Source organism: Micromonospora zingiberis (genome assembly GCF_004331455.1).
GTDB lineage: Bacteria > Actinomycetota > Actinomycetes > Mycobacteriales > Micromonosporaceae > Micromonospora > Micromonospora zingiberis.
The window spans coordinates 1-56,767 of the sequence record NZ_SJJR01000006.1 but is presented as its reverse complement, the minus strand read 5'-3'; the positions used below and the strand labels follow the sequence as shown (position 1 = coordinate 56,767).

At 72.2% G+C, this 56,767-nt stretch carries 50 protein-coding genes and 2 pseudogenes; 26 read left to right on the top strand and 26 right to left on the bottom strand.

What is annotated here, in order from left to right:
• Window positions 1–362 precede the first annotated feature (362 nt).
• The 10 genes from E0H26_RS11240 to E0H26_RS11195 all read left to right on the top strand — a co-directional run bounded on the left by E0H26_RS11240 (window position 363) and on the right by E0H26_RS11195 (window position 11,066).
• Window positions 363–1,163: a helix-turn-helix domain-containing protein gene (locus E0H26_RS11240; protein WP_131303541.1), complete on the top strand. Its 801-nt coding sequence runs from the start codon at window positions 363–365 to the stop codon at window positions 1,161–1,163.
• Window positions 1,154–1,345 (top strand): DUF397 domain-containing protein, encoded by a 192-nt coding sequence (locus E0H26_RS11235; RefSeq protein ID WP_131303540.1) that lies wholly within the window; start codon window positions 1,154–1,156, stop codon window positions 1,343–1,345. Before E0H26_RS11240 ends, E0H26_RS11235 begins: the two co-directional genes overlap by 10 nt.
• 568 nt (window positions 1,346–1,913) lie before the next feature.
• Window positions 1,914–3,158 carry a THUMP-like domain-containing protein gene (locus tag E0H26_RS11230; RefSeq protein WP_131303539.1) on the top strand — a complete coding sequence of 415 codons (1,245 nt, stop codon included), beginning with the start codon at window positions 1,914–1,916 and terminating at the stop codon, window positions 3,156–3,158.
• Between the two features lie 103 nt (window positions 3,159–3,261).
• Complete coding sequence (gene ybaK / locus E0H26_RS11225; protein ID WP_131303538.1) at window positions 3,262–3,741, top strand: Cys-tRNA(Pro) deacylase; 480 nt, start codon at window positions 3,262–3,264, stop codon at window positions 3,739–3,741.
• 226 nt (window positions 3,742–3,967) lie between these two features.
• Complete coding sequence (locus tag E0H26_RS11220; protein WP_131303537.1) at window positions 3,968–5,062, top strand: sugar ABC transporter substrate-binding protein; 1,095 nt, start codon at window positions 3,968–3,970, stop codon at window positions 5,060–5,062.
• 104 nt (window positions 5,063–5,166) lie between these two features.
• Window positions 5,167–5,985 carry an ATP-binding cassette domain-containing protein gene (locus tag E0H26_RS11215; RefSeq protein ID WP_131303536.1) on the top strand — a complete coding sequence of 273 codons (819 nt, stop codon included), beginning with the start codon at window positions 5,167–5,169 and terminating at the stop codon, window positions 5,983–5,985.
• A 67-nt stretch (window positions 5,986–6,052) separates the two neighbouring features.
• Window positions 6,053–7,312: a sugar ABC transporter permease gene (locus E0H26_RS11210; RefSeq protein WP_131303535.1), complete on the top strand. Its 1,260-nt coding sequence runs from the start codon at window positions 6,053–6,055 to the stop codon at window positions 7,310–7,312.
• 28 nt (window positions 7,313–7,340) lie between these two features.
• Entirely contained in the window at window positions 7,341–8,522 is a 1,182-nt protein-coding gene (locus tag E0H26_RS11205; protein WP_131303534.1) for an ROK family transcriptional regulator, read from the top strand.
• Between the two features lie 149 nt (window positions 8,523–8,671).
• On the top strand, window positions 8,672–9,409 hold the full coding sequence (locus tag E0H26_RS11200; RefSeq protein WP_131303533.1) for a DUF4142 domain-containing protein: 738 nt from the start codon (window positions 8,672–8,674) through the stop codon (window positions 9,407–9,409).
• A 13-nt stretch (window positions 9,410–9,422) separates the two neighbouring features.
• On the top strand, window positions 9,423–11,066 hold the full coding sequence (locus E0H26_RS11195) for a copper resistance CopC/CopD family protein (RefSeq protein ID WP_131303532.1): 1,644 nt from the start codon (window positions 9,423–9,425) through the stop codon (window positions 11,064–11,066).
• A gap of 14 nt (window positions 11,067–11,080) precedes the next feature.
• On the opposite strand, the gene E0H26_RS11190 is transcribed toward E0H26_RS11195, so the two are convergent.
• From E0H26_RS11190 to tsaB, 4 genes are read right to left on the bottom strand one after another with little or no spacing between them, the layout of a single operon-like run.
• Complete coding sequence (locus tag E0H26_RS11190; protein ID WP_131303531.1) at window positions 11,081–11,335, bottom strand: hypothetical protein; 255 nt, start codon at window positions 11,333–11,335, stop codon at window positions 11,081–11,083.
• Between the two features lie 14 nt (window positions 11,336–11,349).
• On the bottom strand, window positions 11,350–12,396 hold the full coding sequence (gene tsaD / locus E0H26_RS11185) for a tRNA (adenosine(37)-N6)-threonylcarbamoyltransferase complex transferase subunit TsaD (RefSeq protein ID WP_131303530.1): 1,047 nt from the start codon (window positions 12,394–12,396) through the stop codon (window positions 11,350–11,352).
• Between the two features lie 7 nt (window positions 12,397–12,403).
• Window positions 12,404–12,856 (bottom strand): ribosomal protein S18-alanine N-acetyltransferase, encoded by a 453-nt coding sequence (gene rimI, locus E0H26_RS11180; protein WP_206025025.1) that lies wholly within the window; start codon window positions 12,854–12,856, stop codon window positions 12,404–12,406.
• The gene (gene tsaB, locus E0H26_RS11175; RefSeq protein WP_131303529.1) at window positions 12,853–13,530 is read right to left on the bottom strand and encodes a tRNA (adenosine(37)-N6)-threonylcarbamoyltransferase complex dimerization subunit type 1 TsaB; all 678 of its coding nucleotides are present in this window, start codon (window positions 13,528–13,530) and stop codon (window positions 12,853–12,855) included. The genes rimI and tsaB overlap by 4 nt, the downstream gene beginning before the upstream one ends.
• A gap of 1 nt (window position 13,531) precedes the next feature.
• Here tsaB and E0H26_RS29245 point away from each other — a divergent pair, with 1 nt between their 5' ends.
• Window positions 13,532–13,705 (top strand): hypothetical protein, encoded by a 174-nt coding sequence (locus tag E0H26_RS29245; protein ID WP_165521816.1) that lies wholly within the window; start codon window positions 13,532–13,534, stop codon window positions 13,703–13,705.
• A 4-nt stretch (window positions 13,706–13,709) separates the two neighbouring features.
• On the opposite strand, the gene ung is transcribed toward E0H26_RS29245, so the two are convergent.
• From ung to E0H26_RS11150, 5 genes are all read right to left on the bottom strand, one after another.
• Window positions 13,710–14,411, bottom strand: a complete 702-nt coding sequence (ung, locus tag E0H26_RS11170; RefSeq protein WP_131303528.1) for a uracil-DNA glycosylase — start codon at window positions 14,409–14,411, stop codon at window positions 13,710–13,712.
• Between the two features lie 60 nt (window positions 14,412–14,471).
• Entirely contained in the window at window positions 14,472–14,951 is a 480-nt protein-coding gene (gene tsaE / locus E0H26_RS11165) for a tRNA (adenosine(37)-N6)-threonylcarbamoyltransferase complex ATPase subunit type 1 TsaE (protein WP_131303527.1), read from the bottom strand.
• Window positions 14,948–16,054 (bottom strand): alpha/beta fold hydrolase, encoded by a 1,107-nt coding sequence (locus E0H26_RS11160; RefSeq protein WP_131303526.1) that lies wholly within the window; start codon window positions 16,052–16,054, stop codon window positions 14,948–14,950. The genes tsaE and E0H26_RS11160 overlap by 4 nt, the downstream gene beginning before the upstream one ends.
• Window positions 16,051–17,169, bottom strand: coding sequence for an alanine racemase (gene alr / locus E0H26_RS11155; protein ID WP_131303525.1), 1,119 nt, complete (start codon window positions 17,167–17,169; stop codon window positions 16,051–16,053). The genes E0H26_RS11160 and alr overlap by 4 nt, the downstream gene beginning before the upstream one ends.
• 93 nt (window positions 17,170–17,262) lie before the next feature.
• Window positions 17,263–18,732, bottom strand: coding sequence for an NAD(P)H-hydrate dehydratase (locus E0H26_RS11150; RefSeq protein WP_131303524.1), 1,470 nt, complete (start codon window positions 18,730–18,732; stop codon window positions 17,263–17,265).
• A gap of 282 nt (window positions 18,733–19,014) precedes the next feature.
• On the opposite strand from E0H26_RS11150, the gene E0H26_RS11145 reads away from it, so the two are divergent.
• Together E0H26_RS11145 and E0H26_RS11140 are read left to right on the top strand one after the other, a co-directional pair.
• Window positions 19,015–19,311 (top strand): hypothetical protein, encoded by a 297-nt coding sequence (locus tag E0H26_RS11145; protein ID WP_131303523.1) that lies wholly within the window; start codon window positions 19,015–19,017, stop codon window positions 19,309–19,311.
• Window positions 19,308–20,915, top strand: coding sequence for an alpha/beta hydrolase (locus E0H26_RS11140; RefSeq protein ID WP_131303522.1), 1,608 nt, complete (start codon window positions 19,308–19,310; stop codon window positions 20,913–20,915). The genes E0H26_RS11145 and E0H26_RS11140 overlap by 4 nt, the downstream gene beginning before the upstream one ends.
• A gap of 7 nt (window positions 20,916–20,922) precedes the next feature.
• On the opposite strand, the gene glmS is transcribed toward E0H26_RS11140, so the two are convergent.
• Entirely contained in the window at window positions 20,923–22,836 is a 1,914-nt protein-coding gene (gene glmS, locus E0H26_RS11135; protein WP_131303521.1) for a glutamine--fructose-6-phosphate transaminase (isomerizing), read from the bottom strand.
• A gap of 157 nt (window positions 22,837–22,993) precedes the next feature.
• Between glmS and E0H26_RS11130 the strand changes: the two genes are divergently transcribed.
• The gene (locus E0H26_RS11130) at window positions 22,994–24,187 is read left to right on the top strand and encodes a pyridoxal phosphate-dependent aminotransferase (RefSeq protein ID WP_131303520.1); all 1,194 of its coding nucleotides are present in this window, start codon (window positions 22,994–22,996) and stop codon (window positions 24,185–24,187) included.
• Window positions 24,184–25,284: a threonine aldolase family protein gene (locus E0H26_RS11125; RefSeq protein WP_131303519.1), complete on the top strand. Its 1,101-nt coding sequence runs from the start codon at window positions 24,184–24,186 to the stop codon at window positions 25,282–25,284. Before E0H26_RS11130 ends, E0H26_RS11125 begins: the two co-directional genes overlap by 4 nt.
• A gap of 70 nt (window positions 25,285–25,354) precedes the next feature.
• Here E0H26_RS11125 and glmM read toward each other — a convergent pair whose 3' ends face one another.
• The 7 genes from glmM to E0H26_RS11090 all read right to left on the bottom strand — a co-directional run bounded on the left by glmM (window position 25,355) and on the right by E0H26_RS11090 (window position 32,071).
• Entirely contained in the window at window positions 25,355–26,707 is a 1,353-nt protein-coding gene (glmM, locus tag E0H26_RS11120) for a phosphoglucosamine mutase (protein WP_131303518.1), read from the bottom strand.
• A 137-nt stretch (window positions 26,708–26,844) separates the two neighbouring features.
• Complete coding sequence (gene rpsI, locus E0H26_RS11115; RefSeq protein ID WP_131303517.1) at window positions 26,845–27,309, bottom strand: 30S ribosomal protein S9; 465 nt, start codon at window positions 27,307–27,309, stop codon at window positions 26,845–26,847.
• 20 nt (window positions 27,310–27,329) lie between these two features.
• Window positions 27,330–27,773 carry a 50S ribosomal protein L13 gene (gene rplM / locus E0H26_RS11110; protein WP_131303516.1) on the bottom strand — a complete coding sequence of 148 codons (444 nt, stop codon included), beginning with the start codon at window positions 27,771–27,773 and terminating at the stop codon, window positions 27,330–27,332.
• 208 nt (window positions 27,774–27,981) lie between these two features.
• Complete coding sequence (locus E0H26_RS11105) at window positions 27,982–29,349, bottom strand: NarK family nitrate/nitrite MFS transporter (RefSeq protein WP_131303515.1); 1,368 nt, start codon at window positions 29,347–29,349, stop codon at window positions 27,982–27,984.
• A 133-nt stretch (window positions 29,350–29,482) separates the two neighbouring features.
• On the bottom strand, window positions 29,483–29,788 hold the full coding sequence (locus E0H26_RS11100; RefSeq protein WP_206025023.1) for a type II toxin-antitoxin system PemK/MazF family toxin: 306 nt from the start codon (window positions 29,786–29,788) through the stop codon (window positions 29,483–29,485).
• Window positions 29,766–30,023, bottom strand: a complete 258-nt coding sequence (locus E0H26_RS11095) for a DUF6364 family protein (RefSeq protein WP_131303513.1) — start codon at window positions 30,021–30,023, stop codon at window positions 29,766–29,768. The genes E0H26_RS11100 and E0H26_RS11095 overlap by 23 nt, the downstream gene beginning before the upstream one ends.
• Window positions 30,024–31,345: 1,322 nt before the next feature.
• Window positions 31,346–32,071: a class I SAM-dependent methyltransferase gene (locus E0H26_RS11090; protein WP_240742110.1), complete on the bottom strand. Its 726-nt coding sequence runs from the start codon at window positions 32,069–32,071 to the stop codon at window positions 31,346–31,348.
• Between the two features lie 237 nt (window positions 32,072–32,308).
• Between E0H26_RS11090 and E0H26_RS30580 the strand changes: the two are divergent.
• The 6 genes and pseudogenes from E0H26_RS30580 to E0H26_RS11065 form a co-directional block, all read left to right on the top strand.
• Window positions 32,309–33,707 (top strand): annotated as a pseudogene (locus E0H26_RS30580) (molybdopterin oxidoreductase family protein); the annotation flags it as partial.
• Between the two features lie 92 nt (window positions 33,708–33,799).
• A pseudogene (locus E0H26_RS30575) lies at window positions 33,800–34,402 on the top strand (molybdopterin oxidoreductase family protein); the annotation flags it as partial.
• Complete coding sequence (locus E0H26_RS11080) at window positions 34,399–35,835, top strand: FAD-dependent oxidoreductase (RefSeq protein WP_131303511.1); 1,437 nt, start codon at window positions 34,399–34,401, stop codon at window positions 35,833–35,835. The pseudogene E0H26_RS30575 and the gene E0H26_RS11080, both read left to right, overlap by 4 nt.
• Entirely contained in the window at window positions 35,832–38,354 is a 2,523-nt protein-coding gene (gene nirB, locus E0H26_RS11075; protein WP_131303510.1) for a nitrite reductase large subunit NirB, read from the top strand. The genes E0H26_RS11080 and nirB overlap by 4 nt, the downstream gene beginning before the upstream one ends.
• Window positions 38,351–38,698: a nitrite reductase small subunit NirD gene (nirD, locus tag E0H26_RS11070; protein ID WP_131303509.1), complete on the top strand. Its 348-nt coding sequence runs from the start codon at window positions 38,351–38,353 to the stop codon at window positions 38,696–38,698. The genes nirB and nirD overlap by 4 nt, the downstream gene beginning before the upstream one ends.
• Window positions 38,699–39,787 carry a uroporphyrinogen-III synthase gene (locus E0H26_RS11065; protein WP_131303508.1) on the top strand — a complete coding sequence of 363 codons (1,089 nt, stop codon included), beginning with the start codon at window positions 38,699–38,701 and terminating at the stop codon, window positions 39,785–39,787.
• Window positions 39,788–39,910: 123 nt separating this feature from the next.
• On the opposite strand, the gene E0H26_RS11060 is transcribed toward E0H26_RS11065, so the two are convergent.
• Genes E0H26_RS11060 through E0H26_RS11045 form a run of 4 tightly spaced genes read right to left on the bottom strand, consistent with a single transcriptional unit; the run spans window position 39,911 to window position 44,410 of the window.
• Window positions 39,911–40,534 carry a GTP-binding protein gene (locus E0H26_RS11060; protein WP_131303507.1) on the bottom strand — a complete coding sequence of 208 codons (624 nt, stop codon included), beginning with the start codon at window positions 40,532–40,534 and terminating at the stop codon, window positions 39,911–39,913.
• Complete coding sequence (locus E0H26_RS11055; protein ID WP_131303506.1) at window positions 40,515–40,877, bottom strand: DUF742 domain-containing protein; 363 nt, start codon at window positions 40,875–40,877, stop codon at window positions 40,515–40,517. The genes E0H26_RS11060 and E0H26_RS11055 overlap by 20 nt, the downstream gene beginning before the upstream one ends.
• 42 nt (window positions 40,878–40,919) lie before the next feature.
• Window positions 40,920–41,327, bottom strand: a complete 408-nt coding sequence (locus E0H26_RS11050) for a roadblock/LC7 domain-containing protein (protein ID WP_067313320.1) — start codon at window positions 41,325–41,327, stop codon at window positions 40,920–40,922.
• Window positions 41,324–44,410, bottom strand: a complete 3,087-nt coding sequence (locus E0H26_RS11045) for a sensor histidine kinase (RefSeq protein ID WP_131303505.1) — start codon at window positions 44,408–44,410, stop codon at window positions 41,324–41,326. The genes E0H26_RS11050 and E0H26_RS11045 overlap by 4 nt, the downstream gene beginning before the upstream one ends.
• A 447-nt stretch (window positions 44,411–44,857) precedes the next feature.
• On the opposite strand from E0H26_RS11045, the gene E0H26_RS11040 reads away from it, so the two are divergent.
• The gene (locus E0H26_RS11040) at window positions 44,858–46,039 is read left to right on the top strand and encodes an ABC transporter substrate-binding protein (RefSeq protein ID WP_131303504.1); all 1,182 of its coding nucleotides are present in this window, start codon (window positions 44,858–44,860) and stop codon (window positions 46,037–46,039) included.
• A 342-nt stretch (window positions 46,040–46,381) separates the two neighbouring features.
• On the opposite strand, the gene E0H26_RS11035 is transcribed toward E0H26_RS11040, so the two are convergent.
• Together E0H26_RS11035 and E0H26_RS11030 are read right to left on the bottom strand one after the other, a co-directional pair.
• Window positions 46,382–47,242, bottom strand: a complete 861-nt coding sequence (locus E0H26_RS11035; protein ID WP_131303503.1) for an ABC transporter permease — start codon at window positions 47,240–47,242, stop codon at window positions 46,382–46,384.
• Between the two features lie 93 nt (window positions 47,243–47,335).
• Complete coding sequence (locus tag E0H26_RS11030; RefSeq protein WP_131303502.1) at window positions 47,336–48,361, bottom strand: ABC transporter substrate-binding protein; 1,026 nt, start codon at window positions 48,359–48,361, stop codon at window positions 47,336–47,338.
• Between the two features lie 268 nt (window positions 48,362–48,629).
• Here E0H26_RS11030 and E0H26_RS11025 point away from each other — a divergent pair, with 268 nt between their 5' ends.
• From E0H26_RS11025 to E0H26_RS29240, 4 genes are all read left to right on the top strand, one after another.
• Window positions 48,630–49,415 carry an ABC transporter ATP-binding protein gene (locus E0H26_RS11025; protein ID WP_131303501.1) on the top strand — a complete coding sequence of 262 codons (786 nt, stop codon included), beginning with the start codon at window positions 48,630–48,632 and terminating at the stop codon, window positions 49,413–49,415.
• 2 nt (window positions 49,416–49,417) lie between these two features.
• Window positions 49,418–50,368 carry an LLM class F420-dependent oxidoreductase gene (locus E0H26_RS11020; RefSeq protein ID WP_131303752.1) on the top strand — a complete coding sequence of 317 codons (951 nt, stop codon included), beginning with the start codon at window positions 49,418–49,420 and terminating at the stop codon, window positions 50,366–50,368.
• Entirely contained in the window at window positions 50,365–50,694 is a 330-nt protein-coding gene (locus E0H26_RS11015; RefSeq protein ID WP_131303500.1) for a cupin domain-containing protein, read from the top strand. The genes E0H26_RS11020 and E0H26_RS11015 overlap by 4 nt, the downstream gene beginning before the upstream one ends.
• A 78-nt stretch (window positions 50,695–50,772) precedes the next feature.
• Window positions 50,773–53,493, top strand: coding sequence for a hypothetical protein (locus E0H26_RS29240; RefSeq protein WP_165521815.1), 2,721 nt, complete (start codon window positions 50,773–50,775; stop codon window positions 53,491–53,493).
• Between the two features lie 8 nt (window positions 53,494–53,501).
• On the opposite strand, the gene thiC is transcribed toward E0H26_RS29240, so the two are convergent.
• The 3 genes from thiC to E0H26_RS10995 are packed head-to-tail and all read right to left on the bottom strand — an operon-like array spanning window position 53,502 to window position 56,691.
• Window positions 53,502–55,094, bottom strand: a complete 1,593-nt coding sequence (thiC, locus tag E0H26_RS11005; RefSeq protein ID WP_131303499.1) for a phosphomethylpyrimidine synthase ThiC — start codon at window positions 55,092–55,094, stop codon at window positions 53,502–53,504.
• Between the two features lie 14 nt (window positions 55,095–55,108).
• Window positions 55,109–55,897 (bottom strand): bifunctional hydroxymethylpyrimidine kinase/phosphomethylpyrimidine kinase, encoded by a 789-nt coding sequence (gene thiD, locus E0H26_RS11000; RefSeq protein WP_131303498.1) that lies wholly within the window; start codon window positions 55,895–55,897, stop codon window positions 55,109–55,111.
• Window positions 55,894–56,691, bottom strand: a complete 798-nt coding sequence (locus E0H26_RS10995; protein ID WP_131303497.1) for a thiamine phosphate synthase — start codon at window positions 56,689–56,691, stop codon at window positions 55,894–55,896. Before E0H26_RS10995 ends, thiD begins: the two co-directional genes overlap by 4 nt.
• Between the last annotated feature and the right edge of the window lie 76 nt (window positions 56,692–56,767).

Here is a 56,767-nt window from a genome sequence, read left to right as displayed (position 1 = left end):
CGCGGGTGCCGGTCCGCCTGGCGTTCAACCCCCGGACACCAGGCCCGGAAGTTGGCACCCTCAGGGTGAGAGTGCTAATCGCAGGTTATTCCTCGGCTAGCACTCCGTCAAGGAGAGTGCCAACGGCACACTCTCGTGTCGCTGTCCCTGCACCCTCTTCCCCGCCACCCCGGCACCACGATCACCGCGCTTTCAGCCTCTGCTCCTGCCACCCCGTCTCCACGGTCGCCGCGCTTACGCCCTCTTCCGCCATCCCTTCTCCACTCTCGCGCCAGGGATTACCGCAACACGCCGGTTCTCCCTTCCGCCCGGCCACCCGATTCCCTACGTTGCGGCACGACCACACCACGGAGGGAGACGAAATGGTCGACGTGCCGACCCTGGGGTTTCTGCGCGACCAACTGCGCCGAGCCCGCCAGCTGCGCGGACTCACCCAGGAGGAGCTGGGCAAAATGATCAGTTACGCGGCCTCCTCGGTGAGCGCGATGGAGACCGGCCAGAACCAGGTCAGCCCCGACTACCTGGCCCGGTTCGACAAGGTGCTGGAGACCGGCGGCCTCTTCGTCGGGATGCTGGAGCTGATCCGGCTACACGCCGAGCCCGACTGGTTCCGCCCGTGGGGCGAGATCGAACGGGAGGCCGTCGCGCTGCGCTGGTGCGACCCGACGGTGGTCCCCGGCCTGCTCCAGACCGAGGCGTACGCGCGGGCCATGCTCCGGGTTGCCACGTTGCTCACCGAGGAGCAGGTCGAGAAGCGGGTACTGGCCCGGCTGGCCCGACAGGACGTGCTCACCCGCGACGATCCGCCGCAACTCGTCGCGCTGCTGGACGAACAGGTGCTGCGGCGGCAGGTCGGTGACCGGACGACCATGCGCGAACAACTCGCCCACCTGCTGGCCGTCGCGGCGCGGCCACACATCCAGGTACGGATCGTGCCGGCCGACGCCCCATGGCACACCGGACTGTCCGGCCCATTCATCCTGGCCCGGCTCCCCGACGGCGCCGAGGTGGCGCACCTGGACAACCAACTCCGGGGGCAGACCGAGGACAGCCCGAACGGCCTTGCCAGCCTGGGACGGCGTTGGGAGACTGTGGCCGGTGAGGCGCTGCCGCGCCGGCAGTCCGCCCGCCTGATCGAGGAAGTGGCGAAGTCATGGACCTGACCCGCGCCGTCTGGCGCAAGTCCAGCCGCAGCAACAACAACGGTGGTGCCTGCGTCGAGGTCGCCGACAACCTGCCCGACCTGGTCGCCGTACGCGACAGCAAGGACCCGACCGGCCCGGTACTCGCCTTCACCCCCACCACCTGGCGCGCCTTCGTCACCTCCCACCGCCCCACCCCCTGACCAGAACGTCCGCGCGTGACCAACCCCGTCCCGCCGGAACGGCGGTAACCCGCGCCCCGGCATACCACCGTTCCGCCAAAACCGTGACCATCAACCATCGACCGACCCTGCCCACCCCCGACCGACGGGCCGTGCGGCAGAGCGGGCCGTGCGGCAGAGCGGGCCGTGCGGCAGAGCGGGCCGTGGGGGTAGGCCCCGCCCAATAGGCAGACCGACGGCCAGACGAACCATCACCGTCCCGCCGAACTGGCCGCAACCCAGGCACCGGAATACCACCGCTCCACCGAAACCGTGACGATCACGCATCGGCCGGCAGCGCCTGTCTCGGACGAGTGGGCCGGACCGGTGGCCAAGCCGAGGGGCAGGCCGAGGGACGGACTGGTGGACCGTGGGCTGAGCCGGGCCGAGGGGCAGGCCAAGGGACGGAGGGCCCGGCACCGTTCCGCCGGAGTGGCGGTAACCCCGGCACCGGAATACCGCCATTCCAGCGAAACGGTGACGATCACACATCGGCCGGCGGCGCCGGGCGGCGGCGGGTGGGGTGGGGGTGGGGCGGGAGAATGGGTGGGTGGATCTGGAGCAGCTTGCGGCGTTGCGTACCGCCGAGGGGTCTGCCGCGCTCGACGCGGCCGCTCGGGTGGCCGGCGGTGATCCGCTGACCGCGGCGGCCACGCTCCGCTCGGCCGGGGTACCGGCCGGGCTGGCGGCGGCGGCACTGACCCAGGCGGAGCTGCGCCGCCGGGCGGTCGGCAAGTTCGGGCCGGCGGCGGACAGCATGTTCTTCACCCGGCCGGGCCTGGAGCAGGCCACCCGCGAGGTGGTCGCCCGGCGCCGCGCCCACCGGCTACGCGCCGCCGGGGTGACCAGCCTGGCCGACCTGGGCTGCGGGCTGGGGGCCGACGCACTCGCCGCCGCCCGTGCCGGCATCCGGGTGTACGGCGTGGAGGCCGACCCGCTCACCGCCGCGCTGGCCGAGGCGAACGCCCAGGCCGCCGGGCTGGCCGAGCTTTTCACCGTCGAGTGCGGCGACGCGACGGCGTTCGACGTGACCCGGGTCGAGGCGGTGTTCTGCGATCCGGCCCGCCGCCGGGCCGGCACCGGCCGGCGGATCTTCGACCCGAACTCCTACTCGCCGCCGTGGGACTTCGTCACCGACCTGGCGGTGCGGGTGCCGTACACGGTGGTGAAGGTCGCTCCGGGTCTCGACCATGCCCTCATCCCACCCGGCGCCGAAGCCGAGTGGGTCAGCGTCGACGGCGATCTGGTCGAGGCCGCACTCTGGTGCGGCCCACTAGCCGACACCCCCCGCCGCGCGACCGTGTTGAAGGAAGGGCCCCCTGTTAACGCCTCCGGTAGTAAAGGGGCCCCTTCTTATCACCTCGCCGACGGCCCGGCCGTCCACCAACTCGTCGGATCCGGCCGGGACGAGGCACCCGTCGGGCCGGTACGCCGCTTCGTCTACGACCCGGATCCAGCGGTGGTACGCGCCCACCTGATCGCCGAGCTGGCCACCGACCTGGACGCCACGCTGGCCGATCCGAGCATCGCCTACCTCTACGCCGACGTGGCGAAGCCGACGCCGTACGCCCGCTGCCTGGAGGTGACCGACGTGCTGCCGTTCTCGCTCAAGCGACTGCGTGCGCTGCTGCGGGAGCGCCGGATCGGCCGGGTCGAGATCCTCAAGCGTGGCTCCGCGCTGGAGCCCGAACGGCTCCGGCGCGACCTGCGCCTGACCGGCGACCAGCCGGCGAGCCTGGTGCTGACCCGGGTGGCCGCAGCCCCGACGGTGCTGGTCTGCCAGCCGATCACCTGACCCCAGCCACCCCGACGCCCGACCACCGGGGACCACGGCACCGGCAGCCTCGGTGAGGGAAAGCCGCTGGCCTGGGTGCCGGGGCGGGGTTAGGTTGGCGGCCATGACGGGACGGGGTACGCCGGCGACGGTGTTGCTGGCGAAGCGGAACATCAGCCATCGCACCCATCCCTACGACGTCTCAGCGGAGTCGCCGAACTACGGGGCGCTGGTCGCCGCCGCGCTCGGCGTGTCCCCGGAGCGGGTTTTCAAGACCCTGGTGACCGAGGTGGACGGGAGCCTCACCGTGGCGGTCGTGCCGGTCACCGGCGAGTTGGACCTCAAGGCCCTCGCCGCAGCCGTCGGTGGCAAGCGGGCCACGCTGGCCGAACGCGGGGCGGCCGAACGCGCCACCGGCTACGTACGCGGCGGCATCAGCCCGTTGGGGCAGCCCAAGCGGCTACCCACGGTGCTCGACTCCTCCGCCCTGGCCCACGCCACGGTCTATGTGTCGGCGGGCCGGCGTGGCCTTCAGGTCGAGTTGGCGCCGGCGGACCTGGTCGCCCTGACCGGCGCCCGGACCGCGCCCCTCGCCGCCGGCTGACCGTCGACAACCGCCTCACCTGGAGTCTGACCAGCCACATTGCCGGCTGGGGCCGCTGGCGTGGCAACCGCAAGTCGGCGGCGTTGCCGAATTGTTACTGCGGACAACAAACTCGCGACCACCATGCCCTTGTGCCGGCGTGTGACGCGGAATACGTTGCCGGGCACAACAAAAGAACGCACCGACACACCGACACCCTTCCCCCACTCTCGAAAGGACCCTGCACATGCGCAAGGGCTTCCTCGCCGTCGGCGCTGCGGGTCTGTTGACCCTTGGCAGCCTGACGGCCTGTGGTAACGAGTCCGGTGGCGACCAGGCCGGCTCCGACAAGACCCCGAAGATCGGCGTGATCCTGCCGGACAGCAAGTCCTCGGTTCGCTGGGAGAGCGCGGACCGTAAGTTCCTCAAGGAAGCGTTCGACGCGGCCGGCGTCCTGTCGGACATCCAGAACGCGCAGGGCGACAAGAACGCCTTCCAGACCATCGCCGACCAGATGATCACGGGCGGTGTCACCGTCCTGATGATCGTCAACCTGGACTCCGGCACCGGCAAGGCCGTCCTCGACAAGGCCAAGTCGCAGGGTGTCGCCACCATCGACTACGACCGCCTCACCCTCGGCGGCTCGGCGGAGTACTACGTCAGCTTCGACAACGTGGCCGTCGGCAAGCTCCAGGGCGAGGGCCTGGTCAAGTGCCTCACCGAGGCTGGCGTCCAGAAGCCGGCGATCGCGTACCTGAACGGCTCGCCCACCGACAACAACGCGACCCTGTTCAAGGAGGGCTACGACTCGGTCCTCAAGCCGAAGTTCGACGCCGGCGAGTACACCCAGGTCGCCGACGACTCCGTGCCGGACTGGGACAACGCGCAGGCCGCGACCATCTTCGAGCAGCAGCTCACCAAGGCCAGCGGCAAGATCGACGGGGTGCTCTCCGCGAACGACGGCCTCGGCAACGCCGCCATCTCGGTGCTGAAGAAGAACAACCTCAACGGCAAGGTCCCGGTGACCGGCCAGGACGCCGACCCGCAGGCGCTCCAGAACATCCTCGCCGGTGACCAGTGCATGACCGTCTACAAGGCGGTCAAGAAGGAGGCGGACGCCGCCGCCGAGCTGGCCATCGCACTGGCCAAGGGCGAGCGCAAGACGACCGGCCAGACGGTGAAGGACCCGGAGGGTAACCGGGACGTGCCGGCCGTGCTGCTCGCCCCGGCGGCGATCTACAAGGACAACGTCAAGGACGTCATCGCCGACGGCTACGTGACCAAGGAACAGATCTGCACCGGCGACTACGCCAAGCTCTGCACCGACGCGGGCATCAGCTGACCTGACCCCGCCAAGGCGGCGCCGCCCGGCACGGCAACCCCGTGCCGGGCGGCGCGACGCCGCTGGACGGGCCCCGATCTCCCTCCGCGAATAAGGAGAACCCCGTGTCCGCGACCCCACTGCTGGAGCTACGCGGGATCGACAAGAGTTTCGGTCCCGTCCAGGTGCTGCGTGACGTCGCCTTCGCCGCCTACCCGGGTGAGGTGACCGCGCTCGTCGGCGACAACGGCGCCGGCAAGTCGACCCTGGTCAAGTGCATCAGCGGCATCCACCCCACCGACGCCGGTGAGTTCGTCTTCGACGGCCGGCCGGTGACCATCAACAGCCCGCGCGACGCCTCCTCGCTCGGCATCGAGGTCGTCTACCAGGATCTCGCGCTCTGCGACAACCTCGACATCGTGCAGAACATGTTCCTCGGGCGGGAGAAGCGCAGCGGCATCGTCCTGGACGAACCGACGATGGAGCAGATGGCCGCGGAGACCCTGGCCGGGCTCTCCGTACGCACCGTCAAATCCCTGCGCCAGCACGTCTCCAGCCTCTCCGGCGGCCAGCGCCAGACCGTGGCGATCGCCAAGGCGGTGCTCTGGAACAGCAAGCTGGTGATCCTGGACGAGCCGACCGCCGCGCTCGGCGTCGCGCAGACCGCCCAGGTACTCGAACTGGTCCGCCGGCTGGCCGACAACGGTCTGGCCGTCGTCCTCATCTCACACAACATGAACGACGTCTTCGCCGTCTCCGACCGCATCGCCGCGCTCTACCTCGGCCAGATGGTCGCCCAGGTGAGGACCACCGATATCACCCACGCCCAGGTGGTCGAGCTGATCACCGCCGGTCGTTCCGGCGGGCTCGGACTCGCCGCCGACACGGGCGCCAACGGCAACGGCGCGGCGCCGTCCGACAGCACCACGGGAGGCGTCTCATGAGCGCGCACCAGCGAGCGAATCAGCACCGCCGGAACAATGCCGGCCCGCAGCGCAGCGGAGGGATGGCATGAGCACCACCGCCGTCACGCAGGAGGGGCCGGCCGCCGTCGCAGCGGCACCCACCGTCGGCAACCACGTCCGCGACTACTGGCGGCGGGTACGCGGCGGGGACATCGGCGCGCTGCCCGCCGTCGCCGGGCTGCTCGTCCTCTGCACGATCTTCTCGATCATGCGGCCGTCGTTCCTCACCGCCGGCAACTTCGCCAACCTGTTGACCCAGGGCGCGGCAGTCACGCTGATCGCGATGGGCCTGGTCTTCGTGCTGCTGCTCGGCGAGATCGACCTGTCGGCGGGTTTCGCCAGCGGCGTCTGCGCGGCGGTGCTGGCCAACGTGGTCACGGTCATCGGCTACCCCTGGTACGTCGCGGTGCTCGCCGCCGTGCTCACCGGCGTGGTGATCGGTACCGCGCTCGGTTTCCTGGTCGCCAAGATCGGCATTCCGTCGTTCGTGGTCACCCTCGCCGGCTTCCTCGCCTTCCAGGGCGTGGTGCTGCTGCTGATGGAGGAGGGCCGGAACATCTCGGTCCGCGACCCGGTGCTGGTGGCGATCGCCAACAACAACCTGCCGCCGGCGCTCGGCTGGGCGCTGGCCGCGTTCGCCGTCGCCGGGTTCGCCGCGGTGCAACTGCTCCGCTACCGCAAGCGGGCGGCGCGTGGCCTGATCAACGACCCGCTGACCGTGGTGCTGGGTCGCATCATCATGCTGGCTCTCGTCCTCGGCCTCGCCGTCTACGTGCTCAACCTGGAGCGCAGCCGCAACGTGCTGATCACCTCGCTCAAGGGTGTGCCGATCGTCGTGCCGATCATCGCCGTACTGCTGGTGGTCTGGACCTTCGTGCTCAAGCGGACCAGCTATGGCCGGCACATCTACGCGGTCGGCGGCAACAAGGAGGCCGCCCGCCGGGCCGGCATCAACGTGGACCGGATCCGGATCTCGGTCTTCGTGATCTGCTCTACGATGGCGGCGATCGGCGGTATCGTCGCCGCGAGCCGAGCCAACTCCGTCGACCCGAACACCGGTGGCAGCAACGTGCTGCTCTACGCCGTCGGCGCGGCGGTGATCGGCGGCACCAGTCTCTTCGGCGGCAAGGGTCGGGTCCTCGACGCGGTCCTCGGTGGCGCCGTGGTGGCGGTGATCGCCAACGGCATGGGCCTGATGGGTTACAGCTCCGGCGTCAAGTACGTGGTCACCGGCGTGGTGCTGCTGCTCGCGGCCAGCGTCGACGCGTTGTCCCGACGACGGGCCTCGGCCACCGGAAACCGCTGAACCGCACCACCGAAAGTAGTAAGCCCCGATGCGCGTAGGACCCAGCCAGGACGAGATCCGCCGGCAGAACCTCGGCGCGCTGCTGCGCTACGTGCATCTGCACGGCGCAACCACACGCGCCGAGTTGACCAACGTGCTGGGGCTGAACCGGAGCACCATCGGCGCGCTCACCGCCGACCTCGCCGCGGCCGGCCTGGTGACCGAGGGGGCGCCGAAGGAAACCGGCCGGGCCGGGCGACCGTCGCTGGTCGTCCGGCCCGAGTCGGAACGGATCTTCGCGTACGCGTACAGCATCGAGGTGGACCGGCTACGGGCCGCCCGGGTCGGGCTGGGCGGCGCGGTGCTCGACCGCCGGGAGTTGGACCGGCCGCGCGGTCTCACCGCCGCGGAGGCCGCACCGCTGCTGGCCGGGGTGGTCAAGGAGATGCGGCAGGCGCTGCCGAACGGCGCGGTCTGCGTGGGCGCCGGGATCGCGGTCTGCGGCATGGTGCGCCGCGACGACGGCCTGGTCCGGCTCGGGCCGGCGACCGGTTGGGTGGACGAGCCGATCGGCGCGGCGCTCGGCGCCGAACTCGGTGTCGACGTGCCGGTCAGCGTCGGGAACGTGGCCGACGTGGCGGCCTTCGCCGAACACGCGCGCGGGACGGCGGCCGGCTGCGACAACGTCATCTACCTCTACGGGGACGTGGGCGTCGGCGCCGGGATCATCGCCGGCGGCCGGCGGTTGACCGGACACGGCGGATACAGCGGCGAGGTCGGGCACATGGTGGTGGTCCGGGACGGGGCGCGCTGCGAGTGCGGCAACCGGGGCTGCTGGGAGACCGAGATCGGTGAGCACGGCCTGCTCCGCGCCGCCGGCCGCTCCGACGCCCGGGGCCGCGAGGCACTGCTGGAGGTCTTCGACGCCGCCGACCGGGGCGACGCCCGGGCCCAGACGGCGGTACGCCAGGCCGGCGACTGGCTCGGCTTCGGCGTGGCCAACCTGGTCAACATCTTCAACCCGGAGATGGTCATCTTCGGTGGCACGATGCGCGACCTGTACCTGGCCGCCGCCGCGCAGGTACGCAGCCGGCTGAACTCCAACGGGCTGCCCGCCTGCCTGGAGCACGTCCGGCTGCGTACGCCCACGCTCGGCACGGACGCCCCGCTGATCGGCGCCGCCGAACTGGCCTTCGACAGACTGCTCGCCGACCCGCTCGACGTCGGCTGACCAGGTCGGGAACATCGCCGCTGAGGTGGTTTCCCGAAGGATGAACTGATCGGCCCAACGATCCGTACCAGTGGGCGGACGGGCAGCCAGCGGGGTGCGGACGCCCGTCGGGCAGATGATCGGTTCTCGACCGAGGAGGCACCGCAGAGATGGCACCGCTGGATTCCGCTCGTCACCGGCAGGGCAACCGGTCCCGTCGCTTGGCGGTGCTGCTCACCACGATTGCCGCGGCCCTCATCGCGCTGCCCGGGGCAGCGATGGCCGCGCCCGCCGGTCAGCAGCTCGCCGCCGCCGACCAGGCCCTGCTCGACGGCGTACGGCTGGCCGGGCTCTGGGAGATGCCGGCTGGGCAGATGGCCGCCGAGAAGGGCCAGTCACGGGTGGTCCGGGAGGTCGGCGCGGAGATCGCCCGGCAGCACGAGGAACTGGACCGACTCACCGTGGAGGCCGCCAACAAGCTCGGCGCGACCATCCCGAACGCGCCGTCCGCGCAGCAGCAGGTCTGGCTGACGGAGATGAAGAACGCCACCGGCGCCCAGTTCGACCAGATCTTCGTCACCCGGCTCCGGGTCGCCCACGGCTCGATTCTCCCGGTCGTCACCGCGGTCCGGGGCAGCACCCGCAACGACGTCATCCGCGAACTGGCCAACGCCACCAACAAGTTCGTCAGCGACCACATGCTGATGCTGGAGAGCACCGGCCTGGTGCGGTACGCCGAACTGCCGCCGGCCGTGCTGCCCGCACCCGGCGACGACGGCCTGATCGCCGCCGCGTCGGCCAACACCGGCCCGCAGATGGGCATCAGCAACACCCTGATCTGGGTGATCTTCCTCGGCGCCATCGGCACCGGCGGTTTCCTCAGCTACCGCCTGCTCCGCCGCAACTAGTCCAGCGCGACCGATGCCCACCCGTACCCGAGCGGCGGTCCTGCTCGGGCTGATCCTGGCCACCCTGTGCGCCGCCCTGGGCCCCACGAGCCCAGCGGCGGCGCACGCCGTCGTGGTCGCCACCACGCCGCAACGGGACGAGGTGCTCGGCTACGCCCCGCGCGAGGTGCTGGTCACCTTCAGCGAGCCGATCGCCGCCGTGCCCGGCCGGGTGCAGGTGCTCGCCCCCGACGGCAAGCGGGTCAACGTCGGTGACCCGGAGGTACGCGACGGCACCATGCGGATCGCGCTGCGGGCGGCCGACCGTCCACTCGGCACGTACCTGGTCAGCTACCGGGTCGTCTCGGCGGACAGCCACCCGATCTCCGGCAGCTTCACCTTCGCCGCCGGAGCGCCCTCGGCGACCCCGCCGGTGCCGGCCGACGCCGCCGTCGAGTCACCGGCCGGAACCCTGGTGCCGGCCGCGAAGTACCTCGGCTACCTGGGCCTGCTGCTGGCCGTCGGCCCGCCGCTGCTCGCGGCGACCCTCTGGCCGCGTCGGCGGTCCCGGCGCGGGGCAACGGTCATGGCGCTGGTCGGGCTCGGTCTGGTCGCCGCCGCCACGGTGGGCACCTGGGTCGGGCAGGCCGCGCAGGTGGTCGGCGCCCCGGTGGGCCGGCTGTCCATGGCGGACCTGCGGGCGGTCGCGGACACCGACATCGGGTTGGTGCTGGCCGTACGTCTGGCACTGGTCTGCCTCGCCGCCGCCCTGCTGCCGACGGTCACCCGGGGCACCGCCGGACGCTGGCGGGCCGGTGCGCTGGCGGCGGTGGGCCTCGCCGGGCTGGTCACCTGGCCGCTCGCCGGGCATCCGGTCGCCGCACCGGTGCCGCCGGTGAGCATCATGCTGACCACCGTGCACGTCGCCGGGGTCACCGTGTGGCTCGGCGGCCTGCTCACCCTGACCGTGTTCCTGCTCCGGGGCACCCACGAGCGGGTCCTCGCCCGGATCCTGCCGGTCTGGTCGAGGTGGGCCACCCTGGCGGTCGCCTGGCTCGTGACCGCCGGGATCATCCAGGCCGCGATCGAACTCGGCCGGCCGTCGGCGCTGCTGGGCAGCACGTACGGGCGGCTACTCGGCGCCAAGGCCGCGCTGCTGGCCGTGGTCCTGGTCGTGGCCGCCGGGCAGCGGCGCCTGATCCGTCGCCGGGCCGCCGCCGGTCAACCCCGCCGGGTCGCCCGGGCGGCCGGAGTCGAACTCGCGGTGACCGCGGTGATCCTGGCGCTGACGGCGATGCTCGTGCAGACCCCACCGGGTCGTACGGCCGGTACGGTCGCCGCCGGTGTGGCCCGGGAGGGCGTCGCGCAGTCGCTCACCACCGACCTGTTCACGCTCCAGTTCGACATCTACCCGGCCGCCGCCGGCACCACGAACAGCCTGCACGCCTACGTCTACACCCCGCAGGCGAAGGAGTTGCCGGTCGCCGAGTGGACGATCACCGCCGCGTTGCCGGAGGCCGGCATCGAACCGATCACCGTCGACGTCCTCGCGCTGGAACCGCACCACGGCAGCGCCGCGATCCACTTTCCGGTGGCCGGTGAGTGGACCCTGCGCATCGCCGCCCGGACCAGCGAGATCGACCGGTCCACCGCCACCACCACGGTGACCATCCGCTGACCGGCGGCGGCGACTCAGCGGTCGACCTGGGTGAAGTCCCAGGAGTGCGGTGGGCGGGCGAGCAGCATCACCGGCGGTTCGGGCAGCGGCCGGGGGCTGCTCCGCCACTTGGAGATCACCACCACCCGATGGTCCGTGGACGAGAAGACCTCGCTGGACAGGTGCAGCGGGTCATGCTCGAACTCGGGTAGGGCGCTGTCGCAGACCCAGGTGATCAGATCGGCGAGCGCGTACGACTCGGCCCGCGCCTCCCACATCCGTACGATCACGTCGACGTCCTCCCTCAGACGCTGACCGTGGTCAGCGGCATGGCCGAATCCGCCGGCAGATCCAGCCGGCTCGGCGCGACACCCGAGGCGACCAGGTGTGCGCCGAGCGCGGCCACCATCGCGCCGTTGTCGGTGCACAACCCCGGCCGGGGCACCCGTACCCGGATGCCGTGCCGGGCCGCGCGCTGCTCGGCCATCGCCCGCAGCCGCGAGTTGGCCGCCACTCCCCCGCCGATGACCAGGGTCTCGATGCCGCTGGTCCGGCAGGCGTCCAACGCCTTGGCGACCAGCACGTCACAGACCGCCTCCTGGAAGGACGCGGCGACGTCGGCGACCGGGACCGGCTCACCGGCCCGCTGCCGGGCCTCCACCCAGCGGGCCACCGCGGTCTTGAGCCCCGAGAACGAGAAGTCGTAGCGGTGTGCGGCGAGATCCTTGGCGGCGGTCAGCCCGCGCGGGAAGGCGATGGCCGCCGGGTCACCGGCCCGGGCCTCCCGGTCGATGTACGGCCCGCCGGGGAACGGCAGTCCGAGCAGTCGGGCGATCTTGTCGAACGCCTCACCGGCCGCGTCGTCGATGGTGGCACCGAGTGGCGTCACGCCCCGGGCCAGGTCGTCGACCAGGAGCAGGGAGGAGTGCCCGCCGGAGACGAGCAACGCGACCGCCGGTTCGGGCAGCGGGCCGTGTTCCAGGGTGTCCACGGCGACGTGCGCGGCCAGGTGGTTGACCCCGTACACCGGCTTCTCGGCGGCGACCGCGTACCCCTTGGCGGCGGCCACCCCGACCAGCAGCGCGCCGGCCAGGCCGGGGCCGGCGGTCACCGCGATCGCGTCGATGTCGGCGAGGGCCACCCCGGCCTCGGTCAGCGCCCGCTGCATGGTCGGCACGATGGCCTCCAGGTGCGCCCGGCTGGCCACCTCGGGCACCACCCCGCCGAACCGGGCGTGCTGGTCCACGCTGGAGGCGAGCGCGTCGGCGAGCAGCGTGTGACCCCGCACGATGCCGACACCGGTCTCGTCGCACGAGGTCTCGATGCCGAGGATCAGTGGTTCGTCAGCCATGGCAGTCTCAGTCCTGGATGCGCTGCATCACCAGCGCGTCGGTGTTGCTCGGTTGGTAGTAGCCCCGGCGCACGCCGATCGGTTCGAACCCGTAGCCGGCGTAGAGCCGCTGGGCCGGCGCGTTGTCCGCGGCGACCTCCAACAGCACGGCCCGTACGCTGCGCTGCCCGGCCTCGGCGAGCAGCGCCTCCAGCAGGAGCCGCCCGATCCCCCGGCGCTGCGCGTCCCGGCGCACCGCGATGTTCTGCACCCACGCCTCGTCCGGCGACGCGACGGCGAGCCCCGCGTAGCCGAGCACCAGGCCGTCGTCGTCGGTCGCGATCCGGTAGAAGTGCCGATTGGCCAGTTCGTTCCAGAACATCGCGGCGGACCACTGCTCGGCGCCGAAGAGATCCGCCTCGATGGCCAGCACCTCGTCGATGTGCCACCAACGGAACGGGGCGAGGCGCACCGCGCTCACGGCAGGACCGGCTTCCGCGCGGTCGCCGCCACGGCGTCCGGACGGCGCAGGTAGAGCGGGGTCAGCGGGTCACCGGGGGCACCGGCCCGGATCCGCTCGGCGGCCAGGGTGGCGAGCGCGTTCGCGTCCGGGTATCGCGGCTCGGGCCGCAGGGGCAGCCCCAGGGTGTCGGCGTACCGGTGCGCGCCGTCGCCGACCGCGACGGTCACCGACAGCGCCCGGGCCCGCTCGGCGGCGACCAGCGGCGTGCCGACCTCCGGCCCGACGAGGCGCTGACCCGCGCCGTCGTAGATCGCCCAGTAGACCTCCCGGCGCCGCGCGTCGCTCGCCGCCAGCACCGGCTCGCCGGCCGCCGCCGGGTAGCCGATGGCGTCGAGTGAGCAGACGCCGTACGCCGGAATGTCGAGCACCTGGCCCATGGTGGCGGCGGTGACCAGCCCCACCCGCAGCCCGGTGAACGGGCCGGGGCCGAGGCCGGCGACGATCGCGCCCAGGTCGGTCGGCCGGGCACCGACGTCGGCGAGGACCGCGTCCACCTGTGGCGCGAGCAGCTCGCCGTGCGCCCGGGCATCGACCGTGCACCGGTGCGCCCGGGTCACCACGCCACTCGCGGTGACCTCGACGAGCGCCGCGGTCACCGCCGGGGTCGAGCTGTCCACCACCAGTACGAGCACAATGAGCCAGCCTAGCCGCACCCCTCCCGTGCCGCGTCACGCCCGCCCACCCGAGTCGATCGAGGTCGGCGACGGTGGGTACAGCTACCGGGTGGTGCCGCTGGTGCGGGTGGAGTCGACCGAGCCGGGCGCAGCCGAGTTGCTGCGCCGCTACCGCAGCCGTGCGACCGGCTGACCGCTCAGCCGGCCGATCGTTCCCAGTCGATGGTGGGCCGACCGGCGTCGGCGAGCGCCTTGTTGGCGGCGCTGAACGGCCGGCTGCCGAGGAAGCCGCGCGGGTTCATCGGGCTCGGGTGCCCCGCTTCCAGCACGACGTGCTGCGGGTTGCTGATCAACGCCGCCTTCTTGCGCGCGTAGCCGCCCCAGAGCAGGAACACCACCGGGGACTCCTGGGCGTCGAGGGCGTGGATGGTGGCGTCGGTGAACTCCTCCCAGCCACGGTTGGCGTGCGAGCCGGGGCTGCCCTGCCGCACGGTCAGCACCGAGTTGAGCAGCAGCACGCCCTGCGCCGCCCAGCCGTCCAGGTTGCCGCTGCGCGGCTTGGGCACGCCCAGGTCCTCGCCCAACTCCTTGAAGACGTTGCGTAGCGACGGCGGCACGGACACCCCTTCGCGCACGCTGAAACTCAGCCCGTGGGCCTGGCCGGCGCGGTGGTAGGGATCCTGGCCGAGGATCAGCACCCGGCAGGCCGACGGCGCGCACAGCCGGTAGGCCGAGAAGAGGTCCTCGACCGGCGGGAAGACCGTGCCGGTGGCGTACTCCTGGGTGACGAACTCGCCCAGTGCGGCCGTGCGGGCCGGGTCGAGATGCGGGGCGAGCACCACCCGCCACTCCTCCGGTAGCAGCGCCAACAGATCCAGGGTGGCAACGTCGTCGGGCATCAGCGGCCTTTCACCGATCAGATGTGTCCCGGGCACTGTAGGCAGTGGGTACGACAGCCCTCAGCCCAGGGCGGTCAGCCGCTGCGCCCAGTCGCCACCGACCGGCTCCAACTCGGCGATCCGGGTGTCGTCGTCCCGCCGGTCGAGCCGGATCCGCAGGTGCGCCTCGGCCAACTGCTCGACCATCCCGGCGCCCCACTCGACCACGGTCACCGACTCGTCGACCGAGGCGTCCAGGTCGAGATCGTCGATCTCGGCCCGGGGGTCGGTGGCGTCACCGAGCCGGTACGCGTCGGCATGCACCAGGGCCACGCCCCGGTCAGCGGTGGGATCCGGCCGGTGCACCCGGGCGATCACGAACGTCGGCGAGGTGATGTCACCGAGCACCCCCAGCCCGGCCCCGATCCCCTGCGTCAGTGCGGTCTTGCCGGCGCCCAGCGGGCCGGTGAGCAGCACCAGGTCCCCGGCGCGCAGCAGCCCGGCCAACCGCCGGCCGAAGGCGTGGGTGTCGGTGGCCTCCGGCAGCACGATCCGGATCACGCCTGCTCCCGCCCACAGGTGCCGAGAAACCCGATCAATGCCGCGTTGACCTCGTCGGCGTGCTCCAGCATCACCACGTGTCCACTGTCGTGGATCTTGACGAACTCGGCGTGCGGCAGCCGCCGGACGATCTCCTCCGAGTGGGTCACCGGTGTGATCATGTCCTTGTCCCCGACGATCACCAGGACCGGCGTGCCCGCCAGCGCCGCCAGCGCCGGAAATCGCGAGTGGGTGGCGATCGTACGCAGGTAGCGGGTCACCGTGTCGGCGGAGGTACGCGAGTTCATCTGCTCCACGTACGACACCAGCGCCGGGCTCGGCTTACGGGTGCCGAAGCCGTACCTGCGGGTGAGCAGCCAGGCCACGTTGGTGGTCGACTTGCGAGCCCGGTCGATCACCGCGCCGCCGTAGCGGGTGACGTTGCCGGCCATGTAGAGCACCGGGCTGCCCACCCGGCCGAGCAGAGCCGGCGCGACCAACTTGGTCTCCGCCAGCAACCCGCCCGAGGTGGCCATCAGCACGGTGCCCACCACCCGATCACCGAACATCTCCGGAAACAGCTCGGCGAGCGCCATGATGGTCATGCCGCCCATCGAGTGGCCGATCAGCACCAGCGGCCCCTCCGGAGCCACCTCGTCGATCACCCGACGCAGCGTCCGGCCGAGCGTGTCCAGGTCGTACTCGCCGCTCTCCAGCCGACCCGAGAGGCCGTGCCCCGGCTGGTCGTACGCGACGATCCGGTGCTCGCCCCGCTCGGCGAGCAGCTTGCGTTGGAAGTGGAAGGTGCCCATGTCCAGGCAGAAACCGTGCACCAGCAGCACGGTCGGGTTGCCCTCGACCGGGTGGGTCGGCTCGACCACCTCGACGTGGATGTCGGTGCCGTCCGGCATCTCCAGCCGGTACGCCTCGTCGTACCGCTGCTGGCCGAAGACCTCAGCCGCGTACGGATCGCTGGGGTCGGCCTTCAACCGACGGACCAGGGCCCGTTCGGTGGCGACCCCGGCGGCGGTCACCGCGGCGGCCACGCCGAGCGCCGCCCCCACCAGGCCGGCGGCCTTGCCCGCCGCGGTACGTGGTCGAGGGATGAGCGGACGGCTGCTCACGGGACATCGCCGTCGTAGACGCGCGGGACCCGGGTGCTGCCGAACCGGGTGACGATCTCGTAGTTGATCGTGCCAGCCACCTCGGCCCAGTCGTCGGCGGTCGGCTCGCCGTCGGCACCGCTGCCGAACAGGGTGGCCACGTCACCGGCGGCCACCGGGTCGTCGCCGCAGTCGAGCACGAACTGGTCCATGCAGACCCGCCCCGAGATGGTCCGGCGACGCCCGCCGAGCTGCACCGGGCCGGCATTCGAGGCGTGTCGCGGCACCCCGTCGGCGTAGCCGAGCGGCACCACTGCCAGGTTCGCGTCCTGCTCCGTGGTGTACGTGTGACCGTAGGAAACGCCGGAGCCGGCCGGCACCCGCTTGGTCAACATCACCCGGGCCCGGGCGGTCATCGCCGGGCGCAGTCCGAAGGTCTCACCGGCCACCGGGGAGAGGCCATAGACGGCCAGCCCCGGGCGGACCAGGTCGAAGTGGGTGTCCGGCCGGGTCAGCGTGGCCGCCGAGTTGGCCAGGTGCCGGTAGCGCGGGCGCAACCCGGCGCGCTCGACCATGGCCAGGCCCTCGTGGAAGACGGCCAACTGCCGGTCCGTGGTCGGGTGGCCGGGCAGGTCCGCGTACACGAAGTGGCTCCACACGCCGACCACCTCGACCAGGCCGTCGGCCTGCGCCTTGGCCGCGGCGTCGAGCAGGGCCGGCCAGTCGGCGACCGTCGCCCCACCCCGGGCCAACCCGGTGTCGATCTTCAGGTGCAGCCGGGCCGGGCGGTCCGCGCGCCGGCTCGCCTCGACCGTCTCGTCGAGCTGCGACAGGCTCGCCACGCCCAGGTCCACGTCTGCCGTGACGCCGCTGTCCAGCGGCAGCCCCGGGGCGAGCAGCCAGGCCAGCACCGGGGCGTCGATGCCGGCCGCGCGCAGGGTCAGCGCCTCGTCCAGGGTGCAGACACCGAGCCAGGACGCCCCGGCGTCGAGCGCGGCGCGGGCCGCCGGAATCATGCCGTGGCCGTAGCCGTCGCCCTTCACCACCGCCATCAGCTCGGCGCTGGTACCGGCGCGCAGCCGACTCACGTTCTCCCGGATCGCGTCAAGATCCACGCGTACCTCGGCCTGCCACATACCCCCACCCTACTTTCCGCGCTGATCACCGCGGGCCGCCCCGGCCAGGTCCGACCGGGTCGAGGCCGCACCGATCTGCGCGGACGAGGGTGCTCAGGGCAGCCCGGACAGCACGGGCCGCAACGCGACGGCCACGTCCGCCGCGCTGACCGGACCGGATCGGGCCGCCTCCCGGCCGGCCAGGCCATGCACGTACGCCGCCGCAGCGGCGGCCCGCGCCGCCGGCAGCCCGGCCGCGAGCAGCGAACCGAGCAGGCCGGCCAGCACGTCCCCGGTCCCGCCGGTGGCCAGCGCGGGGGTGCCGGTCGGGTTGACGTACGCCCGGCCGTCCGGCGTGCCGATCACCGTACGGTCCCCCTTGAGCAGCACCACGGCGTTCATCCAGGCGGCCAGCCGGAGCGTGGCGGCCACCCGGTCGCCACCCGGCTCCTCGCCGCAGAGCCGGGTGAACTCCCGATCGTGCGGTGTGACCACGATCGGGGCGTCGCGCCGACGCAACTGGTCGGCGAGGGAGCCGTCGACCAGCAGGGTCAGCGCGTCGGCGTCCAGCACCACCGGCACCGGCGCGGCCAGCACGGTACGAAGTTCCGTTGCCGCCCGGTCGTCGGTGCCCAACCCCGACCCGCACACCCAGGCCTGCACCCGCCCGGCGTCGGCCACCCGCGAAGTCGCGATCACCGAGGGGTGCTGGTGCACCACCTCGTCACGGGCACCCCCGGCATAGCGGACCAGGCCGGTCGGTCCGGCCAGCGCGCCGCCGACGGAGAGCACCGCCGCCCCCGGATATCTCGCCGAACCGGTCGCCACCCCGACCACGCCCCGGGTGTACTTCTCCGAGGCGGCACCGAGTCGAGGCCACCACTGCGCCACGTCCGACCACTCCACCACCCGCAGCGCCGGAGCGCCGCGCAGGCACGGTTCAAGCCCGATGTCGACCAGTTCCACCTGCCCGGCCAGCGCGGCGGCGGGACCGACGGCCAGCGCCGGCTTCAGCGCGCCGAAGGCCACCGTGACATCGGCGCGGACCGCGTTGGGCCGGCCGGAGGCGGTCAGCGGCACCGCGCCGGTGTCCACCACCACACCACTGGGCACGTCCACGGCCACCACCGTCGCCCGGGCACCGTCGCGTCCGTGGTGCCGCAGCAGGCTCGCCGCCAACTGCTCGGCGGTTTCCCGCAGGCCACCGTGCCCGCCGATGCCGACGATGCCGTCGAGCACCAGGTCGACCACGGCCGGCGGGCGGTCCACCACGCGTCCACCGGCGGCGCGCAGCGCGGCCAACCCCTCGGCGTGCGCGCGGCCCGGGGTGAGCAGCAACGCCGACACGGCCGCACCGCGCTGGGCCAGCCGGGCACCGGCGTACAACGTGTCACCGCCGTTGTCGCCGGAGCCGACGAGCAGCAGCACCGGCGCGGCGTACACCCCGCCCCGGTCGGCGAGCAACAGTGCGCAACGCCGGGCCAGCCCGGCGGCGGCGCGCTGCATCAGCGTGCCCGGGGGGAGTTCGGCCATCAGTGCCGCCTCCGCCGCCCGCACGTCCGCCACCCGCCAGACCGGCCTCATCTGCCACCCCGTTCTTCCGAGCGAAGCCGGTCGGCGAGCGATGGCGTGCCGGCCAGCGCCCGGGCGAGCCGGTAGGCCAACGCCACGTCGAGACCGACAGCGACGATCACGCGGCCCACCCTACCGGCGGGCGGGCCACAAGATAGGCGTCCGCCGCCGCCCCGGCAACGCCTGTGGACAACGCACCGGTCCGCCCCTCACCGGTTGTCCACAGGGCACGCCCCGGGTGCCCGGCTGGGCCTAGCTTCGTGCCGGACGACGGTGCCGCAGGTGGGAGGGGCGATGACCGAGCAGGAGTTGACCGTGCAGCCGGAGTTGCTGCACCAGGTTGGACGGTCGCTGGGCGACCAAGGTCACCGGCTGGCGCAGGGGCTGGCCGACGTGCCGGGGTTCGCGCCACCGGCACCCGGCTGGTCGGCCGGGGCCGCGCTGGGCGCGCTGGAAGCAGCCGTGCAGTCCTGGTCGGCCCGGCTCGGCGCCCAGGTGACGCAGACCGGTGACGCGGTACGCGCCGCCGCCCGAGCGTACGAGTCGGTGGACGACCGGGTGGCCGTCCGACTGTCCACCCTGCCCCGGTGACCGGGGCGACCCGAGCGGGCCAGGTCGGCTACGCGCAGCTCTCGACGGCTGATCCGGCGAGCTGGCGGGCCACCGGGACGGCCTGGGCGCAGCTGGTCGGCCTGGCCGAGCGACGCGCCGCCGAACTCGCGGCCGATGCGGCAGCGTTGCGCTCCCGATGGTCGGGGCAGGCCGCCACCGCTGCCGAGGATCGACTCTCCGACCTACGGGCCGAGCTGCGCACGCTGGCGCCGGTCGCGATCGAGGTCGACCAGGTGCTGGCCGAGTTCGCCGCCCGGCTGACGGCGGCCCGGGCCCGGTTGGCGGCGGCCGTGACGCTGGCGGCCACCGCCGGGGTGCTGATCGACCGATGGGGCCGGACCAGCCCCGATCCGGACCGGGTGCCGATCCACCGAGCCGGTCCGACGGTGGTTCCGGTGGCAGCGGCCATCCGGGACGCGCTCGACCTGGCCAGCGCGGCGGACCGGGAGGCTGCCGACCGTCTCGACCGACTGTCGGCGGGCGCCGAATCCGGCTGGGTGACCCGACCACCACCGGGACGGCCCGCGCCGCACACCGATCCCGCCCTGGTCAACCGCTGGTGGGCGGGGCTCAGCGCGGCCGAACGGCGCTGGCTGGTGGGACACGAGCCCGAGCTGATCGGTCGGCTGGACGGCATCCCGGCCGCCGCCCGCGACCAGGCCAACCGGTTACTGCTGGGGGCGCGACGCGCGGCGTTGCTGGAACGCTGGGGGCAGTTGCTGGGCCGGGTGCCGCGCGGGCCGGCCGAACTGCTCGGGCTACGCGCCGTCGACGCCGCGTTGACCGGGCTGGACGCGCTCGCGGACCGGCTGGCGTCGCCGGAGCTGCCCCGCGCGTACCTGCTCGGGCTGGAGGTCGGCGGTGAGGGGCGGACGGTGGTCGCGCTGGGCAACCCGGATCGCGCTGCCGGCATCCTGACGCATGTGCCGGGCATGACCGCCGGGCTGGACGGCGCCACCGACGAGCTGGGTCGCGCCGCCCGGGTGCTGTCCCGTTGTGCCGAACTGGCACCCGGGCAGGAGACCTCCGCGGTGCTCTGGCTGGACTACGACGCCCCGGATTTCCTCCACGAGGCGGCCCGGGACGGGCAGGCCCGCGCGGCCGGTGACGCGCTGCACCGGTTCCAGGAAGGGCTGCGGACCACCCATGACGGGGCGCCCGCCCGGCAGACCGTCCTCGGGCACAGCTACGGGTCGCTGGTGGTGGGCAGCGCCGCCCGGGATCACGGGCTCGCCGCGGACGCGCTGGTCTTCGTCGGCTCGCCCGGGGTCGGCGTGGGGCACGCCGCCGAGCTGGGCGTACCAGCCGGCCAGGTGTGGGCCAGCAGCGCACCGGACGACGTGATCCGACTGACCCGCCCGCCGGACGAGTTGGCCCGGCAGGCGGTGCTCAGCGTCTCCCCGCTCGCCACGATCGCCGGGATGCTGGCCGGCAGCGACGACGAACGCTGGTTCGGACGTGACCCGACCGACCCGTCCTTCGGTGGCCGGACCTTCCCCAGCGGCCGGTACGGCCACACCGGCTACTGGCATCCGGCCAACCCGGCACTGGACGGCATGGCCCGGATCGTGGTCGGGCAGTGACGTGCGGCTACTCGACGGTGACCGACTTGGCGAGGTTACGCGGCTGGTCCACGTCGTGCCCCCGGGCGGCGGCGATCTCGGCGGCGAAGACCTGCAACGGCACGGTCGTCACCAGCGGGGCGAGCAGCGTCGGGGTACGCGGCACGTAGATCAGGTGATCGGCGTAGCGGACGACCGCCTCGTCGCCCTCCTCGGCGATCACGATGGTGCGGGCGCCCCGGGCGCGTACCTCCTGGATGTTGGAGACGACCTTGTCGTGCAGCAGGCCGCGGCCGACCGGCGAGGGCACCACGCAGATGACCGGGGTGCCCTGGTCGATCAGGGCGATCGGGCCGTGCTTCAGCTCGCCCGCGGCGAAACCCTCGGCGTGCATGTACGCCAGTTCCTTCAGCTTGAGCGCGCCCTCCAGCGCCACCGGGTAGCCGACGTGCCGGCCGATGAACAACACCGTCGGCTCGGAGCGCAGCTCGCGGGCCAGCTCACGCACCGGCTCGATGCGGCCCAGCAGCTCACGCAGCTTGTCCGGCACCTGGTGCAGTTGCTCGACCACGGCCGCCACCTCGTCGGCGAACTTGATGCCGCGCACCTGCGCCAGGTGCAGGCCGATCAGGTAGCAGGCGACGAGTTGGGTGAGGAACGCCTTGGTGGAGGCGACGGCGATCTCCGGACCGCCGTGGGTGTAGAGCACCGCGTCGGACTCGCGGGGGATGGTGGAGCCGTTGGTGTTGCAGATGGCCAGCACCCGGGCCTTCTGCTCCTTGGCGTGCCGCAGTGCCATCAGGGTGTCCATCGTCTCGCCGGACTGCGAGATCACCACGATCAGGGTGGACCGGTCGAGCACCGGGTCGCGGTAGCGGAACTCGCTGGCCAGTTCCACCTCGCAGGGGATCCGGGTCCAGTGCTCGATGGCGTACTTGGCGACCAGCCCCGAGTGGTACGCGGTGCCGCAGGCGACGATGAAGATCTTGTCGACGTCGCGCAGGTCCTGGTCGCTGAGCCGGACCTCGTCGAGCATGATCTCGCCGGATTCGGTCAGCCGGCCGAGCAGCGTGTCGGCGACCGCCTGCGGCTGCTCCTCGATCTCCTTGAGCATGAACCAGTCGTAGCCGCCCTTCTCGGCGGCGGAGGAGTCCCAGTCGATGTGGAAGTCCTTGCCGCTGGCGGGCTGGCCGGCGAAGTCGGTGATCTCGATGGTGTCGGCGGTGATCAGGACGATCTGGTCCTGGCCCAGCTCGACCGCCTCGCGGGTGTGCTCGATGAACGCGGCCACGTCGCTGGCCAGGTAGTTCTCCCCGTCGCCCCGGCCGACCACCAGGGGCGAGTTGCGGCGGGCGCCGACCACCGCGCCGGGCACCGCGGCGTCCACGGCGAGCAGCGTGAAGGCGCCTTCCAGCCGCTGGCAGACCACCTGCATGGCGGCGGCGAGCAGCCGCGGCCCGTCCGACTGGCCGGCCGCCCGCAGCTCGGCCAGCGCCTTGGCGAGCAGGTGTGCGGCGCACTCGGTGTCGGTGTCGCTGGCGAAGGTGACTCCGTCGTCCTCCAGCTCGGCGCGGAGCTTGGCGAAGTTCTCGATGATGCCGTTGTGGATCACCGCGACCCGACCGTCCGGGGACAGGTGCGGGTGGGCGTTGCGGTCGGTGGGGCCGCCGTGGGTGGCCCAGCGGGTGTGGCCGATGCCGGTGGTGCCGTCGCCGATGCCGATCGGGCTGGCTCCGCAGCCGGCCGGGTCCTCGGCGGCCCGCTCGGAGAGCACCTTCTCCAGGTTGGCCAGCTTGCCGGCCTTCTTCTCGGTCAGCAGTTCCCCGTCGCAGGCAATGGCGACGCCGGCCGAGTCGTAGCCGCGGTATTCCAGCCGCCGCAAGCCGTCGAGCACGATGCCGAGCGCCGGTCGGCCACCGGCGTAACCCACGATTCCACACATGGATGGCAGCCTAACCAGGTCCGCTCAGGATGTCTGCGCGAAAGCCAGGTAAACAATCACTGAATATGCGCGTTTCGGCACTGTCCGGTGATCGGGCTCACAAAGCACGCAGCCGGGGGCGGGCGTTGCGATGGCTCGCACCCGTACCCTGACGGGCGTGACGAGCACCGATGTCGACCCACTGGTGAGCCGGATGCGCCCGTTCGGGACGACGATCTTCGCCGAGATGTCCGCCCTTGCCGTGCGAACCGGTGCGGTGAACCTCGGGCAGGGCTTTCCGGACACCGACGGCCCGCCCGAGATGCTCGCCGCCGCGGCCGAGGCGCTGCGCGCCGGCCGCAACCAGTACCCGCCGGGTCCGGGCATCCCCGAGCTGCGCACGGCGGTGGCGGCACACCAGCGCCGCTTCTGGGGCCTGGAGTACGACCCGAACGGCGAGGTGGTGATCACCGCCGGGGCGACCGAGGCGGTGGCCGCCGCGATCCTCGCCCTCTGCGAGCCCGGCGACGAGGTGGTCTGCTTCGAGCCGTACTACGACTCGTACGCCGCCTCGATCGCCCTGGCCGGCGCGGTGCGGCGACCGGTCACCCTGCGTCCTGGCCCCGATGGGCGGTACGCCTTCGACCCGGCCGCGCTGCGCGCGGCGTTCGGTCCGCGTACCCGGTTGGTGCTGCTGAACTCCCCGCACAACCCGACCGGCAAGGTGTTCACCCCGACCGAACTGGCCCTGGTCGCGGAACTCTGCCAGCAGCACGGCGCGTACGCGGTCACCGACGAGGTGTACGAACACCTGGTCTTCACCGACGCCGCGAGCCGGCACGTCCCGCTGGCGACGCTGCCCGGCATGCGCGAGCGCACCTTGCGCATCTCCTCGGCCGGCAAGACCTTCTCCTGCACCGGCTGGAAGGTGGGCTGGGCGAGCGGCCCGGCGGAGCTGGTGTCGGCGCTGCTGCGCGTCAAGCAGTTCCTCACCTTCGTCAACGCCGCGCCGCTGCAACCGGCGGTCGCGGTGGCGCTCGCCCTGTCCGACGCATACTTCGACGAGTTCCGGGCCGGCCTGCAGGCCCGCCGGGACCAGCTGATCGGCGGGCTCACCGACGCCGGTTTCGAGGTGCTCACCCCGGAGGGGACGTACTTCGTCACCGCCGACATCACCCCGCTCGGCGGCACCGACGGCGTCGAGTTCTGCCGGGCGCTGCCCGAACGCTGCGGCGTGGTGGCCGTACCGACCCAGGTCTTCTACGACGACGCCGAGGCCGGCCGGCGGCTGGTCCGGTTCGCCTTCTGCAAACGCCCCGACGTGCTCACCGAGGCGGCGTCCCGACTGCGCGCCGCCAAGTGGGACCGATGACCGACGAACAGGCGAAGCGGGCCCGCCGCCAAGCGGCCCTGCGGGATTGCCACACCGTGCTCTCCGGCGCCCGGCCGCTCTCGGTCGCCGAGCAACTCGACGCCATCCGGACGCTCGTCGACGACGACCTACAGCCCGACTTCTACGGCACCGGCGGAGCGGTGACGGCGCTGGAGAGCCGGGTGGCCGAGCTGCTCGGCACGCAGGACGCGGTCTTCTTTCCCACCGGAACGATGGCCCAGCAGGTGGCCATGCGCTACGGCGCGGAGCTGACCGGGCGGCCCGGCGTCGGCCTGCACCCGTTGAGCCATCCGCTGGTGCACGAGCGGGACGCGTACGCCGTGCTCGGCGGTCTGCGCGCGGTCCGCACCACGACCGCGCCGCGCAACCCGACCGCCACCGAAGTGGCCGGCCTCGACGAGCCGATCGGTACGCTGCTGCTCGAACTGCCGCTGCGCGACGCCGGCTTCGTCCTGCCGACCTGGGACGAGTTGGTCGCCACGGTCGACGCGGCCCGGGATCTGGGTGCCCGCGTGCACTTTGACGGCGCCCGGATCTGGGAGTCCACCGTCCACCTGGGACACTCGACGGCCGAGATCGCCGCGCTGGCGGACAGCACGTACGTCTCGTTCTACAAGTCCCTCGGCGGCATCTCCGGTGCGGCGTTGGCCGGCAACTTCGACCTGGCCCGCTACGCCCGTGCCTGGCGGCACCGTTACGGCGGCAACCTGTTCCAGCAGTGGCCGGCCGCCCTGGCCGCCCTGCACGGACTGGACCGCGAGCTGCCCCGGCTGGCCGGCTACGTCGCCCACGCGCGGACGGTGGCGCAGGCCCTGAGCGCCCTACCCGGCGCCCAGGTCTTTCCCGATCCGCCGCACACCCACCAGTTCCGGCTCTGGCTGCCGCACCCGGCGGACACGCTGAACGACGCGAACCTCGCGCTCGCCGAGGAGGAGAAGGTCTGGTTCGCCGGCGGCTGGACTCCCACCGAACTGCCGGGCCTCGCCTACACCGAGATCACCGTCGCCGGACCCGCCCTTGAGCTGCCCGCCGAACAGGTCACCGAGCTGGGCAGCCGATTTCTGAGCCGCCTCTAGGCAGGCGTTGTTAACAAGGGGCCCCTGCTATACGCCAGGCGTTAACAGGGGGCCCTTCCTTACCCCGCCGTCAGGCGGGGCTGGCGGTGCGGACCTGTTCGGCGATCCGCTCGGCGACCTCCCGCGCGGTCGCCTCGGTGGCCGCCTCGACCATCACCCGCACCAGCGGCTCGGTGCCCGAGGGACGCAGCAGCACCCGTCCGGTCTCACCCAGCTCGGCCTCGGCGCGTTCCACCTCGGCGCGGACGGCCGGCGCGGCGGCACCGACGGTACGGTCCCCGACCGGCACGTTGATCAGCACCTGCGGCAGCTTGGTCACCACCGCCGCGAGGTCCGCCAGCGTACGGCCGGTCGCCGCCATCCGGGCCATCAGGTGCAGCCCGGTCAGCACCCCGTCGCCGGTGGTGGCGTACGCCGGCATCACGATGTGCCCGCTCTGCTCGCCGCCCAGGGCCAGCCCGGAGGCGCGCAACTCCTCCAGCACGTACCGGTCGCCGACCTTGGTCTCGACCAGTCGGATGCCCTCGGCGGACATGGCCAGGCGCAGGCCGAGGTTGCTCATCACGGTGGCCACCAGGGTGTCCCCGGTGAGCGTGCCGGCCTCCCGCATGGCCAGGGCCAGGATCGCCATCACCTGGTCGCCGTCGACCTCGTCGCCGTCGGCGGTCACGGCGACGCAACGGTCGGCGTCGCCGTCGTGCGCGATGCCGAGGTGCGCGCCGTGCTCCACGACGGCCTCGCGCAGGGCGGCGATGTGGTTCGACCCGCACTCGTCGTTGATGTTGAGCCCGTCCGGCTCGGCGTAGATCGCGACGACCTCGGCGCCGGCCTCCCGGTATGCCGCCGGGGCGACCTCGGCGGCGGCGCCGTTGGCGCAGTCGACCACGACCTTGATCCCGTCGAGGCGGTGCGGCACGGTGCCGACGAGGTGCTGCACGTAGTGGTCGGCGCCGTCGAGCAGGTCGTGTACCCGGCCCACCCCCGCGCCGACCGGCCGCTTCCAGGCGGTGGTGGCGTTGGCCTCGATGGCCGCCTCGATCCGCATCTCGATCTCGTCGGGCAGCTTGTGCCCACCAGCGGCGAAGAGCTTGATCCCGTTGTCCGGCATCGGGTTGTGCGAGGCCGAGAGCATCACCCCGAGGTCCGCCTTGGCCTCTGCGGTGAGGAACGCCACGGCCGGGGTGGGCAGCACACCGACCCGGACGACCGTCGCACCGGCGCTGGTCAGCCCGGCCACCACCGCCGCCTCCAGCATCTCGCCGCTGGCCCGGGTGTCCCGCCCGACCACGGCCAGCGGGGCATGACTGCGGTCCGACTCGGCGAGGGTGTGTGCGGCCGCCACGGCCACCGCAAGCGCCAACTCCGGGGTGAGATCGACGTTTGCCCGTCCGCGTACGCCGTCCGTGCCGAACAACCGGCCCATACCCGCCAACCTCCGATGAAACTGCCGATGCAGGAGAAATTTCCCTCTGGTGGAGAGAGCGAAACGGCCGGCCCACCTCCCGCGTCGAGGGGGAGGCGGACCGGCCGTCCGTCAGAAGTACAAGGTGCGGCTGGAGGTCAGCGCTTCGAGTACTGAGGAGCCTTACGGGCCTTCTTGAGGCCGTACTTCTTGCTTTCCTTGACCCGAGCGTCCCGGGTCAGGAAGCCGGCCTTCTTCAGGGCCGGGCGGTCGTCCGGCTCGCTGACGATCAGCGCCCGGGCGATGGCCAGCCGCAGCGCACCGGCCTGGCCGGTGGTGCCGCCGCCACGCAGGTTGGCGATGACGTCGAACGTCTCGGCCTTCTCGGCGGTGACCAGCGGGTCCTTGATCAGCTGCTGGTGCACCTTGCTCGGGAAGTAGGCCTCAAGGTCCCGGCCGTTGCAGGTGATCTTGCCGGAGCCCGGCACGATGCGGACCCGGACGATGGCCTCCTTGCGCCGACCCACGGTCTGGATCGGGCGGTCACCACGAGGCGCGCGGGCGACGGGCGCCGGCGCCTCGGTGGCCTCGGGGGCAACCTCGGTGGCGGTGATGTCGGTCATGCTGATTCCTTCGCCCGCGCTCACTGCGCGATCTGCTTGATCTCGAACGGCATCGGCTGCTGCGCGCCGTGCGGGTGCTCTGCACCGGCGTAGACCTTCAGCTTCTTGATCAGCTGACGGCCGAGCTTGTTGTGCGGGAGCATTCCCTTGACAGCCAGCTCGATGGCCCGCTCGGGGCGCTTGGTCAGCAGCTCCTCGTAGCCGACCTGCTTGAGGCCACCCGGGTAACCGGAGTGCCGGTAAGCGATCTTCTGCTGGCGCTTGTTGCCGGTCAGCGCAACCTTGCCCGCGTTCACGATGACGACGAAGTCGCCCGTGTCGACGTGCGGCGCGAAAGTCGGCTTGTGCTTGCCCCGCAGCAGCGTGGCGGCGTGGGTGGCCAGGCGGCCCAGCACGACATCAGAGGCGTCGATGACGTGCCACTGACGCTCGATCTCACCCGGCTTCGGGCTGTACGTACGCACAGGTCTACCTTGTCTCGTCGTCGGTCTGGGGTCGCGCGCCGAGGTGACCAGAAACTCCCGGCCCGGACCAGCGCGCACGAACGACCAAGCGTACCTCAGGCGGCACGCCCACAGATGTCGTACAACAGCAGGCAACGATACCCGCAGCCCCGGCGGCCGGTCAAAACGGGGTCCGGCAGGCGCGCCGGAAGGGCGGAGATGACCTCGCTCACACCCTTGCCCGCGCCATCCGGGACCCGGGTCGCAGGTACGCCGCCCAGGTGACCACGAGCAGCACCAGGAAGAACGCCACGTAGAAGCGCAGCGCCGGCTGGATCCCACCGTAGGTGGACCTGGCCCAGGCGTAACAGATCGGCACCAGGAATCCGCCGAGGGCACCGACTGCCGAGATGATGCCCAACGCACCGGCGGCCTGCCGGCGCATCGCCAGCATCACCTCCGGCGCACCACCCAGATCCTCCCCCTTGACCTGGAAGATCCTGCTGATCATCCGGTAGGTCGAGCCGTTGCCAACGCCGGTGGCCACGAAGAGCAGCAGGAAGGCCGCGAAGAACACGCCCATGCTGCGCTGCTCGACCGACCAGAGTGCGGCCAGGGCACCGACGGCCATCAGCACGAAACTGGCCACCGTCACCCGGGCACCGCCCACCACGTCGGAGAGCCGGCCACCGAACGGGCGGCAGAGCGAGCCCACCGCCGCGCCGAGGAACGCCCAGGCCAACGCCACGTCCGGCCGGCCGAACACCGAGGTCAGCAGGGTCGGGAAGGCCGCCGAGTAACCGATGAACGAGCCGAAGGTGCCGATGTACAGCAGGGACATGATCCAGGTGTCCCGGTGCCGCAGCGACGACCAGACCGGCCCCACGTCGGCCCTGGCCTCCACCAGGTTGTCCATGAACAGGTACGCGCAGACCGCGGCGATCACCGCGAGCGGGATGTACATCAGGCCGGCCCGGGCCAACGCGAGCCCGCCGCCGAGCACGATCACCTGCGGCACCAGGAACTGCACCACCGCCACGCCGATGTTGCCACCGGCCGCGTTGAGGCCCAGCGCCCAACCCTTCTCCCGCTCCGGGTAGAAGAAGGAGATGTTCGCCATGCTGGAGGCGAAGTTGCCGCCGCCCAGCCCGGCGGTGCCGGCGATCAGCAACAGCACCGGGTAGCCGATCTCCGGGCGCTCGACCGCCCAGGCCAGGCCCGCGCAGGGCACGATCAGCAGCAGCGCGGAGATGATCGTCCAGTTCCGGCCGCCGAACACCGGCACGGCAAAGGTGTACGGCAGCCGCAGCAGCGCCCCGACCCCGCTCGGTACGGCGGCCAGCCAGAGCGCCTGGCTGGTGGTCAACTGCCAGCCGGCGTCACCGAGCCGGACGACGACGATGCTCCACAGCAGCCACACCGAGAAACCGATGTGCTCGGCGAAGATCGACCAGATGAGGTTGCGCCGGGCGATCCGGCTGCCGGTCGTACGCCAGAACCCCGGATCCTCCGGCGTCCAGTGCCCGATCCAGCGGCCGGGCCGGCGGTCCAGGCTCTCCTCTTCGATAACCTCGGGTTGCGCGCTCGTGGTGGTCATGGCGCAGAAGCTAGAAATCGACAGTTACCGCGACGTTCGTCCTTCGGGTCGGCCCCGCAACGGGACGCGCACCACCGGCCGGCGATCGCGGTGAGGACCGCGCCGGGTCAACGGCGGTGAGGACCGCGCCCGGTCAGAGTTGCTGGAGGATGCGCAGCGCCCGGTCGATGTGGCGCATGGTGTCGGCGTCGGCCACGTCCACGCACTCGGTGAACCACTTCTTCATCGGCGACGAGATCCGGTCGGGCATCACCACCCAGCCGCCCATCGGCACCGCCAGCGGCGAGTCACGCAGCAGCGCCGCCTCGACCACCTCGGCGACGATCACGATGGGTACGGCAGTGGAGTTGTAGACATCGGAACTGATCACCAGCCCGAGCCGCTCCCGAGCCCCCTCGATCCGCCAGACCTCGCCCCTACGCAGCACGCGGGCGACCACCGAAGAGCAGATCGTCGACCATGCCCACCTCCTGCGCGTCGGCCAGCGAGGCGGACTCCAGATCCAGCCCGGCCCGGCCCACCGCAGCGGCATGCGCCGCGAAGACCTCGCGTAGCGCCTTCTCCCGTGCCGCCTGATCCATCCAGGCCGACAGCGAAAGCCCCTCGCGCTTGGCGAACCGTCGGGCGTCCGCGATCGTGTCCTCGGAGAACGACAGGGTCACCTTGGCTGTCATGCCGATCAGATTACCCGCTGGTATGACCACCAGTCATCCAATGCGTACCACAATTCCGCCGACCAGCCTTGGTTAGCTCGCGCGGCCCCACCCCGCTGGCCCCCAGCCCAACCAGCGCGTCCGAACCGGCACCGCGACCTGCCTCCAGCCCTAACAGGTCCACAGCCAGTACCGCGACCTGCCTCCAGCCAACGGACGCAGGTCACCGTCCACCACGGCCGCGTGCCCCGGCTAGCAGGTCCGGGTCGCGGGTCGTCTTCCCCTCCGCAACCGGTGCCGCTCCTGCTCCCAGCCCGGCTAGCAGGTCCGCAACCGGCACCGCAGCCGGTACCGCGATCGTCTCCTGCCGGCCCTGTCGAGCTGATGGCGCAGACGGATCGCCAGCCGCTCGAAAGCTCGGGCCCCGCAGGCGACCTGCCGACCCGGGGCAAGATCCCCGCACACCCAGTTCCCCCACGGCCCGACCGCCTCACCGGGTGGCGGCTGTGGTTCTCATCTCGCTACCGCTCGGCCCGAGGAAACGGCCACGTCCACCGCCGCGCCCGCCGAGACCACGAACGGTTCAGCTCGACAGGACCCACGACAGGGTGGGGCGCGCCGGGCAGGCGGCGAAGGGACTGACCGCGCCGCCGGCAGTTGCCCCACCGAACAGCGCCCCAGCGGCAAACGGCAACCTCCAACGCCTAACGCCGTACCCGCCGAGAGCCCGAACGGTTCAGCTCGACAGCGCCCACTACAGAGCAGGGGGCGCCGGGCAAGGCGGCGAAGGGACTGACCGCGCTGCCAGCAGTTGCCCCACCGAACAGCGCCGCAGCGGACGAGCAGCGCGCCGCAGTCGAACAGCGCCCCAGCGGACGAGCAGTGCACCGTCAGTCGAACAGCGCCGCGCGTCGCACAGCAGCGCCATCTCAGACCAACAACGCCGCATCACACGAGCAGCCCCGTGACAGCAGCCCCGTGACAGACGAACAACGCCGCGCATCAGACGAGCAGCCCGCATCAGCCGAACAGCGCTGCGTCAGGCGAACAGCGCTGCGTCAGATGGACCGCGATGGGGCGCGGAGCCCGCAGTGACCAGCTAAGAGCGGCCGGCAATTGGTGGTGGTGACGCAGCGGGAGGTCGAGCGGCCGGAGGCGGACGCGGCACATGCCCAGGGGCCCGTCACTGACCGCAGGCAACCATCTGGCAGGCTCGCTGCCACGCCAAGGCATCCGAGATCTTGGTACGAGGGCGCCCCTCAAGGGGCAGATTCGTACCAAGATCTTCCCCGCCCTGGGTGGCGGGCTGGCTATCAGGACGTGTCGGCCTATTGCCGGTCGCTCTAAGCCGGGTCGGGCCGGTCAGGAGCACGGCCGCCGAAGACGGCGAAGCGCCACGCCTTGAAGAAGCAGTCCACGTCCGTCAGGCCGGCCTCGGTCAGCCAGCGACACTGCTCGCCCACCGGCGCGGGGCGGTCGTACGCCATCCGTTGTTCGGCGGCGGCGATCTCGGCGGCGTCCGAGCCGAGCGCGGTGATCTGCCGCAGCCAGACCTGGTGGTAGCGGCGGTCCAGTTCGGGGGTCGGGCCGGCGACCTGCTCGGCGTTGACGAAGACCCCGCCCGGCACGAGAACGCCGGCCACCCGCCGGTAGAGGTCCCGCTTGCCGGCGTCGTCCAGGTGGTGGATGGCCAGCGCGCTGACCACGGCGTCGTAGCGCCCGGCGGGCAGCGGGTCGGCCAGGTCGGCGACGACCACCCGGTGCGGCACGTCGCGTGCGGTGAGTCGCTCGGCGGCGACCGCCAGCATCTTCGGCGCGGCGTCGACCAGGGTCAGCCGGGCCTCGGGCACGGCGGCGGCGACCAGTGACGACAGCAGGCCGGTGCCGGCCCCGAGGTCCAGCACCTCGGGCGTACGCCCGGCGGCGAGCGCGGCACGCAGGGTCGGCTCGGCCACCTCGACGGCCGTTGCGTAGAACCCGTCGAAGCAGGGCACCAGCCGACGGCGCGCGGGGTCGTAGCTGCCGGCCGCCGCGTCGAACACCCGGGCCACGTCCATGTCGACCCCCATCCCCGCTTCCCAGAGAACGGGAAGACTGTTCCACATCGTAGACCACGCGATCCGGCGCGCTGCCGCCGTGCGGTGTGAGCGGCTCTTGACAGGACCGAAACAAACGGGACGCGGACCGGAAACTGCCCAACGGCACGCTTTGCCGACATGACAGACGGTGCACGGTCGGCGACACGACCGGGGCGCACGCCCCGGGAGGTGGCGACGCACTGCCCGTACTGCGCTCTCCAGTGCGGGATGACCCTGCGCGAGGAGGACGGCAACGTCTCGGTGCTGCCCCGGCAGTTCCCCACCAACCGAGGCGGCCTGTGCCAGAAGGGCTGGACCTCGGCCGAGTTGCTGACCCACCCGGACCGGCTGACCACCCCGCTGGTGCGCGACCCGGCCAGCGGTGAACTACGCCCGGCCAGCTGGGACGCCGCCCTGGACCGCATCGCCACCGGACTCCGCGACATTCAGCAGCGGCACGGCCGCGACGCGGTCGCCGTCTTCGGTGGCGGCGGGCTCACCAACGAGAAGGCGTACGCGCTCGGCAAGTTCGCGCGGGTGACGCTGGGTACCCGGCACATCGACTACAACGGACGGTTCTGCATGTCGTCGGCCGCCGCGGCCGGCATGCGCGCCTTCGGCGTCGACCGGGGACTGCCGTTTCCGCTGTCCGATCTCGGGCAGGCGGACACCCTGCTGCTGGTCGGCGCGAATCCGGCGGAAACCATGCCACCGCTGGTGCGCTGGCTGACCGAGCAGCGGCAGCGCGGCGGCAAACTGATCGTGGTCGACCCCCGGGCCACCGCCACCGCCCGGCAGGCCGACCTGCACCTGCAACCGCTGCCCGGCACCGACCTGGCGGTGGCGAACGCGCTGCTGCACATCGCCCTGACCGAGGGCTACGTCGACGGGGAGTACGTCACCACCCGCACCACCGGCTTCACCGACGTGCGCCGTACCGTGGCGGGTTGGTGGCCGGCCCGCGCCGAGGCGCTCTCCGGGGTGCCGGTGGCCGACCTGGAAGCGACCGCCCGCGCCCTCGGCACCGCCGAACGGGCGATCATCCTCACCGCACGCGGCGCGGAACAGCACGCCAAGGGCGTCGACACCGTCACCGCCTTCGTCAACCTCGCGCTCGCGCTCGGCCTGCCCGGGCGGCCCGGCTCCGGGTACGGCTGCCTGACCGGTCAGGGCAACGGGCAGGGTGGCCGAGAGCACGGGCAGAAGGCCGACCAGCTCCCCGGATACCGCAAGATCGACGATCCGGTGGCCCGCGCCCACGTCGCGCAGGTGTGGGGCGTACCCGCCGACGAGCTACCCGGTCCGGGCGTGCCGGCGTACCAGTTGCTCGACTCGCTGGGCACCGCCGACGGGCCCCGCGCGCTGCTGGTCTTCGGCTCCAACCCGGTGGTCTCCGCGCCCCGCGCGGCCCGGATCGAGAGCCGACTGCGCGACCTGGAACTGCTCGTCGTCGCCGACTTCCTGCTCTCCGAGACAGCGGCCCTGGCCGACGTGGTGCTGCCCACCGCGCAGTGGGCCGAGGAGGACGGCACGATGACCAACCTGGAGGGACGGGTGCTGCGCCGCCGCGCCCTGCGCCCACCCCCGGCCGGCGTCCGCACCGACCTCACCATCCTCACCAACCTCTCCACCTTGTTGAAAGGAAGGGCACCTTCTTATCGCCTGGTGCATAGGAAGGGCCCCCTGTTAACGCCCGATGCGGACGGGCCGGAGGCGGACCCACAAGCGGTCTTCGCGGAGCTGCGCCGCGCCTCCGCCGGCGGGATCGCCGACTACGCCGGGATCAGCTGGGAACGGATCGACGCCGCCGACGGAGTGTTCTGGCCGTGCCCGCGCGACGACGGGCCGGATTCGCCGCGCCTGTTCGCCGACGGCTTCGCCACTCCCGACGGTCGGGCCCGGTTCCATCCGGTGGAGCACCGGCCGGCGGCCGAGCAGGTCTGCGCGCAGTACCCGCTGCACTTCACCACCGGTCGGGTGCTCGCCCAGTACCAGTCGGGCACCCAGACCCGCCGGGTGGCCGCACTGCGCCAGGCCGCCCCGGACGCCTTCGTGGAGTTGCATCCCGACCTCGCCGACCGGCTCGGGGTGGCCGACGGCGAACCGGTCCGGGTGCTCTCCCGACGGGGCGAGTTCCAGGCGCCCGCCCGACTCAGTCCGGCGATCCGGCCGGACACGGTCTTCGCACCGTTCCACTGGGGCGGGGCGGCCCGCGCCAACTCGGTCACCAACGACGCCGTCGACCCGGTCTCCGGCATGCCCGAGTTCAAGATCTGCGCAGTCCGCGTGGAGAGGGCGGAGTGCAGCGGGGTGGACCGGTGACCGGGCGGGTTGTGGTGGTCGGCAACGGGATGGCCGGGGCTCGGCTGGCCGCCGAACTGTCCGGCCGGGGGGAGGACCTGAAGGTCACCGTGCTCGGGGCGGAGCCGCACCGGGCGTACAACCGGATCATGCTGTCCACGCTGCTCGCCGGCAAGATCAGCGAGCCGGACGTGGAGCTGGCGGAGGCCATCGGGCGGGGTGTCGACCTGCGTACCGGAGTCGCGGTGCGCGCCATCGACCGCGCGGCCCGCGAGGTACGCACCGACGACGGCGACCGGATCCGCTACGACCACCTGGTGCTGGCCACCGGCGCGCGGGCGGTGGTGCCGACGTTGCCGGGCCTCGACCCGGCGCGGCTGCCGGAGCGGGTGGTCGCGTTCCGTACCCTGGCCGACTGCCGGCGCATCCTCGCCCTGGCCGGTGGCGCCCGCCGCGCCCTGGTGCTCGGCGGTGGGCTGCTCGGCCTGGAGGCCGCCCGAGGGCTCGCCACCCGGGGCCTGGACGTCGCGGTGGTGCACCGGGTGCCGTACCTGATGGAGCGCCAGCTCGACGCGGTCGCCGGTGAGATGCTCGCCGGCACGCTCGCCGGGCTCGGCGTCACCACCCACCTGGCCGTCGCGCCGGTCGCGGTGGCGGCCGACGCGACCGGGGTACGCCTGACCCTGTCCGACGGGCGTTCACTCGCCGCCGACCTGCTGGTGCTGGCCTGCGGGGTACGCCCCGACACGGCGCTCGCCGAGGCGGCCGGCCTGACGGTACGGCGAGGTGTGCTGGTCGACGACCGGCTGCACACCAACGATCCCCGGATCTCCGCGATCGGCGACTGCGCCCAGCACGGCGCGGCCCCGACCGGGCTGGTGGCGCCGGCCTGGGCGCAGGCCCGGGTGGTGGCCCAACTGCTGACCGGTGAGGATTCGCTGGCCCGCTACCGGCCCCGGCCGGTGGTGACCCGGCTCAAGGCGGCCGGCATCGATCTCGCCGCGATGGGCGACCCGGCCGGCGGTCCCGGCGAGGAGCTGACCTTCGCCGACCCGGCGCGGGGCACGTACGCCCGACTGCGCATCCACGACGAGCGGCTGGCCGCCGCGATCCTGCTCGGCGACAACCCGTCGGTGGGCACGGTCATCCAGCTGTTCGATCGGGGCCACCCGGTGCCCGCCGACCGGCGGTCGCTGCTGCTCGGCCGGGCCGTGGGGGGTGCCGTGGCGACTCCCGCCGCCTCCCCGGCGCTGATGCCCGAGGCGGCCACGGTGTGCCAGTGCAACACGGTCAGCAAGGGCGCGCTGGTGAACTGCTGGCGGAGCGGGGCGCGCACGTTCGACGAGGTCGTCGCCGGGACCAGGGCCGGTACCGGCTGCGGCGGGTGCCGGGACGCGGTCGCCGGCATCGTCGACTGGTTGTCCAGAGCGGATCCGGTGGAGGTGGGACGATGACCGGCGGCAGCGTGGTCGTGATCGGCAACGGCATGGTCGGGCAACGGTTCGTGGACGCGCTGCGTTCGCGTGACCCGCAGGGCCGCTGGCGGGTCACGGTGCTCGCCGAGGAGACCCGACCGGCGTACGACCGGGTACGGCTCTCGGCGTACTTCGACGGCGCCTCGGACGACGAGTTGAACCTGCACACCCCGTACGACGGGGTGGAGTTGCGCCTCGGCGAGCCGGTGTCCGGGGTGGACCGGGCCCGCCGGGTGGTGACGACGGCCACCGGCGAGTACCCGTACGACGTGCTGGTCCTCGCCACCGGCTCGTCGGCGTTCGTGCCACCGGTGGACGGCGCCGGCCTGCCCGGGGTCTTCGTCTACCGCACCCTGGACGACCTGGCCGCGATCCGCGAGCACGCCCAGGGCCGACGAACCGGCGCGGTGATCGGGGGCGGTCTGCTCGGCCTGGAGGCGGCGAACGCGCTGCGCCTGCTCGGCCTGACCACCAGCGTGGTGGAGTTCGCGCCCCGGCTGATGCCGGTGCAGGTCGACACCGCCGGGGGCGCGATGCTCCGCCGCTACGTCGAGGAGTTGGGGGTGGCCTGTCACCTCGGGGTGGCCACCACCGGGCTGCGGCCCGGCCCGGACGGTACGGTCGCCGCCCTGGAACTGGCCGACGGCACGCGTCTCGACGCCGATCTGGTGGTGGTGGCCGCCGGCATCCGCCCCCGCGACGAGTTGGCCCGCTCGGCCGGGCTCGACGTCGGCCCGCGCGGCGGTGTGCTGGTGGACGACGCCTGCCGGACCTCCGACGACCGGATCTACGCGGTCGGTGAGTGCGCGGCGGTCGAGGGCACCTGCTACGGCCTGGTCGCTCCCGGGTACGCGATGGCCGAGGTGGTGGCCGACCGGCTGGTCGGCGGGGCGGCCACCTTTCCGGGCGCGGACACCGCCACCAAGCTCAAGCTGCTCGGCGTCGACGTGGCCTCGTTCGGCGACGCGCACGGCACGACGCCGGGCTGCCTGGACGTGACGTACACCGATCCGGCCACCCGGGTCTACGCCAGGCTGGTGCTCTCCGACGACGCGACGACGCTGCTCGGCGGTGTGTTGGTGGGCGATGCCAGCGCCTACCCGACCCTGCGGGCCAGTGTGGGTGGGTCGCTGCCGGACGCCCCGCTGGCGTTGCTCGCCCCGGCCGGTGCCGCCGGGGCGACGGCCGGGGCGCTGCCGGCGTCGGCGCAGGTCTGCTCCTGCAACGCGGTCACCCGGGCGGACATCGACACGGCGATCGGAGACGGCTGCGCGGACGTGGCCGCCCTGAAGGCGTGCACCCGGGCCGGCACCAGTTGTGGCTCCTGCGTGCCGATGCTCAAGCAGCTGCTCGACGCGGCCGGCGTCACCCAGTCCCGGGCGCTCTGCGAACACTTCGACACCAGCCGCCAGGAGCTGTTCGACATCGTCCGGGTACGCGGCATCCGGACCTTCTCCCGGCTGATCGCCGAGCACGGCCGGGGACGGGGCTGCGACATCTGCAAACCGGTGGTCGCCTCGATCCTCGCCTCGCTCGGCAACGGGCACATCCTCGACGGCGAGCAGGCCTCTTTGCAGGACACCAACGACCACTTCCTGGCGAACCTGCAACGCGACGGCAGCTACTCGGTGGTGCCCCGGATCCCCGGCGGTGAGATCACCCCGGAGAAGTTGATCGTCATCGGCGAGGTGGCCCGGGACTTCCAGCTCTACACGAAGATCACCGGAGGGCAGCGGATCGACCTGTTCGGCGCCCGGGTCGAGCAGCTGCCGCAGATCTGGCGGCGGCTGGTCGACGCCGGGTTCGAGTCCGGGCACGCGTACGGCAAGGCGCTGCGTACGGTCAAGTCGTGCGTGGGCTCCACCTGGTGCCGGTACGGCGTGCAGGACTCGGTCGGGCTGGCCATCGCGCTGGAGCTGCGCTATCGAGGGCTGCGCGGCCCACACAAGATCAAGTCAGCCGTCTCCGGCTGTGCCCGGGAGTGCGCCGAGGCCCGCAGCAAGGACTTCGGCGTCATCGCCACCGAGACCGGCTGGAACCTCTACGTCGGTGGCAACGGCGGCTTCCGGCCCCGGCACGCCGACCTGTTCGCCACCGACCTGTCCACGGAAGCGCTGATCACGCTGATCGACAGGTTCCTGATGTACTACGTCCGCACCGCCGACCGGCTGCAACGCACCGCCGCCTGGATCGAGGCCCTGGACGGTGGCCTCGACCATCTGCGCTCGGTGATCGTGGACGACTCGCTCGGACTCTGCGCCGAGCTGGACGCCGCGATGGCCCGGCACGTGCAGTCGTACTCGGACGAGTGGCGGGACGTGCTCACCGACCCGGACCGGCTGCGCCGGTTCACCTCCTTCGTCAACGCGCCGGACGTACCCGACCCGTCGATCACCTTCGTCACCGAACGCGGACAACCCGTACCCGTCGGTGGCCGGCCACCCTCACCCGAGCACCGTCAACCGGTCACCCTCGGACTGCCGGAGGTGCGGCGATGAACACCGCGACGACCGTGCGCTGGCACACCGTCTGCCCGCTGGGCCGACTGGACCTGGACCGGGGCGTCGCCGCCCTGGTCGACGGCGTCCAGGTCGCGCTCTTCCGGACCACCGACGGGTTGTACGCGATCGAGAACCGAGACCCGGTCACCGGCGCGTACGTGCTGTCCCGGGGCATCGTGGGCAGCCGCCACGGCGTGCCCACGGTCGCCTCGCCGCTGCACAAGCAGGTGTACGACCTGCGTACGGGGGACTGTCTCGACCTGCCTGGGGTCTGCGTGACCCGGCACGAGATCCGTTGCCGGGACGGCATGGTCGAGGTGCGGCTGCGACAGGAGGAGTGAATGCGCGAGGAACTGGCCGGCTTCACCATCGGGGTGACCGCCGACCGGCGGCGGGACGAACTCGCCGCGCTGCTCCAGCGGCGCGGTGCGCGGGTGGTGCTCGCCCCCGCGCTGCGGATCGTGCCGCTCGCGGACGACACCGCGCTGCGCGAGGCCACCCGGGCCTGCCTGGACCGGCCACCGGACGTACTGATGGCCAACACCGGGATCGGCATGCGCGGGTGGCTCGAAGCGGCCGAGGGATGGGGGGTCGCGGAGCCGCTGCGCTCGGTGCTCGGCGACGCCTACGTGGTGGCCCGGGGCCCGAAGGCACGCGGTGCGATTCGCGCGGCCGGCCTGTACGACCAGTGGTCGCCCGAGTCGGAGAGCTGTGACGAGGTCGTCGACCATCTCCGTCGGCGGGGCGTGGCCGGGCAGGTGATCGCCATGCAGTTGCACGGCGAACGGCAGCCCGAGTGCACCCGGGCGCTGGAGGAGGCCGGGGCCACGGTCATCGAGATTCCGGTCTACCGCTGGGCGCCACCGACCGACCCGGCCCCGCTGCACCGGCTGGTCGACCTGGTGGCCGGCCGGCTGGTGGACGCGGTCACCTTCACCTCGGCCCCGGCGGCGGAGGCGCTGCTGCGCGCCGCCGGTGACCGGACGGAAACGGTGCTGGAGGCGTTGCGGAGTGACGTGCTGGCCAGTTGCGTCGGCCCGGTCACGGCCGAGCCGCTGATCCGGCGGGGCGTGCCGGTGAGCGCGCCGAGCCGGGCCCGGCTGGGCGCGCTGGTGCGCACCATCGTCGACGAACTGCCGCGACGCACGGTCACCCTCAAGGTCGCCGGGCACCTGCTCACTCTGCGTGGGCACGCGGCCGTGGTGGACGGTGACCTGCGTCCGTTGGCGCCCGCACCGATGGCGGTACTGCGGGCACTGGCCCAGACCCCGGGTCGGGTGCTGTCGCGTACCGCCCTGCTGCGTACGCTGCCGCGCGGCGCGGACGAGCACGCCGTGGAGATGGCGGTGGCCCGGTTGCGGGCCGGCCTGAAAGCACCTCGGGTGGTCCAGACGGTCGTCAAGCGCGGCTACCGCCTCCGCGTCGACTGACGTGAAAGGAAGGGCCCCTTCTTAACGCCTGCGGTAGTACAGGGGGCCCCGCTTAACACCCGACGGGCACCCGTCCGCCGCACCCGGGCAGAGCCGGGCAGGCGGGACGGGTGCCCGTCAGGGTCAGCCGACCGGCGTCGGGAAACCCCGGTCGTGCTCGGCCTGAAGCCGCGCCATGGCGTGCTCGACGACGGTCACCATCACCTGCTTGACCGACTCGCGCCGCCGGGCGTCGGTCAGCACCAGCGGCACGTCCGGCGAGATGGCGAGCGCCTCGCGCACCTCTTCCAGTTCGTACTGCGGTGCGCCGTCGAACCGGTTCAGCGCCACCACGTACGGCAGGTTGCGGTTCTCGAAGTAGTCCAGCGGGGCGAACGCGTCGGTGATCCGGCGGGTGTCCACCAGGACCGCCGCGCCCACCGCGCCACGGATGATCTCGTCCCACATGAACCAGAACCGGGTCTGCCCAGGTGTGCCGAAGAGGTACAGGATCAGATCCTGCGCCATGGTGATCCGGCCGAAGTCCATGGCGACCGTGGTGGTCTCCTTGCCCGGCACCTTGGACGGGTCGTCGATGCCGACGCCCGCCGCGGTCATCACCGCCTCGGTGGTCAGCGGTGTGATCTCCGAGATCGCGCCGACCAACGTGGTCTTGCCGACACCGAAGCCACCCGCGACGACGATCTTCGCGGAGATGATTCCCCGGCTCTGGCGGGCCCCGGCGGGGTCATAGCTCGCGAAGTCCACTCAGCACCCTTCCCAGCATTTCCATCCGCTCCTCGTAACCTGTGGCGGGAGCGGCCGTCTGTAGCGACAACAGGCCCTCGGCCACCATGTCGGCGACCAGCACCCGGGCGACACCCAGCGGTAGCCGGGTGTACGCGGCGATCTCCGCCAACGACTCGGGCCGGCCCTCGCAGACCATGGCGATGCGATGCTTGTCGTGCCCGGCAAACCGCGACTCGGCGATCTGGGTGGGACTGGCGATCAGCACCGCTTCCAGGGCGATGTCCTGGAGCGGCTCGGTGCGGCCCCGGGTGACCGCATACGGCCGCACCAGCGCACCTCGTGGGTCACGCCGCTGGTCCATCCGCGATCACCTCCTCTCCCGTCCGCCGTCGCACCGCACCCGTTACGACCGCACCGCGTCCCGGGGCAACGGCACCAGCGCCGCTCCGACCCGCTCGACCAGCAATGCCATCTCGTAGCCCACCTGGCCGACGTCGCAGCTACGCGCCGCCAGCACCGCCATCGACGAACCGTCGCTGATGGACATCAGGAACAGATAGCCGCTGTCCATCTCGATGACCGTCTGCAACACGCCGCCGGCGCTGAACATCCGCGCGGCTCCCTCGGTCAGGCTGACCACGCCGGAGGTGATGGCGGCGAGCTGGTCCGCTCGGTCCGTTGGCAGGTCGCGGGAGGAGGCGAGCAGCAGCCCGTCCGCAGACACCGCCACCACGTGGGCGATGCCCGCCACGCTGTCGGCGAAGTTGGTGAGCAGCCAACCCATGTCCTGCATGGCCGCGGGCCTGTTCATCGGCTCGTCTCCTTGGTCGAGGTGCTGTTCTGACTCGCGCCGGCCGTTCGGCCGCGCTGGACGCCGCGGTGGTAGGCCGACAGCAGACCGCGTACTTCGTCCGGCGTACGCCGACTGTGCTCCCGTCCGCTGCGGGGTTCGATCCCGCCGGGTACGAGTTGCGCCTGCGGCACCCGCTTCGGCAACCCGGACCGGGTCGTCCCGGCCGGGGTGGGCTCTGCCGCCAGGCTGGCGCGCGACCAGCCCTCGTCGGCCGCGGTCCGCCACGCGTCGTCGCCGGAGGCACCGGAACCGGTGGCCGGCGGGGGCGCGGCCGGTGCGGGTGCGGGCGGCGGGGGCGCGGTGGGCAGCGTTCCCGTCGAGGCCGCCGACGGCGGAGGGTACGACGGAGGCGCCGGCGTCGGGGCCCCGCCGGCTGCCGCGCCCGGCGTACGGGTGGGCAGCGGGCTGCGCCCCCTGGTCGGCTCGACGGCCGGTACCGACTGGCCGGCGACCGGCTGCGCGGGTGGCTCGTCGAACTGGGGCCGGCTGAAGATGGTCGTCACGTCGTTGCCGTGCGACCGGAACCAGACCGCCTCCATCTCGCGGAAGATCGGAGCCTCGGCCTGTTGCTCGGGCGGGGCGGTGATCGGTGCGCTCGCGACCGGGGTGGTGGCGGCCAGGCTGGCGCCCAGCCCACGCCCACCGAACGTCGAGTTGTCGTAGCCGCTGCCCGCGCTCTGGCCCGCCGCGGGTGCGAAGCCGTTCGGCGCGGTGACCGCCGCACCGGCGACTGGGCCGACCGGCAGTACCGGCGCGGCAGGGTGCGGCTGGCCGGCAGCGTTCGGCGTCCGGTACGGCAGCGGGTCGAGGGTCGGCTGCGCGACGGTGGGCGTGCCCGCGTTGAATCCGCCCGCGTACGCCGGTGGCGACGTGTGCGTCGGTGGGGCGCTCGGCGGCGCCGGTTCGGTCGCCGGCCAGGGCGCGTTGGTCGACGGGCTGTTGCGCCACCGGTCGTTCAGGATCGCGGTGGTGCTGCGCCCCGCTCCGGCGAGCGGGTCACCGGCACTCGGCGGGGCCTGCTCGACAGCGAGCGGCTGGCGCGGGCGGGTGATCTGGTCGCGGCCCCGCAGGCTCGGCAGGATCACCGTGGCGGCGGGCAGCGTGACCTGCGCGACCGTGCCACCGTCGACGTTGCGGCGCAGCTCGACCCGGATGCCGTAGCGAGCCGCGAGGCGGCTGACCACGGCCAGGCCCATCAGCCGGAACGCCGAGACGTCCACGTCGGAGGGCGCCGCGAGCCGCCGGTTGAGCGAGTCCATCTGCTCGTCGGTCAGGCCCAGACCGCGGTCCTCGATCTGGATGAGCACGTAGTCGCGGATCCGCCGGCCGTCGGCGACCACGGTGGTGTTCGGCGGCGAGAACCGGGTGGCGTTGTCGAGCAGTTCGGCGACCAGCCGTACCACGTCGTTGACCGCGTGCGCGGCCACCGACACGTCGGTGTCGACGGTGCCGAACTCGATGCGGTTGTAGAGCTCCACCTCGGACTGCGCCGCGCGCAGCACGTCGACCAGCAGCGCGTCGTCCCGGCGCGGCACGGCCGAGTCCGCGCCGGCCAACACCAGCAGGTTCTCGTCGTTGCGGCGCATCCGGGTGGCGAGGTGGTCGAGCTCGAAGAGCTGGGCGAGCCGCTTCGGGTCCTCCTCGCCGCGCTCGATCGCGTCGAGCTCGCCGATCATCCGGTCGACCAGCGTCTGACTACGCCGGGCCAGGTTGAGGAACATCGCCGAGACGCTGGTCCGCAGGGCCGCCTGCTCGGCGGCGACCCGGACCGCCTCCCGGTGTACGACGTTGAACGCCGAGGCGACCTGACCCACCTCGTCGCGGTTGTTGAGCTGGATCGGATCCCGTACCTCGCGGACGATCTCGTCGACGCTGCCGTCGCTGACGTTGCCCATCCCCTGTAGGCGGCGCACCGCCTCGGGCAGGTCGTGGTTGGCCACCGACAGCGCGCCCTCGCGGAGCCGGCGCAGCGAGTGGTTGAGCGAGCGCGCCAGCACCACGGCCAGCGTCACCGCGATGATCAGGGTGAGCAACACCAGCGTCGTCTCGACGATGGCCTGCCGGATGACGTCCGAACGGGCCTGCTCGGCCTGGGCGAGGAGGCGGTCCTGCAACTCGATCTCGGCCCAGCGCATCAGCTCGTGTACCGCGCCGATCGCGGCGGTGGCGTCCTGGGCGGTGACCGGTGAGCGCTGACCCACCGAGCGGCTGATGTCGGTCGCGATCCGGTCGGCCAGCACCACGGCGTCACCGGAGACGGTGCCGTGGACGAGATCACGCTGGCTGGAGTCGGCGGCCAGCGAGAAGGCCAGCAGTGCTTCCTGCTGCCCGGTCAGCGTGGCCACGAACGCGGAGAACTGCTCGTTGTCCAGTCGGCCGGTGGTCAGCGCGGTGAACGCGACGGACTCCTCCTCGGCGACGGCCGCCTTGGCGCGGGCGAAGGCCGCCACCGCCCGCCGGGTGTCCGCGAGGCGTTCCTCGCCGGGCAGTTGGGCCAGCCCGTCGCCGTAGGAGACCAGGTCGGCCAGGACGACGCCGTAGCGCAACGCGGCCTCGGCGACCTGCATCTGCTGGCGGTCGAGCACTTCCTGCCGGGTGCCGTCGAGCGTGTCCAGGTGCCGGTCGATGGTGGCCAGGCGGTCACGGACCGCGGCCGGAGCCTCGCCGACCCGGGCCCGCTCCGCGCGGTACGCGTCGATCCGCTCCTGGGTACGACGCACCCGCAGGTTGTACGCGTCGGCCTTCTGCTGGGGCGAGGCGAGATAGGCCGCCGCTGCCATCCGCTCGCCGTGCAGATCGTTCGTCAGGGCGGAAATCTTGGTCGAGAGGACGGTGAGTGAACGGGCCTCGGACGCGTCGTAGGCGCCCTCACCGACGGAGATCAGCCGGACCGTGGCCAACGCGATGACCGCCGCCACCGGAACGACCAGGATCAGCGCCAGCTTGGACCGGATCCGAGCATCACGCAGCCGGGGTAACCTGCGGCGTCCGTTCTGCGCGGCGTCACCGCTGGCGGGCAGGGTCGTCGGTCCGGTGCTCACGACATCGCCTCCGTCGTTTTCTCCGCGCCTGACCCGTCGACCCGTTCCTGGAGCGACGGCCGGCGCCACGCGCGGCACGGCCGCGATTTCATCAGACGGGATCGGGTTTGGGAAGCCACAGTGGGGCAGGAAACGGTTGGCGGGCATGAGTCCCGTGAGCCGGTCAACTAATACCTACATTTCCACGGTGCCCTTGATCAGGGCATGTAACTCCAGAGTGGTCATTCGTGTCGCCTGAGTGAGCGCTTGAAAACATCTGGTTACCCCAACATGTGGGATTCGTGTCCCGAAAAGCGCCCCCAGGGCTCCGCTTGACCGCAGCGCCCGGCATTGGCAAGGTTTTGCAGGCTTCGCGCACACGGTACGGCAGACCCGCTCAGAATATCCACTGAGGACGGTTACGTACCGGTGACCGGGCCCCGCCCGCGCCGCATCAGGAGGACAGAGTTGACCCCCTTCCGCTCCGCGACCGCCTTGGTGGCCGCATCAGCTCTGCTGGCCACCACCCTCACCGGCTGCCAGTTCGGCGGAGAGGAGCAGGACACCTCGCCGATCTTCATCGCCGCCGACCTGGAACTGTCCGGGGCGGCCGCCGGTGTCGGCAAGGCGTACCGGCAGGCGCTGGAACTGAAGATCGAGCAGTTGAATGCCTCCGGCGCCCTGAACGGCCGGACCATCGAACTGTTGCCGAAGGACAACCGCTCCGACGCCAGTGAGTCGCTGCGCAACATCGTCGACTTCAGCAACGATTCCCGAGTCAGCGCCATCATCATGGGCGGCTGCAACGAATGCGCCGTGGGTGCCGTCCGCACCATCAATGAGAAGCAGATCCCCACCGTCGCGCTGGCCGCGGCAAGCGCCGTGGCCAGCCCGGTGGCGGACCGGCGGTACGTGTTCAAGCTCGCCCCGAATGCCGCCGACAACGCCGGCGCCCTCACCGTCGAACTGTCCCGCCGCAGGATCGCCACCGTCGGACTGTTGCGCAGCGACGACCCCTACGGGCGGGAGGGCGTCGACGCCCTGCGGGGCGAGTTCAGCAAGGCCGGGATCCAGCTGCTGGTCGAGGAATCGGTCCGCAGCACCGCCACCGAGGTCGAGCGGCAGGCCGCGGCACTCGCCGCGGCAGAACCCGAGGCCCTGGTCATCTGGACCCCTCCGGAGCAGGCCATGCTCGCCGCCACCACGGTCAAGCAGGCTGGCTTCACCGGAGCGCTGTACTTCGACGCCTCGGCCGCAGGTGATCTCTTCCTCGGCGCCTCGGCCCGGGCCGCGGAGCGGGCAACGCTGGTCTTCACCCAGACGATGGTGATCGACGACGTGATCGCCACCACCCCCGCGAAGGCGGCGCGGCGCCAGTGGTTCCAGGACTACACCGCCCGCTTCGGCGGATACCACGGTTCGTCGTCGTTCGCCGCGGACGCCGTACAGCTCATCGCGGACGCCGAACTGCGCGCCGGAGGCCAGACCGGTCAGGTCGACCGGGAGGCCCTGCGCAACGTGCTGGAGACCTCGCAACTGGACGGGCTGTCCGGGCCGATCCGGATGACGCCGGACAACCACTCCGGGCTGATGCCGCAGGCGCTGACCACGTTGGTCGCCCGCAACGGCCGCTGGCGGTTGGCTAGCTGAGCGGGTCTTCGTTTCTTGTGGGGGTGTGGTCCCCAGGTCAGCTCGGTGGGGGTGTGTGCCCCGTCAGCTAGGTGGGGTGTGGCCCCAGCACAACCGGCTCCGGGCGGTCAGGCTTGATCCCTGCGCCGGTTGTGCTGGGGCCACACCTGCGTCCGCGAGCCGGTCCCGGCGCACCGCTGCCGTCAGAATGTGGCGGCCAGGCCGTGGGCACGACGAAGACCGTCAGTTGTGGATTGGTCTTGTTGTGGTGGGGTGCGGGCCGCTTGCTCGGTCCGGGGGGCCGGTCGGTCCGGGGGGCCGGTCGGTCCGGCCTTGGCTGCGGGGCGCAGGTCAGGTGGTGGGTCAGCGGCTGGAGGTGGTTTCGCGCAGCCAGGGCAGGCTGAATCGCTCGACGAGCACCAGTGCGGCGTAGAGCAGGATGCTGACCAGGGCGATCAGGATGATCGCCGCCCATGCCGTGGCGGTGTCACCGATACCGGCGTACTGCTGGATGACGTAGCCGAGGCCACTCTCGCCGGCCTGGAACTCACCGATGACCGCACCGATCGCGGCCAGCGGCATTGCCACCTTGAGCCCGACGAAGATCTGCGGCAGGGCGGCCGGGAAGCGGACCTTGCGGAACGCCTGCCAACGCGAGGCGTTGTAGGAGCGGACCAGTTCGGCCAGTTCGGCCGGCGTGGTGGTCAGGCCGGTCGCGGTGGACAGCACGATCGGGAAGAAGCAGAGCAGGAACACCATGGTCAGGATGGGCTTCTGCCCCCAGCCGAGCGCGACCACCAGCAGCGGGCCCAGAGTGATCTTCGGCACTGCGTTGACGGCCACCAGCAGCGGGGTGAACATCCGCTCGACCGTGCGTGAGGCGGCCAGCGCCAGGCCGATCAACACTCCCGCCACCGCGGAGAGCGCGAAGCCGAGCAGGATCTCGCCCGTGGTGTCCACGGTGTGCTCCAGCAGCCGTGCCGGCCGCTCGGCGAACGCCGACAGCACGCTACCGGGCGGCGGCAGGGCGGCCGGATGGATCAACTCCAGCCGGGCGACCAGCCACCACAGGCCGAGAGCGATCAGCAGGCCGGCCGCCGGCAGCAGCGCCGCGACGGCGGCGAGCCGCAGGTCACCGGCGCGCCACCGCCGGCCGCGCGGTACGGCCGGGGGCGGCTCGGGCACACTCCCCGCCACCGTTTGCCGTGGGCGGACGTCGGTCATCGGATCCTCCTGCGATTTCATGGTTCGACGCGGAACGCGGGTACGCCGCACCGGTTGCCCGGTGCGGCGTACCCGACATCGACGTGGTCGGCCTCAGGCCTTGGGGGCGAGGTTGAAGTCGATGATCTGGTCGGGGGTCAGGTCCGACTTCAGCGCGCCCGCGCCGCGCAGGATCGCGATGCTCTTGGCGACCCGGCCGCTGTCCAGCGTGCCCAGCGCGGTGCCGGAGTTGCTGGAACGGACGTACCCGGCCATCAGCTGCAGCTCGGCGGCGGCTGCGGCGGGGTTGACCGCCTCGGCGTTCTTGGCCAGGATCTCGGCCGCCTCCTGCGGGTTCGCCAGGGCGTACTCCAGGCCCTTGAGCAGCGCCTCGGTGAACTTCTTCACCGACTCCGGCTTCTCGGAGGCGTACTGCTTCGAGGTGATCAACACGTTGCCGTAGAGGTCCTGCATCACGTTGCTGTACGGCAGCAGAACGGCCTTCTTCTTGGTCACCGCCTCGATGGTCGGCTGACCGACGACGAACTGGCCGATGCCGTCCACCGAACCGGAGGCGAGGGTGCCCATCAGGGTCTGCGCCTCACCGTTGACCCAGGTCACCTTCTCGTAGTCGATGCCGGCCATCCGGGCGTACGTGGGGAAGAGGTTACGTACGACGGAGCCGGGGGTGTCGGCGAGCTTCTTGCCCTCCAGGTCCTTGGGGGTGTTGATCCCCGTGCCCTCGACGGTGGCGATGGCGGCCATGGTGCGCTGCTGGATCGCGGCGACCGCGACGAAGTCCTTGGCGTCGCCATTGCCGAGCTGGAGCAGGCCGCCGGTCAGGTCGATCGGGCCGAACTGCGCCTGGCCGCCGACGATCGTCTGGATCACGGCGCCGGTGCCCTGGCCGGGCTTGATCTCGACCTCGAAGCCGGCGTCCTTGAAGAAGCCCTTCTCCTTCGCCACCCAGGCGTAGGCGTCACGCCCGAAGTTGCCGAACGAGGTGAGGTACGTCACCTGTTCCAGGGACGAACCCACGCCGCTGGCGTCGTCGTCGTCCGATCCGCTGCTGCACGCGGAGACGAGAGCGAGGGCGGTGGCCATCGTGGCCGCGGCGACCGAACGGGTCAGCCTTCTCATCAGTGCACCTTGTCCTTTCCAACCGGGGCGTCGGGCCGCCGGAGGGGAGTTGTCGGGCGGCACCGGCAGCCGGAAGGGAAGCCGACACCGCGCATTGAGGGGACTCTTCGCGGGCACAGCGTACGAGAAGGCCACCTTTGCGACGCCAGGCGTATCCGTTGCGGAACGGATACAAAGTCATGTCCGCCCCCGGATGGTGCGATACGGGACCCAGCCGGATAGCCTTTGGCGGATTCCTGACTGTCGACTCAGCGGAGGCGCACCGGAGATGATCCGTCTGTCCGAGGTGTCCCGCACCTTCGACGGCCGCAGCGGCCGGGTCGAAGCGCTGCGCGGCATCGACCTCGACGTGGACGACGGCGAGTTCGTCGCCGTGCTCGGCCGCTCCGGCTGCGGCAAGTCCACCCTGCTGCGGCTGATCGCCGGCCTGATCCCGGTCACCTCCGGCGAGGTCGTCGTGGACGGTCGGCGGGTCACCAGACCCCGCCAGGACATCGCCATGCTGTTCCAGCGGCCGGCCCTGCTGCCGTGGCGCAGCGTGCTGGACAACGTCCTGCTGCCGGTGGAGATCTTCGGCTGGAAACGCGCCGACCACCGCGACCGGGCCCGGCAACTGCTCGACGTCGCCGGACTGGCCGGGTTCGAGAAGCGACTGCCGCACGAGCTCTCCGGCGGCATGCAACAGCGGGTCTCGCTGTGCCGATCGTTGATCGGCAACCCCCGGGTGATGCTGATGGACGAGCCCTTCTCCGCCCTCGACGCGCTCACCCGTGAGGAGCTGTCCGGCGAACTCCAGCGGGTACACATGACCAGCCGGGCGACCGTGGTCTTCGTCACCCACTCCATCGACGAGGCCGTACTGCTCGCCGACCGGGTGGTCGTCCTCAGCCCACGCCCCGGTCGGGTCCGCAAGATCGTCGAGGTGGCCATCCCCCGACCCCGCACCCTCGGCCGCAACGCCCACCTGGCGGAGGTCGCCCAGGTCAGTGCCGATCTGCACGAACTGCTGATGGAACGCGACCAACCGGCCACCGCCGGCCCGGAAGGACGATGAACGTGCGGGTCGCCGTCTTCACCGAGCCGCACCGGGGCGCCAGCTACGACGACCAGCTCCGCTTCGCCCAGCTCGCCGAGGAGGGCGGGTTCGAGGGCTTCCTCCGCGCCGATCACTACCAGGCGATGGACGACGGGCCGGCGCTACCCGGTCCGACCGACGCCTGGCTGACGCTCGCCGCGCTCGCCCGGGAGACCAGCCGGATCCGGCTCGGCACGCTGGTCACCTCGGCCACCTTCCGGCTGCCCGGACCGCTGGCCATCATGGTGGCCCAGGTGGACCAGATGAGCGGTGGCCGGGTCGAGCTGGGCATCGGCGCCGGTTGGTACGCCCGTGAGCACATCTCGTACGGCATCCCGTTCCCCGGCACCAGTGAACGCTTCGACCGGCTCGCCGAGCAGCTGGACGTGATCAGCGGACTGTGGCGCACCCCGTCGGGCGGGACCTTCAGCTACACCGGGAACCACTACCAGCTCACCGACGCACCCGCGCTGCCCAAGCCGGTGCAGACCCCCGGGCCGCCGATCATCGTCGGCGGACGCGGGCCCAAGCGCACCCCGGAGCTGGCCGCCCGGTACGCCGACGAGTTCAACGTGCCGTTCACCAGCCTGGAGCAGACCGGCGAGGCGTACGAGCGGGCGCGGGACGCGTGCGAGCGGGTCGACCGGGCCGGCACCGGACGCCCACCGCTGGTGCTCTCGGCCGGCATCGTGGTGGCCGTCGGACGTACCGACGCCGAAGCTCGGCGGCGAGCCGCCCCGCTGCACGCCAAGAGCGCCCTACCGCCCGAGGATTCGGTGATCGGCTCGCCGCAGCAGTTGGTCGACCGGATCGGCGAGTTCGCGGCGATCGGCACCGAGCGGGTACACCTGCGCCTGATCGACCTCACCGACCTCGACCACCTGGAGCTCATCGCCACCGAGGTGCTCCCCCGACTGGACGGAAGCCGATGACCGACACCCCCCTCGATCCCCAAGCGACCGACCAGGACCTGGTACTCGGTCCGGTGGGCCAGGAGATCGTCTTCGAGAACGACCGGGTTCGGGTCTGGCACATCCGGCTCGAACCGGGCGAGCAGCAGCCGCTGCACCGGCACGACCACCCCTACCTGGTGGTGGCCGTACACGGCGCGAAGAACGTGATCCAGACCGTCGACGGCATCAAGATCGATGCGGACGAGCCGACCGGCGGGGTGGTCTACCGCGATCCGGGGGCCGTGCACATGCTCACCAACGTCGGCGACACGACATACCTGGCCCGGCTGGTCGAGCTCAAGTAGACCCGCCGCGAGCAGGTACTACGACCTCGCACGGCGTGCCGGTGGCGATCGGTGGCAACGGACCGTAACGTGCCGGACATGGCCAATCGGACCTTGAGCCGCCTACTGCTCACGTCGTTCGGCGTCAGCCTGCTGGCCGGAGCCGGTCAGCTTGGCCTCGCCTTCGGCTTCGGCACCGTCCGGCTCACCGGCGCCTTCGACGGCGCCACCGTCAACCAGTGGCCGGCCCAGCTCGTCTGGGTCGGCTGGTTCGCGGCGAACGCCGCCGTGATCGGTGCCGTACTCACCGAACGGGCGGCCCGGCACGACCGTCAGCCCACCGGCACCGGCCGGCAACTGGCGATCGCCGGCAGCGCCGCACTGGGTGCCACGGTCGTGGCGCCGTTGTGTATGCAGCCGGCCCGCAACGCCGAACTCATCTCGGTCGACCCGGTCTGGGCGGTGGCCATCTGCGCCGTCCTCGGCGCGGTGGTCGGGGCCGGCGCCGCGTTGGCCGTACTGGTCCGGCCACCGTTCGCCTGGAACATGGCGGCCGTGGCCACGGTGATGTGGCTGATCGCGCTGCTGTCGGTCGTACCGTCACTGGACGCCAGCGGGCCACTGACCCCGGTCCGCCTCGGCGTGCTGGAGCCGGCGTGGCTCGCCGCCGACGCGGCACAGCAGTTGGCCCTGCTGATCCTGCCGATGACGGCCCTGCTGGCCGGCCTGGCCAGCGGAGCTGCCGCCCGGTGGCGCGGACACCCGCCGATGGTCAGCGGGCCGAGTGGGGTGGCCGGTGCGTTGCTGGTGGCCTTCGCCTACCTGACCGCCGGGCCGGGCGACCCCGCCGACCGCTACCAACTCGCCCCGTACTACGGCGCCCTGATCGCGGTCGCCGTCGGGGCGCTCGGCTCGACCGCCGCCACCCTGCTGCCCTGGCCCCCGGCGGGTCGGTCCGACCCGGACACCGAAGCCATCGAACCGACCGCGATCCTGCAACCGCTTCCCCCGACACCCGCGCTGCCCACCGCGCCGGGCCGGCCGGCCGGGCAACCCCCCGCCCCGGCCGACTCACCACCCCACTGGCAATGGCCAGATCAGCAGACCGGCCGGTTTCCGACCGCCCCGGTGGCGGACGCACCCATCACCAGCAGCACGGATGCACCGAACGGCCCGGCGACCAGCATCGGCGGAACCGCTGTGGTCGGCCCAGCCGTGGCCGAGGCACCGGCGGACTCAGCGGCAGCCGTCAGCGTCCCGGCGGGCACGGAAACCGGCCCAGCAGAGGACCTGCCGCCGACCGCAGCGCCCGAGCTGAACCCCGCGCCGACGTTCGGCCCCGCACCAGCCACCGACCCGGCGCCGACAGCCGGCCCTGTACCGGCAGCCGGCCCTGTACCGGCAGCCCTACCCCCGCTGGCGGTAAACCCCCCGCTGGCGGACAACACCGCGCTGGCGGAGGGCCCAATCCTGACGGACGACACCGCGCTGGCGGACGGCCCAGTCCTGGCAGTCGATCCGGTGCCGGCGGCTGGCCCCGCACCCGCGAGCGGCCCTGTCCTGGCGGACGGGCCCGCGGCGGCGGCCGGCCCGGCGCTGGCGGACGGTTTCGCGCTGGCCGACGGCCCTGAGCGGACGGAAAGCCCTGCGTCCGCAGCCGGCCCGGCGCCGGCGGACGAAGCTGCGCCGGTCGGCGACGGCAGCGACATCGCACCCGCCGCACGGGCCGCCGATTCGCCCCTGGCGCCGACCCCGGCCCCGACCCAGCCCACGTCCCCAACCTCTGCCTCGGCCCCAACCTCGGCATCGGCCTCAGGCCCGGCCTCGCCGACGACCGGCAAGGCACCCGCGCCCCGGACCCGGAAACCACGCACCAGCACGACGGTCGCGGGTGCGGAGCGGCGGCCCAAGAAGGGGCACGACGCCAGCGAGCCTCCGCAGGACGGCAACATGTCGACCCCACCCGACGGCGCCGCGGCCCCCCAGGACATCAGCATCGCCCCGCCGAACGCCGACACCACCGCCGGCTTCACCCCGCCGAACGCCGACACCACCGCCGGCTTCACCCCGCACGGCGACACCAGAGCGCACGCCGACACCACCGTCCACGTCACCTCGGGCGCCGGCACCGTCACCTCGCCAAAGCCGTCTCCGGTCAGCAATTCCGTGCGCGGTACCGGGAGCGAGGTCGAACCGGCCCGGCCGACGTTCGACGAAGCCGGGCAGGTACGGCCCGAGAGGGCACCCCGTCCCCGGCACCGCCACTCGCTGCCCGAACTGCACGCGGCGGCGCCCTGGGGCGCCTTCGCGCCCGCCCAGCCGACCGAACCGCTGCCGGCCGGCGAGGACGCGGCAACCGCCGATTCCCGCGCCAACCCGGAACCCTTCGTCGGTGCCGACCCGACCGGCAGCGCGACGACGCCGGCCGGTCACGGCGGCACCGATCCGGTTCCGCCCTCCGAACTGGATCCGGCGACCACCGCGCGGGAGGTGTCGGCCGCCTTCGCCGTCGCCCCGACCGTCGCGACCGACCCGACGGCTACCGCCCGCGACCTGTCCGCCGCCTTCACCAAGGCACCCGCCGTTGCCCCGGAGGACGTCCAGCCGGGCGGCGACCGCGACAAGGGTCGGCGTGGCCTGTTCCGGCGCGGCAAATCACGCCCGGACAACGGGGCCGACGGCGAGGAGCCGCTGCCGGCTCAGGACGAGGAGTACGTGGACTGGGTGACCGGGCTGGGCCGGCCGGCGGGCGAGGACGAGTCCGCACCGGAGAAGTCCCGTCGCTCGCTGCGCTCGACCGGCCGGCACCACCGGGACTGACGGGTCCGTCAGGCCAGCGGCAGGTAGACGCGTCCGCCGGCGGCGACGAACTCGTCGGACTTGTCCTTCATGCCACGGGCGGCGTACTCCTTGAGATCCTGGGTGATCTTCATGGAGCAGAACTTGGGCCCACACATCGAGCAGAAGTGTGCGGTCTTCGCCGGCTCGGCGGGCAGCGTGGCGTCGTGGTACGACCGCGCGGTCTCCGGGTCCAGCGAGAGGTTGAACTGGTCCTCCCAGCGGAACTCGAACCGTGCCTTGGACAGCGCGTCGTCCCACTCCTGCGCGCCCGGATGCCCCTTCGCCAGGTCCGCCGCGTGCGCCGCGATCTTGTACGCGATCACACCCGCCTTCACGTCGTCCCGGTCCGGCAGGCCCAGGTGCTCCTTCGGGGTGACGTAGCAGAGCATCGCGGTGCCGAACATGCCGATCATGGCAGCGCCGATGGCCGACGTGATGTGGTCGTACGCGGGCGCGATGTCGGTGGTCAGCGGACCGAGCGTGTAGAAGGGTGCCTCGTGGCACCACTCCTGCTGGAGGTCCACATTCTCCTTGATCTTGTGCATCGGCACATGCCCCGGCCCCTCGATCATGACCTGCACGTCGTACTCCCAGGCGATCTTCGTCAGCTCGCCCAGCGTGCGCAGCTCGGCGAACTGCGCCTCGTCGTTGGCGTCCGCGATCGACCCCGGCCGCAGCCCGTCGCCCAGCGAGAAGGTCACGTCGTAGCGGGCCAGGATCGCGCACAGCTCGCGGAAGTTGGTGTAGAGAAAGTTCTCCTCGTGGTGTGCCAGGCACCAGGCCGCCATGATCGAACCACCGCGCGACACGATCCCGGTCACCCGATCCACCGCCAGCGGCACGTACGGCAGCAGTACCCCGGCGTGCACCGTCATGTAGTCGACGCCCTGCTCGGCCTGCTCGATCACGGTGTCCCGGAACACCTCCCAGCTCAGCTTCACCGGGTCGCCGCCGACGGACTCCAACGCCTGGTAGATCGGCACCGTACCGATCGGCACCGGGGAGTTACGCACGATCGCCTCGCGGGTCTCGTGGATCCGCTTGCCGGTGGAGAGGTCCATCACGGTGTCCGCGCCCCACCGGGTGGCCCAGGTCAGCTTCTCCACCTCCTCGGCCACCGACGAACTCACCGCCGACGTACCGATGTTCGCGTTGACCTTGACCAGGAATGCCTTGCCGATGATCGCCGGCTCGCACTCCGGATGGTTGACGTTCAGCGGCAGCACCGCCCGTCCGGCCGCGATCTCGTCGCGGACGAACTCCGGCGACCTGCCCTCGCGGATCGCCACGAACTCCATCTCCGGCGTGACCACCCCGGCCCGGGCGTACGCGAGCTGCGTCGGCCGCTTCCCGTCCGCCCCCGCCAAGGGGGTCCCGGGCCCACGCACCGGGGCCACGTCGCCCCGCTCGGCGATCCACGGTCCCCGCAGGGCCGACAGACCGACCTGCGGGTCGGAGCCCGGACCGGAGGTGTCGTAGAGCCGCACCGGCGGGTTGTCCCCGGTCAACTCCACCTCCGCGAACGGCACCCGGAGGTCCGGCCGCGATCCCTCGACGTACACCTTGCGCCGCACCTGCATGACAACCTCCCTGCTCAGGCGGACCAGCCGAAGTGGTCCAACGGACCACGTCCCGCGCCCAACTCCCAGTCCCGTGCGCCGGTCAGCGCGCGGGTCACGTACTCCTTGGCCGAGGCGACCGCGGCCGGCACCGAATCGCCCAGCGCCAACCGCACCGCCGTGGCGGCCGAGAACGAGCACCCGGTGCCGTGGCTGTGCCGGGTCGGCACCCGGGGGGCACGCAGCACCGTCGTCCCGCCCGGACCGTGCAGGACGTCCACCGCCTCGCCCCCCGCATCCACGTCACCGCCGGTCACGATCACCCACTCCGGCCCACCGGACGCCAGTGCCCGCGCGGCCGTCGTCATCTCCGCCACGTCCGTCACCGCGGCTCCGGTGAGCGCCGCGGCCTCCGCGCTGTTCGGGGTCGCCACCCGGGCGTACGGCAACAGCCGCTCCACCGCCGCCACCACACCGAGCCGGTGCCCGCTGGTAGCGACCAGTACCGGGTCGACGACGAGTTGCGGCAGTCGCCCGGCCGCCGCCGCGTCGGCGATCGCGGCCGCCACTGCCGGCGTACCGAGCATCCCGGTCTTGACTGCCCGCACCGCGAAGTCGGAGAGCACGCTGTCGAGCTGCTCGGTGACCGTCTGCGGGGGCAGCGGCAGGACGGCGTCCACGCCCCGGGTGTTCTGTGCGGTAACCGCGGTGAGCACGCTCGTGCCGTACACGCCGAGCGCGGCGAAGACCTTCAGGTCGGCCTGGATTCCGGCACCGCCGCCGGAGTCCGAGCCGGCCACGGTGAGCACGGTCGTGGGGGTCACGGGTCTCCCTGGGTCGATGTCGTGGTCGGGGTGTGGACCGGCTCGGTGGGTGCGGTGGCGGGCGGCGGCCAGTCGCGCCCGCTCCGGCCGGTCAGGTGTGATGCCCGCGTGGGCACGGTCGGCCGCATTCCTGTCGTCACCGCCGGGCCGACTTGGTGCCTGGGCGGAGCTGGGCCAGGGCTGGGCGGGGTGACGGCCGTGTGGAAGGCGCTGGTCAGGGCGGCGGCAGCCTGTCGCGGGTCGGGGGCGCGCATGATCGCACCGAGGACCGCGACGCCAGCGGCACCTGCCTCGACGCAGGCGCGTACCTGGGCCGGTGTTTCGATGCCGCCGAGCGCCAGTACCGGCACCGGCACCGGGCTGAGCCGGATCAGCCGGGCCAGACCCTCGGGTTGCAGGGGTGGGCCGTACCCGGGCTTGGTCCTGGTGAGGTGGACCGGGGAGAGGGTGACGTAGTCCTCGGTGGTCAGTCGGCGCAGTTCCGCCTCGTCGTGGCAGGATCGGCCGACCAGGTCGGCGGCCGGCGGCGGGTACGGCCCGGCGGCGGAAAGGTGCAGGGCGACCAACGGTCGGCCCACGTCGCCGGCACCGCCCGGATCAGGGGCGGTCGGCGGCAGTAGCGGGTCGGGACCAGCCACGATCAGGGTGCCTCCGGCTTCGGCCAGGATCGGCCGCAACTCGGCGGCGAGCGCCCGGCGTTCCTCCGGCGGCAGATCCTTCTCGCGCAGCACCACCCACCGCACTCCCCCCCCCCCCCCCCCCCCCCCCCTCCCCCCCCCCCCCCCCCCCCACATCCGAAACACTGTGTGTTATGAAAGCTAGGTCTCGCCCGCAGTGCACCGCGTCGCACTCGCTGCAATATAGAACAAA

What these genes read in the sequence shown, in the direction of transcription:
- E0H26_RS11015 (WP_131303500.1), top strand. Translation starts at nt 50,365, where the DNA reads ATGACCGACACCCCCCTCGATCCCCAAGCGACCGACCAGGACCTGGTA.
- E0H26_RS11200 (WP_131303533.1), top strand. Translation starts at nt 8,672, where the DNA reads ATGGCACCGCTGGATTCCGCTCGTCACCGGCAGGGCAACCGGTCCCGT.
- glmS (WP_131303521.1), bottom strand. Translation starts at nt 22,836, where the DNA reads ATGTGTGGAATCGTGGGTTACGCCGGTGGCCGACCGGCGCTCGGCATC.
- E0H26_RS11125 (WP_131303519.1), top strand. Translation starts at nt 24,184, where the DNA reads ATGACCGACGAACAGGCGAAGCGGGCCCGCCGCCAAGCGGCCCTGCGG.
- E0H26_RS11220 (WP_131303537.1), top strand. Translation starts at nt 3,968, where the DNA reads ATGCGCAAGGGCTTCCTCGCCGTCGGCGCTGCGGGTCTGTTGACCCTT.
- E0H26_RS11205 (WP_131303534.1), top strand. Translation starts at nt 7,341, where the DNA reads ATGCGCGTAGGACCCAGCCAGGACGAGATCCGCCGGCAGAACCTCGGC.
- E0H26_RS11195 (WP_131303532.1), top strand. Translation starts at nt 9,423, where the DNA reads ATGCCCACCCGTACCCGAGCGGCGGTCCTGCTCGGGCTGATCCTGGCC.
- E0H26_RS29240 (WP_165521815.1), top strand. Translation starts at nt 50,773, where the DNA reads ATGGCCAATCGGACCTTGAGCCGCCTACTGCTCACGTCGTTCGGCGTC.
- E0H26_RS11090 (WP_240742110.1), bottom strand. Translation starts at nt 32,071, where the DNA reads ATGGGGGTCGACATGGACGTGGCCCGGGTGTTCGACGCGGCGGCCGGC.
- E0H26_RS11055 (WP_131303506.1), bottom strand. Translation starts at nt 40,877, where the DNA reads ATGGACCAGCGGCGTGACCCACGAGGTGCGCTGGTGCGGCCGTATGCG.
- rpsI (WP_131303517.1), bottom strand. Translation starts at nt 27,309, where the DNA reads ATGACCGACATCACCGCCACCGAGGTTGCCCCCGAGGCCACCGAGGCG.
- E0H26_RS11210 (WP_131303535.1), top strand. Translation starts at nt 6,053, where the DNA reads ATGAGCACCACCGCCGTCACGCAGGAGGGGCCGGCCGCCGTCGCAGCG.
- ung (WP_131303528.1), bottom strand. Translation starts at nt 14,411, where the DNA reads ATGCCCGACGACGTTGCCACCCTGGATCTGTTGGCGCTGCTACCGGAG.
- E0H26_RS11240 (WP_131303541.1), top strand. Translation starts at nt 363, where the DNA reads ATGGTCGACGTGCCGACCCTGGGGTTTCTGCGCGACCAACTGCGCCGA.
- tsaD (WP_131303530.1), bottom strand. Translation starts at nt 12,396, where the DNA reads ATGGCTGACGAACCACTGATCCTCGGCATCGAGACCTCGTGCGACGAG.
- glmM (WP_131303518.1), bottom strand. Translation starts at nt 26,707, where the DNA reads ATGGGCCGGTTGTTCGGCACGGACGGCGTACGCGGACGGGCAAACGTC.
- E0H26_RS11035 (WP_131303503.1), bottom strand. Translation starts at nt 47,242, where the DNA reads ATGACCGACGTCCGCCCACGGCAAACGGTGGCGGGGAGTGTGCCCGAG.
- ybaK (WP_131303538.1), top strand. Translation starts at nt 3,262, where the DNA reads ATGACGGGACGGGGTACGCCGGCGACGGTGTTGCTGGCGAAGCGGAAC.
- nirD (WP_131303509.1), top strand. Translation starts at nt 38,351, where the DNA reads ATGAACACCGCGACGACCGTGCGCTGGCACACCGTCTGCCCGCTGGGC.
- nirB (WP_131303510.1), top strand. Translation starts at nt 35,832, where the DNA reads ATGACCGGCGGCAGCGTGGTCGTGATCGGCAACGGCATGGTCGGGCAA.
- E0H26_RS11065 (WP_131303508.1), top strand. Translation starts at nt 38,699, where the DNA reads ATGCGCGAGGAACTGGCCGGCTTCACCATCGGGGTGACCGCCGACCGG.
- E0H26_RS11025 (WP_131303501.1), top strand. Translation starts at nt 48,630, where the DNA reads ATGATCCGTCTGTCCGAGGTGTCCCGCACCTTCGACGGCCGCAGCGGC.
- E0H26_RS11030 (WP_131303502.1), bottom strand. Translation starts at nt 48,361, where the DNA reads ATGAGAAGGCTGACCCGTTCGGTCGCCGCGGCCACGATGGCCACCGCC.
- E0H26_RS11145 (WP_131303523.1), top strand. Translation starts at nt 19,015, where the DNA reads ATGACCGAGCAGGAGTTGACCGTGCAGCCGGAGTTGCTGCACCAGGTT.
- alr (WP_131303525.1), bottom strand. Translation starts at nt 17,169, where the DNA reads ATGTGGCAGGCCGAGGTACGCGTGGATCTTGACGCGATCCGGGAGAAC.
- E0H26_RS11235 (WP_131303540.1), top strand. Translation starts at nt 1,154, where the DNA reads ATGGACCTGACCCGCGCCGTCTGGCGCAAGTCCAGCCGCAGCAACAAC.
- E0H26_RS29245 (WP_165521816.1), top strand. Translation starts at nt 13,532, where the DNA reads ATGAGCCAGCCTAGCCGCACCCCTCCCGTGCCGCGTCACGCCCGCCCA.
- E0H26_RS10995 (WP_131303497.1), bottom strand. Translation starts at nt 56,691, where the DNA reads ATGTGGGGGGGGGGGGGGGGGGGGAGGGGGGGGGGGGGGGGGGGGGGG.
- E0H26_RS11095 (WP_131303513.1), bottom strand. Translation starts at nt 30,023, where the DNA reads ATGACAGCCAAGGTGACCCTGTCGTTCTCCGAGGACACGATCGCGGAC.
- E0H26_RS11105 (WP_131303515.1), bottom strand. Translation starts at nt 29,349, where the DNA reads ATGACCACCACGAGCGCGCAACCCGAGGTTATCGAAGAGGAGAGCCTG.
- E0H26_RS11050 (WP_067313320.1), bottom strand. Translation starts at nt 41,327, where the DNA reads ATGAACAGGCCCGCGGCCATGCAGGACATGGGTTGGCTGCTCACCAAC.
- thiC (WP_131303499.1), bottom strand. Translation starts at nt 55,094, where the DNA reads ATGCAGGTGCGGCGCAAGGTGTACGTCGAGGGATCGCGGCCGGACCTC.
- E0H26_RS11150 (WP_131303524.1), bottom strand. Translation starts at nt 18,732, where the DNA reads ATGAGGCCGGTCTGGCGGGTGGCGGACGTGCGGGCGGCGGAGGCGGCA.